General features: G+C 64.6%; 55 protein-coding genes and 1 tRNA gene (1 of these 56 cut by a window edge). 40 read left to right on the top strand and 16 right to left on the bottom strand.

Annotation, left to right across the window (positions count from 1 at the left end; translation table 11 throughout):
* Positions 1-679 carry the 5' portion of a formyltetrahydrofolate deformylase gene (gene purU / locus ACX80X_RS08985; protein ID WP_252603627.1) on the bottom strand. 182 nt of this gene lie to the left of the window's left edge, so 679 of the gene's 861 nt are visible here — the first part of the coding sequence; its start codon is at positions 677-679; its stop codon lies beyond the left edge, outside the window.
* A gap of 257 nt (positions 680-936) precedes the next feature.
* Here purU and glyA point away from each other — a divergent pair, with 257 nt between their 5' ends.
* The 7 genes from glyA to ACX80X_RS08950 all read left to right on the top strand — a co-directional run bounded on the left by glyA (position 937) and on the right by ACX80X_RS08950 (position 7547).
* Positions 937-2235 carry a serine hydroxymethyltransferase gene (gene glyA, locus ACX80X_RS08980; protein ID WP_308293008.1) on the top strand — a complete coding sequence of 433 codons (1299 nt, stop codon included), beginning with the start codon at positions 937-939 and terminating at the stop codon, positions 2233-2235.
* A 3-nt stretch (positions 2236-2238) separates the two neighbouring features.
* Positions 2239-3138: a bifunctional methylenetetrahydrofolate dehydrogenase/methenyltetrahydrofolate cyclohydrolase gene (locus ACX80X_RS08975; RefSeq protein WP_252613071.1), complete on the top strand. Its 900-nt coding sequence runs from the start codon at positions 2239-2241 to the stop codon at positions 3136-3138.
* A gap of 217 nt (positions 3139-3355) precedes the next feature.
* Complete coding sequence (locus ACX80X_RS08970; RefSeq protein WP_058929690.1) at positions 3356-3919, top strand: hypothetical protein; 564 nt, start codon at positions 3356-3358, stop codon at positions 3917-3919.
* A 10-nt stretch (positions 3920-3929) separates the two neighbouring features.
* Entirely contained in the window at positions 3930-4763 is an 834-nt protein-coding gene (locus tag ACX80X_RS08965) for an exodeoxyribonuclease III (protein WP_252607792.1), read from the top strand.
* A 19-nt stretch (positions 4764-4782) separates the two neighbouring features.
* Positions 4783-5826 (top strand): tryptophan--tRNA ligase, encoded by a 1044-nt coding sequence (gene trpS / locus ACX80X_RS08960; protein ID WP_252603635.1) that lies wholly within the window; start codon positions 4783-4785, stop codon positions 5824-5826.
* A gap of 4 nt (positions 5827-5830) precedes the next feature.
* The gene (locus tag ACX80X_RS08955) at positions 5831-6427 is read left to right on the top strand and encodes a 2'-5' RNA ligase family protein (RefSeq protein ID WP_252607793.1); all 597 of its coding nucleotides are present in this window, start codon (positions 5831-5833) and stop codon (positions 6425-6427) included.
* A 37-nt stretch (positions 6428-6464) separates the two neighbouring features.
* A complete protein-coding gene (locus tag ACX80X_RS08950) occupies positions 6465-7547 on the top strand; it encodes a YihY/virulence factor BrkB family protein (RefSeq protein ID WP_252603640.1) in 1083 nt (360 codons plus the stop codon).
* Here ACX80X_RS08950 and ACX80X_RS08945 read toward each other — a convergent pair.
* The 5 genes from ACX80X_RS08945 to sdhC form a co-directional block, all read right to left on the bottom strand.
* Positions 7504-8274 (bottom strand): alpha/beta hydrolase family protein, encoded by a 771-nt coding sequence (locus ACX80X_RS08945; protein ID WP_252603643.1) that lies wholly within the window; start codon positions 8272-8274, stop codon positions 7504-7506. The genes ACX80X_RS08950 and ACX80X_RS08945 overlap by 44 nt on opposite strands.
* Positions 8275-8368: 94 nt before the next feature.
* Positions 8369-9151 carry a succinate dehydrogenase iron-sulfur subunit gene (locus ACX80X_RS08940; protein WP_058929685.1) on the bottom strand — a complete coding sequence of 261 codons (783 nt, stop codon included), beginning with the start codon at positions 9149-9151 and terminating at the stop codon, positions 8369-8371.
* A 1-nt stretch (position 9152) separates the two neighbouring features.
* A complete protein-coding gene (sdhA, locus tag ACX80X_RS08935; RefSeq protein ID WP_252566498.1) occupies positions 9153-10952 on the bottom strand; it encodes a succinate dehydrogenase flavoprotein subunit in 1800 nt (599 codons plus the stop codon).
* Between the two features lie 104 nt (positions 10953-11056).
* Positions 11057-11533, bottom strand: a complete 477-nt coding sequence (locus tag ACX80X_RS08930) for a succinate dehydrogenase hydrophobic membrane anchor subunit (protein WP_252603645.1) — start codon at positions 11531-11533, stop codon at positions 11057-11059.
* Positions 11534-11536: 3 nt separating this feature from the next.
* Positions 11537-11917 (bottom strand): succinate dehydrogenase, cytochrome b556 subunit, encoded by a 381-nt coding sequence (gene sdhC / locus ACX80X_RS08925; protein ID WP_082576094.1) that lies wholly within the window; start codon positions 11915-11917, stop codon positions 11537-11539.
* Positions 11918-12174: 257 nt separating this feature from the next.
* On the opposite strand from sdhC, the gene ACX80X_RS08920 reads away from it, so the two are divergent.
* From ACX80X_RS08920 to ACX80X_RS08805, 24 genes are all read left to right on the top strand, one after another.
* Positions 12175-13308: a mannose-1-phosphate guanylyltransferase gene (locus ACX80X_RS08920; protein WP_252603648.1), complete on the top strand. Its 1134-nt coding sequence runs from the start codon at positions 12175-12177 to the stop codon at positions 13306-13308.
* Between the two features lie 87 nt (positions 13309-13395).
* The gene (locus ACX80X_RS08915) at positions 13396-14595 is read left to right on the top strand and encodes an amidohydrolase (protein ID WP_252603650.1); all 1200 of its coding nucleotides are present in this window, start codon (positions 13396-13398) and stop codon (positions 14593-14595) included.
* Between the two features lie 179 nt (positions 14596-14774).
* The gene (locus ACX80X_RS08910) at positions 14775-15209 is read left to right on the top strand and encodes a MarR family winged helix-turn-helix transcriptional regulator (protein ID WP_252602441.1); all 435 of its coding nucleotides are present in this window, start codon (positions 14775-14777) and stop codon (positions 15207-15209) included.
* Positions 15210-15254: 45 nt separating this feature from the next.
* On the top strand, positions 15255-15686 hold the full coding sequence (locus tag ACX80X_RS08905; RefSeq protein WP_459311785.1) for an organic hydroperoxide resistance protein: 432 nt from the start codon (positions 15255-15257) through the stop codon (positions 15684-15686).
* Entirely contained in the window at positions 15683-16705 is a 1023-nt protein-coding gene (locus ACX80X_RS08900; RefSeq protein ID WP_252602438.1) for an NADP-dependent oxidoreductase, read from the top strand. Before ACX80X_RS08905 ends, ACX80X_RS08900 begins: the two co-directional genes overlap by 4 nt.
* Positions 16706-17003: 298 nt before the next feature.
* On the top strand, positions 17004-18110 hold the full coding sequence (locus ACX80X_RS08895; protein WP_445260430.1) for a BMP family lipoprotein: 1107 nt from the start codon (positions 17004-17006) through the stop codon (positions 18108-18110).
* Between the two features lie 174 nt (positions 18111-18284).
* Positions 18285-19922 (top strand): ABC transporter ATP-binding protein, encoded by a 1638-nt coding sequence (locus ACX80X_RS08890; RefSeq protein WP_252602434.1) that lies wholly within the window; start codon positions 18285-18287, stop codon positions 19920-19922.
* A complete protein-coding gene (locus tag ACX80X_RS08885; RefSeq protein WP_252607795.1) occupies positions 19915-21282 on the top strand; it encodes an ABC transporter permease in 1368 nt (455 codons plus the stop codon). The genes ACX80X_RS08890 and ACX80X_RS08885 overlap by 8 nt, the downstream gene beginning before the upstream one ends.
* Entirely contained in the window at positions 21279-22604 is a 1326-nt protein-coding gene (locus tag ACX80X_RS08880) for an ABC transporter permease (RefSeq protein WP_252602428.1), read from the top strand. The genes ACX80X_RS08885 and ACX80X_RS08880 overlap by 4 nt, the downstream gene beginning before the upstream one ends.
* Complete coding sequence (locus tag ACX80X_RS08875; protein ID WP_374209955.1) at positions 22601-23026, top strand: cytidine deaminase; 426 nt, start codon at positions 22601-22603, stop codon at positions 23024-23026. Before ACX80X_RS08880 ends, ACX80X_RS08875 begins: the two co-directional genes overlap by 4 nt.
* Positions 23023-24336: a thymidine phosphorylase gene (locus ACX80X_RS08870; RefSeq protein WP_252607797.1), complete on the top strand. Its 1314-nt coding sequence runs from the start codon at positions 23023-23025 to the stop codon at positions 24334-24336. The genes ACX80X_RS08875 and ACX80X_RS08870 overlap by 4 nt, the downstream gene beginning before the upstream one ends.
* A 5-nt stretch (positions 24337-24341) precedes the next feature.
* Positions 24342-24971 (top strand): DedA family protein, encoded by a 630-nt coding sequence (locus ACX80X_RS08865; protein WP_252607798.1) that lies wholly within the window; start codon positions 24342-24344, stop codon positions 24969-24971.
* Positions 24972-25076: 105 nt separating this feature from the next.
* Positions 25077-25805 carry a DedA family protein gene (locus tag ACX80X_RS08860; RefSeq protein WP_252602417.1) on the top strand — a complete coding sequence of 243 codons (729 nt, stop codon included), beginning with the start codon at positions 25077-25079 and terminating at the stop codon, positions 25803-25805.
* Positions 25806-25844: 39 nt separating this feature from the next.
* Entirely contained in the window at positions 25845-26996 is a 1152-nt protein-coding gene (locus ACX80X_RS08855; protein WP_252602415.1) for an adenosine deaminase, read from the top strand.
* A gap of 61 nt (positions 26997-27057) precedes the next feature.
* Positions 27058-27636 (top strand): MazG nucleotide pyrophosphohydrolase domain-containing protein, encoded by a 579-nt coding sequence (locus ACX80X_RS08850; protein ID WP_252602444.1) that lies wholly within the window; start codon positions 27058-27060, stop codon positions 27634-27636.
* 131 nt (positions 27637-27767) lie between these two features.
* Positions 27768-29048 (top strand): phosphopyruvate hydratase, encoded by a 1281-nt coding sequence (gene eno / locus ACX80X_RS08845; protein WP_056343550.1) that lies wholly within the window; start codon positions 27768-27770, stop codon positions 29046-29048.
* Positions 29049-29182: 134 nt separating this feature from the next.
* Positions 29183-29848, top strand: a complete 666-nt coding sequence (locus tag ACX80X_RS08840; RefSeq protein ID WP_252614999.1) for an FtsB family cell division protein — start codon at positions 29183-29185, stop codon at positions 29846-29848.
* 28 nt (positions 29849-29876) lie between these two features.
* Positions 29877-30548: a DUF501 domain-containing protein gene (locus tag ACX80X_RS08835; RefSeq protein WP_252614998.1), complete on the top strand. Its 672-nt coding sequence runs from the start codon at positions 29877-29879 to the stop codon at positions 30546-30548.
* Complete coding sequence (locus tag ACX80X_RS08830) at positions 30545-31492, top strand: Ppx/GppA phosphatase family protein (protein ID WP_252614997.1); 948 nt, start codon at positions 30545-30547, stop codon at positions 31490-31492. The genes ACX80X_RS08835 and ACX80X_RS08830 overlap by 4 nt, the downstream gene beginning before the upstream one ends.
* Before the next feature lie 35 nt (positions 31493-31527).
* Positions 31528-32904 carry a S8 family serine peptidase gene (locus tag ACX80X_RS08825; protein WP_252602407.1) on the top strand — a complete coding sequence of 459 codons (1377 nt, stop codon included), beginning with the start codon at positions 31528-31530 and terminating at the stop codon, positions 32902-32904.
* Positions 32905-32942: 38 nt separating this feature from the next.
* Positions 32943-34442, top strand: coding sequence for an NAD(P)/FAD-dependent oxidoreductase (locus tag ACX80X_RS08820; RefSeq protein WP_252614996.1), 1500 nt, complete (start codon positions 32943-32945; stop codon positions 34440-34442).
* A gap of 107 nt (positions 34443-34549) precedes the next feature.
* Positions 34550-35494 carry an N-acetyltransferase gene (locus tag ACX80X_RS08815; protein ID WP_252607802.1) on the top strand — a complete coding sequence of 315 codons (945 nt, stop codon included), beginning with the start codon at positions 34550-34552 and terminating at the stop codon, positions 35492-35494.
* Positions 35495-35514: 20 nt separating this feature from the next.
* Positions 35515-35588: transfer RNA gene (locus tag ACX80X_RS08810), tRNA-Leu, on the top strand.
* Positions 35589-35813: 225 nt separating this feature from the next.
* A complete protein-coding gene (locus ACX80X_RS08805) occupies positions 35814-37160 on the top strand; it encodes an ABC transporter substrate-binding protein (RefSeq protein WP_252602399.1) in 1347 nt (448 codons plus the stop codon).
* A gap of 179 nt (positions 37161-37339) precedes the next feature.
* Here the strand turns inward: ACX80X_RS08805 and ACX80X_RS08800 are convergent, their stop codons facing one another.
* From ACX80X_RS08800 to ACX80X_RS08785, 4 genes are read right to left on the bottom strand one after another with little or no spacing between them, the layout of a single operon-like run.
* The gene (locus ACX80X_RS08800) at positions 37340-38110 is read right to left on the bottom strand and encodes an ABC transporter ATP-binding protein (RefSeq protein WP_252607804.1); all 771 of its coding nucleotides are present in this window, start codon (positions 38108-38110) and stop codon (positions 37340-37342) included.
* Complete coding sequence (locus ACX80X_RS08795) at positions 38107-39144, bottom strand: ABC transporter ATP-binding protein (protein ID WP_252614995.1); 1038 nt, start codon at positions 39142-39144, stop codon at positions 38107-38109. The genes ACX80X_RS08800 and ACX80X_RS08795 overlap by 4 nt, the downstream gene beginning before the upstream one ends.
* Complete coding sequence (locus tag ACX80X_RS08790) at positions 39141-40109, bottom strand: branched-chain amino acid ABC transporter permease (RefSeq protein ID WP_056343518.1); 969 nt, start codon at positions 40107-40109, stop codon at positions 39141-39143. Before ACX80X_RS08790 ends, ACX80X_RS08795 begins: the two co-directional genes overlap by 4 nt.
* Before the next feature lie 9 nt (positions 40110-40118).
* Positions 40119-41402 carry a branched-chain amino acid ABC transporter permease gene (locus tag ACX80X_RS08785; protein WP_374209956.1) on the bottom strand — a complete coding sequence of 428 codons (1284 nt, stop codon included), beginning with the start codon at positions 41400-41402 and terminating at the stop codon, positions 40119-40121.
* A gap of 501 nt (positions 41403-41903) precedes the next feature.
* Between ACX80X_RS08785 and ACX80X_RS08780 the strand changes: the two genes are divergently transcribed.
* A complete protein-coding gene (locus ACX80X_RS08780) occupies positions 41904-42803 on the top strand; it encodes a Bax inhibitor-1/YccA family protein (RefSeq protein WP_252602387.1) in 900 nt (299 codons plus the stop codon).
* Between the two features lie 101 nt (positions 42804-42904).
* On the opposite strand, the gene galK is transcribed toward ACX80X_RS08780, so the two are convergent.
* Together galK and galT are read right to left on the bottom strand one after the other, a co-directional pair.
* Entirely contained in the window at positions 42905-44101 is a 1197-nt protein-coding gene (galK, locus tag ACX80X_RS08775) for a galactokinase (RefSeq protein WP_374210051.1), read from the bottom strand.
* A gap of 35 nt (positions 44102-44136) precedes the next feature.
* Complete coding sequence (gene galT / locus ACX80X_RS08770; RefSeq protein ID WP_252602384.1) at positions 44137-45309, bottom strand: galactose-1-phosphate uridylyltransferase; 1173 nt, start codon at positions 45307-45309, stop codon at positions 44137-44139.
* 150 nt (positions 45310-45459) lie between these two features.
* On the opposite strand from galT, the gene ACX80X_RS08765 reads away from it, so the two are divergent.
* The 4 genes from ACX80X_RS08765 to ACX80X_RS08750 are packed head-to-tail and all read left to right on the top strand — an operon-like array spanning position 45460 to position 49687.
* Positions 45460-46419: an aldose 1-epimerase family protein gene (locus ACX80X_RS08765; protein ID WP_252602381.1), complete on the top strand. Its 960-nt coding sequence runs from the start codon at positions 45460-45462 to the stop codon at positions 46417-46419.
* 40 nt (positions 46420-46459) lie between these two features.
* Positions 46460-47773, top strand: a complete 1314-nt coding sequence (locus ACX80X_RS08760) for an AI-2E family transporter (protein WP_252602378.1) — start codon at positions 46460-46462, stop codon at positions 47771-47773.
* 49 nt (positions 47774-47822) lie between these two features.
* Positions 47823-49061, top strand: a complete 1239-nt coding sequence (gene ilvA, locus ACX80X_RS08755; protein ID WP_104060985.1) for a threonine ammonia-lyase — start codon at positions 47823-47825, stop codon at positions 49059-49061.
* Between the two features lie 8 nt (positions 49062-49069).
* Positions 49070-49687 (top strand): rhomboid family intramembrane serine protease, encoded by a 618-nt coding sequence (locus ACX80X_RS08750; protein WP_459311778.1) that lies wholly within the window; start codon positions 49070-49072, stop codon positions 49685-49687.
* A gap of 53 nt (positions 49688-49740) precedes the next feature.
* Here the strand turns inward: ACX80X_RS08750 and greA are convergent, their stop codons facing one another.
* Both greA and ACX80X_RS08740 read right to left on the bottom strand, forming a co-directional pair.
* Entirely contained in the window at positions 49741-50235 is a 495-nt protein-coding gene (gene greA, locus ACX80X_RS08745; protein ID WP_056343498.1) for a transcription elongation factor GreA, read from the bottom strand.
* Between the two features lie 152 nt (positions 50236-50387).
* Positions 50388-50846 (bottom strand): DUF4307 domain-containing protein, encoded by a 459-nt coding sequence (locus tag ACX80X_RS08740; RefSeq protein ID WP_252602373.1) that lies wholly within the window; start codon positions 50844-50846, stop codon positions 50388-50390.
* A gap of 143 nt (positions 50847-50989) precedes the next feature.
* Here ACX80X_RS08740 and mca point away from each other — a divergent pair, with 143 nt between their 5' ends.
* Both mca and ACX80X_RS08730 read left to right on the top strand, forming a co-directional pair.
* Positions 50990-51895, top strand: a complete 906-nt coding sequence (gene mca / locus ACX80X_RS08735; protein ID WP_459311776.1) for a mycothiol conjugate amidase Mca — start codon at positions 50990-50992, stop codon at positions 51893-51895.
* Positions 51896-52009: 114 nt separating this feature from the next.
* Positions 52010-52369, top strand: a complete 360-nt coding sequence (locus ACX80X_RS08730; RefSeq protein ID WP_252607810.1) for a hypothetical protein — start codon at positions 52010-52012, stop codon at positions 52367-52369.
* A 39-nt stretch (positions 52370-52408) separates the two neighbouring features.
* Here the strand turns inward: ACX80X_RS08730 and trhA are convergent, their stop codons facing one another.
* The gene (gene trhA / locus ACX80X_RS08725; RefSeq protein WP_240484314.1) at positions 52409-53131 is read right to left on the bottom strand and encodes a PAQR family membrane homeostasis protein TrhA; all 723 of its coding nucleotides are present in this window, start codon (positions 53129-53131) and stop codon (positions 52409-52411) included.
* Between the two features lie 154 nt (positions 53132-53285).
* Between trhA and ACX80X_RS08720 the strand changes: the two genes are divergently transcribed.
* Positions 53286-54047, top strand: coding sequence for an isoprenyl transferase (locus ACX80X_RS08720; RefSeq protein WP_252602442.1), 762 nt, complete (start codon positions 53286-53288; stop codon positions 54045-54047).
* A gap of 240 nt (positions 54048-54287) precedes the next feature.
* On the top strand, positions 54288-55718 hold the full coding sequence (locus ACX80X_RS08715; RefSeq protein WP_252602367.1) for a PhoH family protein: 1431 nt from the start codon (positions 54288-54290) through the stop codon (positions 55716-55718).
* Between the two features lie 317 nt (positions 55719-56035).
* Here ACX80X_RS08715 and ACX80X_RS08710 read toward each other — a convergent pair whose 3' ends face one another.
* On the bottom strand, positions 56036-56680 hold the full coding sequence (locus ACX80X_RS08710) for a GNAT family N-acetyltransferase (protein WP_459311774.1): 645 nt from the start codon (positions 56678-56680) through the stop codon (positions 56036-56038).
* Positions 56681-56797 lie beyond the last annotated feature (117 nt).

Raw genomic sequence — 56797 nt, 5'->3', positions numbered from 1 at the left:
CCGTGACGTAGTGGGCAGTGGCGCCGATCAGCTTCACGCCGCGGGCATGAGCCTGGTGGTAGGGCTTGGCGCCCTTGAAGGACGGCAGGAACGAGTGGTGGATATTGATGGCCTTGCCGGTGAGCTCCGCGCACAGGTCATCCGAAATGATCTGCATGTAGCGGGCCAGGACGGTCAGTTCGATATCGTGCTCGGCCATGAGGGCGCGCAGCTTGTCCTCGGACTGGGCCTTGGTGTCCGGGGTGACCGGGATGTGGTGGAACGGGATGCCGTAGAACTCGGCCAGCCCGGCGAGGTCACGGTGGTTGGAGACGATGGCCGGGATCTCGATGGGCAGGGTGCCGGAGCGCTGCTGGAACAGGATGTCGTTGAGGCAGTGCGCGGACGTGCTGGCCATCAGGAGCGTGCGCACCTTCTGGCCCACGGGGTTGAGGCTCCACTGCATGCCGAAGGAGTGGACCACCGGCTCAAGGGCGGCCTGGACCTCGGCCCGGGAGGCCGTCGTCGTCGCTTCCACCCGCATAAAGAAGTTGCCGGTTGCGGGGCTGCCATACTGCTGCGAGTCCAAAATATTACAGCCCGCCACCAGCAGCGCTCCGGCCACGGCGTGGACAATTCCGGGGCGGTCCGGGCAGGACAATGTCAATACGTAAGCTCGGTTCAGCTGCTCTTCAGTCACGACTACAAGCCTACCCGCGCGGCCCGCCCGCGTTTGGTAGTCTGGTGGGGTCGCAACTGGCGTTGGGTGGCTAACCACCAGGGAGTGGCAATCACGAAGACCACGGATCGTACGCCTGGGCCGAGGGTCATGTCTTACCGGAACTGCACCCTCTGAGGGTGCGGTTCGCTTTCACGCCCTGTCATCAAGGGGCGGTGATGTGCGCCAGCCGGTAGCCTGACCTTAGCAGTGCCCGTATCCCTAGCCAGGAGTTTTTCGTGACTACTACCGCCACCACAACAGCCGCCGTCAGCAACCAGTCGCTGGCCGAGCTTGACCCCGAAATCGCAGCAGTCCTCAGCCAGGAACTTGGCCGCCAGCGCGGCACCCTGGAAATGATCGCCTCCGAAAACTTTGCCCCGCGCGCTGTGATGGAAGCCCAGGGCTCGGTCCTGACCAACAAGTATGCCGAAGGCTACCCGGGCCGCCGTTACTACGGCGGCTGCGAATATGTGGATATCGCAGAGCAGTTGGCCATCGACCGCGTCAAGGCACTGTTCGGTGCCGAGTACGCCAACGTCCAGCCGCACTCCGGTGCCCAGGCCAACGCCGCAGCACTGTCCGCCATGATCGCTCCCGGTGACAAGATCCTGGGCCTGTCCTTGGCCCACGGCGGCCACCTGACCCACGGCATGAAGCTGAACTTCTCCGGCAAGCTCTACAACGTGGCTGCCTACCAGGTGGAGCCGGACAACTTCCGCGTTGACATGGACAAGCTGCGCGAGCAGGCCATCGCCGAGAAGCCCCAGGTCATCATCGCCGGCTGGTCCGCCTACCCGCGCCACCTGGACTTCGCGGCCTTCCGCTCCATCGCCGATGAAGTGGGCGCGCTGCTCTGGACCGACATGGCACACTTCGCCGGACTGGTGGCTGCGGGGCTGCACCCGAGCCCGGTTCCGTACTCCGACGTCGTCACCTCCACCGTGCACAAGACCCTCGCCGGCCCCCGCTCCGGCGTGATCCTGGCCAAGAAGGAGTGGGCCAAGAAGATCAACTCCAACGTCTTCCCGGGCCAGCAGGGCGGCCCGCTCATGCACGTCATTGCGGCCAAGGCCGTGGCCTTCAAGATCGCCGCCACCGAGGAATTCAAGGAACGCCAGGAACGCGTCCTGGAAGGCGCCCGGATCATCGCCGACCGCCTCAACCAGTCCGACGTCGCCGACGCCGGCGTCTCCGTCCTCACCGGCGGCACCGACGTGCACCTGGTCCTGGTGGACCTGCGCGACTCCCAGCTCGACGGCCAGCAGGCCGAGGACCTCCTGCACTCCGTGGGCATCACCGTGAACCGCAATGCGGTTCCGTTCGACCCCCGCCCGCCGATGGTCACCTCCGGCCTGCGCATCGGCACCCCGGCCCTGGCCACCCGCGGCTTCGGTGCTGCCGAGTTCACCGAGGTGGCAGAGATCATCGCCACTGCACTGAAGGCCGGCACCGCCACGGACGTCGAGGCACTGCAGTCCCGCGTGGACAAGCTCGCCGCCGATTTCCCGCTGTACCCGCTGCACGAGCAGTGGTAATCCATGACCACTGAAACTGGAACTGCACAGATTCTTGACGGCAAAGCCACCGCCGCTGCCATCAAGGCCGAGCTGACCGAACGCGTGGCCGCACTCAAGGCCAAGGGCGTCACCCCCGGACTGGGGACCGTTTTGGTGGGCTCCGACCCCGGGAGCACCTGGTATGTGGGCGGCAAGCACAAGGACTGCGCCGAGGTGGGTATCACGTCCATCCGCCGCGACCTCCCCGAGGAAACCACGCAGGACGAACTCCTCGCCGTGGTCCGTGAGCTGAACGGGAACCCGGAATGCACCGGCTACATCGTGCAGCTTCCCTTGCCCAAGCACATCAACCAGGACGTCATCCTGGAGGCCATGGATCCGGTCAAGGACGCAGACGGCCTGCACCCGATGAACCTGGGCCGCCTGGTGGCCAACGTCAGCGGACCGATGAACTCGCCGCTGCCGTGCACCCCCAAAGGCTGCGTGGAGCTCCTCACCCGGCACGGCATCAGCCTCAAGGGCAAGCGCGTCCTCGTGGTGGGCCGCGGCGTGACCATCGGCCGTCCCGTCGGGCTGCTGCTGACCCGCAAGGACGTCAACGCCACGGTCATCCTGGCGCACACCGGGACCGTGGACCTGGCCGCCGAACTCCGCCAAGCCGACGTCGTGATCGCCGCCGCGGGAGTCCCGCACATGATCAAGGCAGCGGACCTCAAGCCGGGCGCAATAGTGCTCGACGTCGGCGTGAGCCGTGTTGACGACGGCAACGGTAAGGCAGTGGTCACCGGAGACGTGGACCCCGCCGCTGCCGACGTCGCCTCGTGGATCTCCCCGAACCCGGGCGGCGTGGGGCCGATGACCCGCGCCATGCTGCTCGCCAATGTGGTGGAAACCGCGGAGCGCCAGGCGGGAATCGCCTAGTTTCGTTCCTCAACAGCAAAGCCCGACGGCGGTCAGCACCTCCACTTGAGGTGCGGGCCGCCATCGGCCGTTAACCGTGCCCAGCCCAACTAAGTAGCGCTATCTGTCGTTTTGGAGGCTCAAAACGACAGATAGCGCTACTTAGTTGGGAGCGTGCAAGTGTTCGCCGGGGGTGGAAGGTGCGCTGGGGCTCTGCTGCGTTTGAGACAATAGACGCATGCGATCTCTGGGTAACACTCAATCTCCGTCCGGCCGGCCCAAGGGCGGCTTCTCCATGCTGCGGATCAGCGGCCCGGGAATGATGGTCTTTGTCATCGCGTTCATCGTTGCCGTGATCTTTGCCGCGAACCAGAACGACGTCGTGGGCTGGGTTGTCGCCATCATCGCCGCTTTCTGGCTGGCCCTCGCAGCCTTTGTGGTGTTCAGCATCCAGAAGGCGGCCAAAAAAGCCGGCGCGAAGCTGACGGAAGCCCAGAACGCCTTCAACAGCGCAGCCGGCCGTGCGCCGTCGTCGTCCTCGGCCGACCACGGCGGCACCCGGGTGGTGTACGAGCGGACCGAAGCGGACGAAGTCCGCGACCTCAAGCTGGACCACTCCTTCAAGATCGTCCAGGTCCAGATCCAGGTAGTGGAGAAGGAACGTGCCAAGGGCGAGGCAGCGGACCAGGATACGATCCGCCGCGCGCTGGAGACCATCGAGATCACCGCCACCAACGCCCGCGACATGATCCGCGCTGCCGGCGGCACCGGCGACCCGGTCAGCGGAACCATCATCGACTAGAGTAGTGCGGGTGATCTCGGCATTGAAGAAGGACCACCTTCGCATCGCATCAGTCAACGTCAACGGCCTCCGGGCTGCCTACAAGAACGGTATGGCGGCATGGCTGGAGCCCCGCGAGGTGGACATTGTCTGCCTCCAGGAAGTCCGGGCCCCTGACGCGATTGTGCGCCAGCTGCTCGGTGATGGCTGGCACATCCTGCACGCCGAAGCCGAGGCCAAGGGCCGCGCCGGCGTAGCCATCGCTTCCCGCGAAGAACCGCTGGACACCCGCAACGGCATCGGCGATGACTACTTCGCCACCGCCGGACGCTGGGTTGAGGCTGACTTCAGGGTGGCCGACGCCGAGGGGAACCCCGCGCAGCTGACGGTTGCCAGCGCCTACGTGCACTCCGGCGAGGTGGGTACCCCGAAGCAGGTGGACAAGTACCGCTTTTTGGATGTCATGACCACCAGGCTGCCGGAACTGTCCAAGCACAGCGATCACGCACTGGTGGTGGGGGACCTCAACGTGGGCCACACCGAACGGGACATCAGGAACTGGAAGGGCAACGTCAAGAAGGCCGGCTTCCTGCCTGACGAACGTGCCTATTTTGACCGCTTCTTCGGCGAGGACATCGGCTGGAAGGATGTCCACCGTGGCCTGGCGGGCGACGTCGACGGTCCCTACACCTGGTGGTCACAGCGTGGGCAGGCGTTCGACAACGACACCGGCTGGCGCATCGACTACCACATGGCCACCCCGGACCTCGCCGCCGCCGCGTTCTCGGCAGTGGTTGACCGGGCGCCTTCGTGGGACACCCGCTTCTCTGACCATGCCCCGCTGGTAGTGGACTACCGGCTCTAAGCCCCGAAGGTTTTTTCCCATGACTAGCCCGAATTCCCCGGTGACCAAGAAACGCATCCTCTCCGGCGCCAAGCCCACGGCGGACTCCCTGCACCTGGGCAACTACATTGGCGCTGTCCGCAACTGGGTGGACATGCAGGCTGAATATGATGCCGTCTTCTTCATCCCGGACCTTCACGCCATCACCGTGGACTTCGATCCCGCCGAGCTTGCCAAGCGCACCCGGGTGGTTGCCGCGCAGTACATTGCCGCCGGCATCGACCCGGACAAAAGCATCTTCTTTGTGCAGTCCCACGTCCCCGAGCACGCCCAGCTGGCCTGGGCCCTGAACTGCATCACCGGCTTCGGCGAAGCGTCCCGGATGACACAGTTCAAGGACAAGACCCAGAAGTCGGGCGCGGACGCCGCAACTCTTGGCCTGTTTGCCTACCCCACGCTCATGGCAGCCGACATCCTGCTGTACCAGACTGACCTCGTGCCGGTGGGCGAGGACCAGCGGCAGCACCTGGAGCTCACACGGAACCTGGCCCAGCGCTTCAACACCCGTTACGGCCACACGTTCACCGTGCCGGAGGCCACCATCCTCAAGGCCAGCGCCAAGATCTATGACCTGCAGAACCCCAGCGCCAAGATGTCCAAGACGGGGGAGTCGCCCAACGGTTCCATCCAGCTGCTGGAGGACCCCAAGCTCGCCGCGAAGCGCATCAAGTCCGCGGTCACTGACACGGGATCCGAAGTCCGGTTCGATGCCGAAGCCAAGCCCGGGATCTCCAACCTCCTCACCATCTACTCCACGCTCACCGGAAAGTCCGTGGCTGAGCTGGAGACGGAGTACGAGGGCAAGATGTACGGCCACCTGAAAGTGGACCTTGCGGAGATCATGGTGGACTTCATCACGCCGCTGCGGAACCGCACCAACGAACTGATGGCTGACCCGGCCGAGCTGGACCGGCTGCTGGCCCAGGGCGCCGAGCGGGCCAGGGAAATCGCCGCAGTGACCCTTGGCCAGGTCTATGAGCGCATGGGCTTCCTGCCGTCCCTCAGCCTCGCAGGCGTCCGCTAGCTCGATGTCGGCCGCCAGCAATGTCAGTGAAGGAATGAGCGTAGGCGTCATTCTGGGCTTTCCCCCTGCCATCGCCGAGGAGCTTCAACGGTGGCGCGCCTCCTTCGGGGACCCCATGGCGGGGGTGGTGCCCGCGCACATCACGCTGGTCACCACCACGGCCACCCAGGACTGGGCAGCCACCCAGGCGCACGTCCGCGACGTGGCGCGGCGGCAGGTCCCGTTTATGGTCACCATTGCCGGGACCGGAACGTTCCGGCCGGTCTCCCCGGTGGTTTACATCAACGTCGAGGACGGGTTCGACTCCTGTGTGGAGCTCCACGAAAGACTCCAGAGCGGCCCGCTGCAACGCGAGTTGCCGTTCTCGTACCACCCGCATGTCACCATCGCCCACGATGTCGCGCCCGAAAGCCTGGACGAAGCCGAAACGGTGCTTGAAAGTTACCGGGCGACGTTCCCGGTGGTTAGCATGGGACTCTACGAGCACGATGCCGACGGCATTTGGCAGCTACGGGAAGAGTTGGACTTTGGGACCGAAACTGACGACGGCGGGTCCTTCGCCGCGGACGCCGACGCAAACGGAGCCACCGCTCCCTACTGAACAGGCCCGCCTGAAGCTCGCCGTCATCCAGAAACGGATGGAGTGGGGCAAAGCCAGAAGGTCCGACGGCGGCCCGGTGGCCAGCTCGCTGGCGATGCTCCAGTGGCTGCTGGCCAGGCTTAATGCCTTCCGCCCGATGCGCGCGTGGCAGCACTACAACCTCCAGCATGGCCCGTTGATGAGCGCCGGCATCGGCTTCAACATGTTCTTCTCCATCACCGGCCTGTTGGCCACGGGTTTCTCCGTTGCCGGCCTGGTGCTGCGGGGCCAGCCTGCCCTGCTGGACACCATCATCCGCAGCGTGGCCCAGAGTGCGCCCGGACTGCTGAAGGTGGGCGGGGGAGAAGGGCTGGTTGATCCGAACGACCTCCTGAACCCGGACGGACTCGGCTGGACCGCCGTGATTGCTGCCGCGGTTACGGTCATCACGTCCCTGGGCTGGATCGCCGGACTCCGCGACGGCCTGCGCGGTGTGGTGCAGTTGCCGCCCCTGAAAATCAACCCGATTGTCCTTAAACTGCGCGACGCCGGCACCCTCCTGCTCCTGGGAGTGGCCCTGGTGATCAGCGCCGGAGCGTCCCTGGTGTTCGGCACGGCGGCTGGCTGGGTCACGGACTTCCTGCAGCTGGATCCGGCGGTGGCAGGTCCGCTGACCACAGCGATCAAGATCGGTGTGCCGCTGACGCTCAACTGGGTCACGGCCGTCATCATGTTCCGGCTGGCCGGTGGGCTCAAGCTCTCCCGGCGGGCACTCCTGGAGGGGACCATCCTTGCCGCGGTGGGCACCACCGTCCTGCAGGTCTTCAGCACTGAACTGCTGGCCGGTGCGGGACGGAACCCCATCCTGGCGCCGTTTGCCATCATCATCGGCCTGCTGATCTGGTTCAACCTGGTCAGCCAGGTCTACCTCGTGTCCGCCGGCTGGTCCACCATCCGTGAAGAGGACCTCAGGAGCGCACCCGCAGGCCAGGAGAAAGCACTGTGGGGCTCCCGGCAGGTCCAGCCCGGCAAGGTACCCGTGGAGGGCCACAGCGACGGAAAGGGCCCCGGCGCCGGGCACCAGGGCAGCCCGGCAGTTACTTCCCGGCGTCGAGGTACTGGTCGGCCCAGGCAGAAATAATCCTGGCGGCCCGGGCTGCCTGGCCCTTGCCGGTCAGCAGGTGGTCGCTGCCTTCGAGTGAGACGAAGTTCCGCGGATGGCGCGCCGTCTGGAAGATGGTGCTGGCGTTCTCGATGCCCACGGTGTTGTCCGTGGGGGAGTGGAGGACCATCAGCGGTTTGTGCAGCTGCCGGATGCAGTCCGTGAGGTCCGCGTTTTCCAGGTCCTCCACAAAGTGTTTCCGGATCTCCACGCGTTTCCCGCCGAGGTCCACTTCCGCGCTGCCCTCGCTGAGGATCTTGTCCAGTGCGGCGTCAAAGACGTGGGCCACGTGCTTGGGTGAGAACGGGGCCGCAACTGTTGCGACGGCGTCGAGCTCCGGGATCTGTCGGGCGGCCGAAAGCACCGCCGCGCCGCCGAAGGAGTGTCCCACCAGCAGCGAGATGGCCCTCCCGTGGCTGCGCATGAACTCGGCGGCCACCACGGTGTCCGCCACCTTGTGGCTGAAGGAGCCCTCCGACCAATGGCCGGCTGACTCGCCCAGCCCCAGGTTGTCGAAGCGGAGCATCCCGATGCCGGTGTCGGCCAGGGCCTTGCACATCCGGGACGCCGCCGGGCTGTCTTTGCCCAGGGTGAAGCCGTGTGAGAAGACGCCCCAGCCCCGCACCGGCCCCTCCGGGACGTCGATGATGCCGGACAGGAGCTCGCCGGTGGAACCTTCGAAGCTGACTTTTTCGGAGCGGGACATCGCGTGCTGCTTTCGTTGGTGCCGTCACGTGTTAAACAACGACGGCGCCCATCCCACCTAAGGTGGGTGACGCCGTCGTAAGCAAGAACCTGAATTAGATCTTACGGGAGAGAATTGCCTGCTTGACTTCGGCGATTGCCTGGGTCACCTGGATGCCGCGGGGGCATGCTTCGGAGCAGTTGAAGGTGGTGCGGCAACGCCACACGCCTTCCTTGTCGTTCAGGATTTCCAGGCGCATGTCGCCGGCATCATCACGGGAATCGAAGATGAAGCGGTGGGCGTTGACGATCGCGGCCGGGCCGAAGTACTGGCCATCGGTCCAGAAGACCGGGCAGGAGGACGTGCACGCCGCGCAGAGGATGCACTTGGTGGTGTCGTCGAAGCGCTCACGGTCCTCGGCGGACTGCAGGCGTTCCTTGGTGGGCTCGTGGCCCTTGTTGATCAGGAACGGCATGACTTCGCGGAAGGACTGGAAGAACGGCTCCATGTCCACGATCAGGTCCTTCTCCACCGGCAGGCCCTTGATGGGCTCAACGGTGATGGGCTTGGTGGTGTCCAAATCCTTAAGGAGCGTCTTGCAGGCAAGGCGGTTGCGGCCGTTGATGCGCATGGCATCAGAACCGCAGACACCGTGGGCGCAGGAACGGCGGAACGATACGCTGCCGTCAATTTCCCACTTGACCTTGTGCAGGGCGTCCAGCACGCGGTCGGTGCCGTACATGGTCACCTTGAAGTCGTCCCACGTGGCGTCCTCGGACACCTCAGGGTTGTAACGGCGGACGCGCAGGGTGACGTCGAACGTGGGGATCTCTCCGCCGCCTCCGATGTGTGCGGGCAGTTCGATCTTGGAGGCTGGCTCAGCAAGTTCAGCGGTCATCTTAGTACTTCCTCACCATCGGCTCGTAGCGGGTAAAGACAACCGGTTTGGTGCCCAGACGGATGCCGGCGATTGCCTCTGCCGAGCCGTCGGCCGGGGCGTGGTCATCCTTGTACGCCATGGAGTGCTTCATGAATTTTTCGTCGTCGCGTTCCGGGAAGTCCTCACGGAAGTGTCCGCCGCGGGATTCCTCACGGTGCAGGGCGGCCACGGTCATGACCTTGGCCAGTTCCAGCAGGAAGCCCAGTTCAACGGCCTCGAGCAGGTCCAGGTTGAAGCGCTTGCCCTTGTCCTGGACGCTGATCTTCTTGTAGCGGGCCTCGAAGGACTCGATGTCCGTCAGGACCTGGTTCAGCGTGTCAGCCGTACGGAACACCTGCATGTTGGCGTCCATGGTGTCCTGGAGTTCCTTGCGGATCACCGCCACCTTCTCGTCGCCGGTGCCGTTGCGGGCAATGTCCAGCAGCTCGATGGTGTAGGCCTCCGGATCCTCTGGGAGGTCCACGAAGTCAGCAGTCTTGGCGTACTCCGCGGCGGCGATGCCGGCGCGCTTGCCGAACACGTTGATGTCCAGCAGTGAGTTGGTGCCCAGGCGGTTGGAGCCGTGGACCGAAACGCAGGCGACCTCGCCGGCGGCGTACAGGCCCGGGATGACGGTGTCGTTGTCCTGCAGGACCTCGGTGGTGATGTTGGTGGGGATGCCGCCCATGGCGTAGTGCGCCGTGGGGAACACCGGAACCGGTTCCGTGTACGGTTCCACGCCCAGGTAGGTGCGGGCGAACTCGGTGATGTCCGGGAGCTTGGCATCGATGTGCGCAGGCTCCAGGTGGGTCAGGTCCAGCAGGACGTAGTCCTTGTTCGGGCCGCAGCCGCGGCCTTCGCGGACTTCGTTGGCCATGGAGCGGGCCACGATGTCACGCGGTGCCAGGTCCTTGATGGTGGGGGCGTAACGCTCCATAAAGCGCTCACCCTCGGAGTTACGCAGGATGGCGCCCTCACCGCGTGCGGCTTCGGACAGCAGGATGCCCAGGCCGGCTAGGCCTGTCGGGTGGAACTGGAAGAACTCCATGTCTTCCAGCGGGATGCCGCGGCGGAAGGCGATGCCCATGCCGTCACCGGTGAGGGTGTGGGCGTTGGAGGTGGTCTTGAAGACCTTGCCGGCGCCGCCCGAGGCGAAGATCACGGACTTGGCCTGGAACACGTGCAGCTCGCCGGAGGCAAGGTCATAGGACACGACGCCGGCAACACGCTTCTGCTTGTACGGCGTGCCGTCCTCGCGGACAGCGTCTTCCTCGACCGTCAGGAGGTCAAGGACGTAGTACTCGTTGTAGAACTCCACGTTGTGCTTGACGCAGTTTTGGTACAGCGTCTGCAGGATCATGTGGCCGGTGCGGTCAGCTGCGTAGCAGGCACGGCGGACGGGCGCCTTGCCGTGGTCGCGGGTGTGGCCACCGAAGCGGCGCTGGTCGATCCGGCCTTCGGGCGTGCGGTTGAACGGCAGGCCCATCTTTTCCAGGTCCAGCACGGCGTCGATGGCTTCCTTCGCCATGACCTCGGCGGCGTCCTGGTCAACCAGGTAGTCACCGCCCTTAATGGTGTCAAAGGTGTGCCATTCCCAGTTGTCTTCTTCGACATTGGCAAGGGCCGCACACATGCCACCCTGCGCCGCACCGGTGTGCGAGCGGGTGGGGTAGAGCTTGGTCAGTACTGCTGTTCGCGCGCGCTGACCGGACTCGATCGCGGCGCGCATGCCAGCGCCACCGGCACCGACGATGACGACGTCGTACTTATGGACCTGCATACTTGGGCGCTCTTTCTCTCAAAATTCGCTATGAAACAACGGGCGGGCGTTGCCTGCACCGCAAAATACAGCCTGCGGCTCACCGCGGGCAGCGGATGATCTGGCTACGCGGGGCAGAATCCGCCGGGCAGCGGAACGCCGTCAACCACGGGGCACGGGTTGAAGGTGAAGATCACCAGGGTGCCAAGGACGATGATCACGGTGGTGGCCGCGTAGAGGACGATCTTGAGCCAGAGTCGGGTGGAATCCTTCTCGGCGTAGTCGTTGATGATGGTGCGTACGCCGTTGGTGCCGTGCAGCATGGCCAGCCACAGCATGGCGAGGTCCCAGATCTGCCAGAACGGGTCAGCCCACTTGCCGGCGACGAAGCCGAAGTCGATGGCTTGGATGCCTTCGCCCACCAGGAGGTTCACGAAGAGGTGCCCGAAGATGAGCACCACCAGCACTACGCCGGAAAGGCGCATGAACAGCCAGGCGAACATTTCGAAGTTGCCCCGGCTTGCGCCGGTGCGGCGGTACTGGGGGGAGATCTTGCCGCTACTGTTTTTCCCACTGCGTGGGCTGTCGATCGTTGCAGTCATGGCTCAGTGACCTCCAAGTGCGAGGGAAAGGTGGCGGATGGAGAAGCCGACCATAACAACTACCCACAGGGCCAGGACGGTCCACAGCATCTGGCGCTGGTATTTGGCGCCCTTCTTCCAGAAGTCGACGGCGATGATCCGCAGGCCGTTAAAGGCGTGGAAGACAATCGCGGCAACCAGGCCCGTTTCACCCAGGGCCATAAGGGGGTTCTTGTAGGCACCGATAACAGCCGTGTAGGCCTCCGGGGACACACGCACCAATGAGGTGTCCAGCACATGGACCAACAAGAAGAAAAAGATCACTACACCGGTAATCCGGTGTCCTACCCAGGACCACATGCCTTCACGGCCGCGGTACAAGGTGCCAGCTGGTTTTGTCGGCACTGATAAACCTCCCTGCAACACAGCGGCGCTGGCATGAGATCCACGCGGGGGGAACGCCTGCTGCGAGAGCAACTCGTAGCTCAGGCCTAAATCTAGGCTTCGCTCACAGCTTATTCAATTTAGGAACTCCTTGGTGACCCCGCAATGCCTGCGTTTTGCCTGCAGATGAGACGAACACCACATCATGGCGCGCCCGCGGGGGTTGGCGGAGGGTTCTGAAAGGGGCAGTTCACGGCTCGTCAGCTAAAGTAGCCGTGATGAGTACAGACAAAGTGACAAGCCCGGATTCACCCCTGAACCGCTTTATTGCGGTCATTCCGGCAGGCGGAGTGGGGACTCGCCTCTGGCCCCTGTCACGGGCAGCAGCTCCCAAATTCCTCCATGACCTCACCGGGTCCGGCAGCACTTTGCTGCGCGCCACCTACGACCGCCTCGAGCCGCTGGCAGGCAGGCGCGTCCTCGTGGTGACCGGCACTGCACACCGGGCCGCCGTCTGCCGGCAGTTGCCCGAGGTCCAGGAGTCGGACCTGGTCCTGGAGAGCGAGCCCAAGGATTCCGGCGCCGCCATCGGCCTGGCTGCCGCCATCCTGTACCAGCGCGACCCGGACACCATCATGGGTTCCTTCGCCGCTGACCAGGTCATCAGTCCTGACCACCTGTTCCAGCAGGCCGTCCGCGAAGCCATCCACACGGCCGCCGCCGGCAAGATCGTGACCATCGGCATCAAGCCGACCCACCCGTCCACCGGCTTCGGTTACATCCGCGCCGGCGCGGAACTCAACATCGAAGGTGCGCCCAGCGCCCAGGCCGTTGTCGAGTTCGTAGAGAAGCCGGACGAGGAAGTTGCCCAGCAGTATGTGGACAGCGGTGAGTATGTCTGGAACGCAGGAATGTTCGTGGCTCCCGTTGCCCTGATGCTGAGGCACCTTGAGGCCAACCAGCCGGAGCTGTTCAAGGGCCTGCAGGAGATCGCCCAAGCCTGGGACACTCCCGAACGTGATGTCGTCACAGCCCGCGTTTGGCCCACGTTGCCCAAAATCGCCATTGACTATGCGGTGGCCGAGCCTGCCGCCGCTGCCGGCGATGTGGCCGTTGTGCCGGGCACGTTCGGATGGGACGACGTCGGAGACTTTGCTTCGGTGGGCCGGCTCAACAGTGCGCGGGAAGTCGATGACGTCACCGTTATCGGTGAAGGCGCCCGGGTTTTCACCGAAAACGCCAGCGGTGTGGTGGTTTCGGACACGAAGCGCGTGATCGCCCTGATCGGCATCAAGGATGTGGTCATCGTTGACACGGGCGATGCCCTCCTGGTGACCACCAAGCAGCACGCGCAGCGGGTCAAGGGAGCCGTTGACGCGCTCAAGGCCAGTGGCGACACCGACGTTCTGTAACCCGGTCGGGAGTGTCCAGGCGCGGCACAATCTGTAACGCGCCCGCCGTGATGACGCTATTCCGTGGACGCTCGCTAGAGTAAATGAGTGCGTAATTACACTACTGAAGCCGAGCCCACCGCATTAGTGCGGCCATGGTTGGAACCCCTCCTGCCGGAGCTGATCGACTTCCGCCGAGATCTGCACGCGCACCCCGAGCTTTCCTTCAAGGAATTCCGCACCACAGACAAGCTGTTGGAGCGGCTCGAAGCCGCCGGACTGGCTCCGCGGCGGCTTGAAGGCACCGGCCTCACCGTCGACATCGGCGAGGGGCCCATCGCCACAGCGCTCCGGGGCGACATTGACGCCCTGCCCATCATCGAGGAAACGGGGCTGCCGTTTGCCTCGAAGAACCATGGCGTCACGCATGCCTGTGGCCACGACGTACACACCGCCGCCATGCTCGGCGTCGCTCTGGTCCTGCAGCGCATGCACGAGGAGTCCCCGCTGGGCGGTTCGGTCCGGATCATTTTCCAGCCTGCCGAGGAGACCATGCCCGGCGGCGCTCTGTCCTGCATTGAGCAGGGCGTCCTGGACGGTGTGCCGCGCATCCTTGCGCTGCACTGTGACCCGAGGATCGACGTCGGACGCATCGGCACGCGCATCGGCGCCATCACTTCCGCCTCGGACACCATCAGGATCGAGCTGAGCGGCCGCGGCGGCCATACCTCCCGTCCGCACCTGACGGAGGACCTCGTGTTCGCCCTGGCACAGATCGCCGTGAATGTTCCGGCTGTGCTGTCCCGCCGCGTTGACGTGCGCAGCGGTGTCTCTGTGGTGTGGGGCCATATCTCCGCCGGATCGGCGCCGAACGCCATTCCCGGCACGGGCTTCATGGCCGGGACCATGCGCTGCCTGGACCGCGATGCCTGGAAGGACGCCGGCGAGCTCCTGGACGAAGTGGTACATCAGGTGGCCGCGCCCTACGGTGTCGAAGTACGCCTGGAGCACACCAGGGGAGTGCCGCCGGTGGTGAACTCCGAGGACGAGACGGCTCTGATCGAGGCCGCAGCCCGCGCTGAAATCGGCGAGGGCGCCGTAGTGCTGACGCCGCAGTCCATGGGCGGCGAGGACTTCGCCTGGTTCCTGGCTGAACGGCCTGGCGCCATGATGCGCCTGGGTACCAAGACCCCCGGCGGCGAAGAGTACGACCTGCACCGCGGTGACTACATCCTGGACGAACGCGCCCTGGGCCTGGGTATCCAGGTCCTCACGGCAGCTGCCCTCCGGACCATCCGCGACCTCTAGCCCCGCGCCCCCCGACCTACCTAAACCCCTGGCGCGAACGGACACTTAACCACCACCCCCGGCGCGAACTGGCAGATAACACCCTCAAATCCCGGTTTTGAGGGTGTTATCTGCTCGTTCACGCGTCCCTTTGGCGCGGTAATTTGTGCACAATTGAATTGTGGACTACCGTCTTAGGTATGACTGAAGCCCCCCGCCTCGACCGCCAGGTGTGTTTTGCGCTGTACTCCGCGTCCCGCGCGGCAACAGCGGTCTACCGCCCCGTCTTGGAAGACCTCGGCCTGACGTACCCGCAATATCTGGTGATGCTGGTCCTCTGGGAATCGGAGCCGAAGGGCGTCAAGGAGCTCGGCGAGGAACTGGGCCTTGACTCCGGCACGCTGTCGCCGCTGCTCAAGCGGCTTGAGGCCATGGGGCTCGTGGAGCGCCGCCGGTCCGGGGAAGATGAGCGCCGTGTTGCAGTCCACCTGACGCCGACCGGGCGCTCGCTCAGCAGCAAGGCCAGCGGGATTCCACGGCACCTTGCGGACGCCGCCGGGTTGTCATCCGAGGAGCTGGAACAGCTTCGCACCACCTTGGAAAGGCTCACCGAAGCTCTTCACCGCGCGCACTGAGCGCCAAGATTTTCCGTTATCCACATCCAACAGGACGGACCACATATGAAGACTCTCTACACTGCCGAGGCCCTCGCTTCCGGCGAAGGCCGGGACGGCAACGCACGCACCAACGACGGCAAGCTGGATGTCTGCCTGGCCAGCCCTGTGGAGCTGGGCGGTGACGGCCAGGGCACCAACCCGGAGCAGCTGTTTGCCGCCGGTTACGCGGCCTGCTTCCACTCCGCGCTCCGCCTCGTAGGGCGCAAGGAGCGCGCAGACCTGACCGACTCGGCCGTCGCGGCCAAGATCCACTTTGGCGCGCTGACAGACGGCGTGGGCTATGGCCTCGCTGCTGAACTGGAGATCGCTGTTCCGGCCCTGGATCTCGCCACGGCCGAGGCCCTGGTCGCCCAAGCGCATCAGATTTGCCCATATTCCAACGCCACCCGCGGAAACATGACGGTGGACATCAAGATCCTGGAGTTCGCAGCATGAGCCTGACAACGGCACTTCCAACATCCAGCCGGGAAATCCGCCTGGCCTCACGTCCGGTAGGGCGTCCGGTCAGTGAGAACTTCCGGCTGGCAGAGTCACCGCTGACGGAGCTTCAGGACGGCCAGATCCTGGTCCGCAACCTCTACATCTCCGTGGACCCTTACATGCGCGGCCGTATGAACGACGTCAAGTCGTACTCGGCGCCGTTCGCGCTGGATGCAGCGCTCGACGGCGGCGCCATTGGTGAGGTCATCGCGTCCAGGGCCGAAGGGCGGAAAGTGGGGGACGCCGTCGTCCATCAGCTGGGCTGGCGGGAATTCGCCGTACTGGACGCAGACTCAACCTCGGTTGCCCGCACGGACCTTGCGCCGGCGTCGGCGTTCCTTGGCGCGCTGGGCATGACCGGCCTGACGGCGTACGCCGGCCTGCTCAAAGTGGCGGAGTTCAAACCCGGCGATGCGGTGTTCGTGTCAGGTGCGGCGGGTGCCGTGGGCTCTCTTGTGGGCCAGATCGCCAAGGCGATGGGCGCTTCCAGGGTCATCGGCAGCGCGGGAACCGCGGAGAAGGTGGCCCGGCTCCTGGAACTGGGCTTCGACGCCGCGTTTAACTATAACGACGGGCCGGTGCTGGACCAGCTTGTCCAGGCCGCAGGACCCGCAGGCATTGACGTGTATTTCGACAACGTGGGCGGCGATCACCTGGAAGCTGCCCTGGCGGTCCTGAATGTGGGCGGCCGCGTTGCCATGTGCGGCGCGATAGCCCAGTACAACTCCACCGAACCCACCCCGTCACCGCGGAACCTCGCGCTTGCCATTGGCAAGCAGCTCATCCTGCGGGGGTTCCTGGTCGGCGGACAGCGCCAGCACAGTGCTGAATTCTTCGGGAAGATGTCAGCCTGGCTTGCGGACGGTTCAGTCCAGTATGACGAGACCGTGGTGGATGGACTGGAGAATGCGCCCCAGGCCTTCATGGATCTGCTCGATGGTGCGAACACCGGCAAGATGCTGGTGCGCCTCTAAGCTCCCCACCAGCGCGAACGGACACTTGGGGCCCCTCCCGGGCGGGCCCCAAGTGTCCGTTCGCGCTTAAAGGAGGGGCGCAGCCAAGACGACTTCTACTGGTTGGTAACAAATTCTCAACAATCTTCGGGATCCGGCGCCAATGTGGTAGCGGATGTGCTGCAGGCCACTAATGTTGGTTCTATCAGAGCGCTTCGGCGCAGTGCTGCGGACCGTCAGTGAAAACAGAATTTCAGGGTTGAAACAGACACTCATTGAATTCACGTCGTAGCGCCTCTCTCTTCATCCTGGAGGAATCTTGAAGACATCACTGCGTGCACACGTCAAGCGCGGTTCAGTTGCTAGCGTGGCCACCATGGGTGCTACCGCACTCCTGCTGACCAGTTGCGGTGCGCCGCCCGAAGCCGGCAGCCCCACCGCGACGGCCACAGACTACACCGGTTGCATCGTTTCCGACTCCGGCGGATTCGATGACCAGTCGTTCAACCAGTCCTCCTACGATGGACTGAAGAAGGCTGAGAAGGACCTGGGCATCAAGGTCAACCAGGTCGAGTCCAAGACCAACAACGACTATGAGCCAAACCTCCGTGCCATGGTTGCCGCTAACTGCGACCTCACCCTGACCATCGGCTTCCTGTTGGGTGACGCCACGAAGACCCAGGCCGCGGCAAACCCGGAGAGCCACTTCGCCATCATCGACTTCGGCTACGACACGCCCATCAGCAACGTCAAGCCCATCATCTACGACACCTCCCAGGCTGCGTTCCTGGCCGGTTACCTCGCTGCAGGCACCACCAAGACCGGAACCGTGGCCACCTTTGGCGGCATCAAGATCCCCACGGTCACCATCTTCATGGACGGCTATGCCGACGGCGTGAAGTACTACAACGAGAAGAAGGGCACCAGCGTCAAAGTCCTTGGCTGGGACAAAGCCTCACAGGACGGCAGCTTTACCGGTGACTTCGAAAAGCAGGACGTTGGCAAGCAGCTCACCCAGAACTTCCTGGACCAGGGCGCGGACATCGTGATGCCCGTAGCCGGTCCGGTGGGCAAGGGCGCCGGCGCAGCCCTGAACGAAGCGAAGGCGGCAGGCAAGGACGTCAAGATGATCTGGGTGGACTCCGATGGCTTCCTCACTGCACCGGAATACAAGGACATCATGCTGTCCTCGGTCATGAAGCTCATGGGCGAGGCCGTTGAGACCGTAGTGAAGGAAGACAAGGAAGGCAAGTTCACCAACACGCCCTACGTGGGCACATTGGCGAACGACGGCGTCCAGCTGGCACCGTTCCACAGCTTCGACTCCCAGGTCTCTGCCGATCTGAAGTCCGAGCTGGACCAGCTCAAGAAAGACATCGTCGACGGCAAGCTGAAGGTCGAGTCAGCAGCAAGTCCCAAGGTATAGGCATCCTCGCCAAGCGCCGCCCCCGGATGGTCTTCGACTGCCCGGAGGTGGCGCTTTGCGTTGCAATGCAGGCCTCCGCGCTACCGCCCACCCGAGGCTGCAGGCACTAGGCTGGTGCTGCAGCCTCCTATCCCGTCCGGTTCCTGTACGGACGCTTCGAGATTGGTCAGAGTTTTGAAACTTGAACTCAGAGGGATCACCAAACGCTTCGGCTCCCTGCTCGCCAACGACCACATTGACGTGGTGGTTGAACCCGGACAGATCCACTGTCTGCTGGGCGAGAACGGGGCCGGCAAGTCCACCCTGATGAATGTGCTGTATGGGCTCTACGAGCCCTCCGAGGGCGAGATCCTCATCGACGACAAACCGGTTTCGTTCCGCGGGCCCGGCGACGCCATGGCCGCCGGGATCGGCATGGTGCACCAGCACTTCATGCTGGTCCCCGTCTTCACCGTCGCGGAGAACGTGGCCCTTGGAGCCGAGACCACCAAGGCCGGCGGCTTCCTCAATCTGGAGGACACCCGCCGCAAGATCAAGCAGATTTCCGACCGCTACGGGTTCGACGTCGATCCCGACGCGCTGGTGGAGGACCTCCCCGTGGGTGTCCAGCAGCGTGTGGAAATCATCAAGGCACTGGTCCGCGACGCCAGGGTACTGATCCTGGATGAGCCCACGGCAGTGCTGACGCCCCAGGAAACGGACGAACTGCTGGACATCATGCGCCAGCTCAAGTCCAGCGGAACCTCGATTGTCTTCATCTCGCACAAGCTGCGTGAAGTGAAAGCCGTCTCGGACACCATCACCGTGATCCGCCGCGGCAAAGTTGTGGGTTCGGCCAGTCCTGGTGACTCCACAGCAGAGCTGGCCTCCATGATGGTGGGCCGCGCCGTCAGCCTCACGCTCGACAAAGCCCCCGCCAGCCCCAAGGAGAAGACTTTCCAGGTCAAGGACCTCACAGTCATTGCTCCGAACGGTCAGCACACCGTGGACGGCATCAGTTTCGACATTGCGCGCGGAGAGATCCTGGCGGTTGCGGGCGTCCAAGGCAACGGGCAGACCGAACTGACCGAAGCCATCCTCGGGCTGCAGGACCGCGTGCAGGGCTCCATTCTCCTGGACAACGTGGAGCTCGTGGGCCGCAGCGTGAAGGACGTCCTCAACGCCGGTGTCGGCTTCGTCCCGGAAGATAGGTCTGTCGATGGCCTGATCGGCACGTTCTCGATCGCCGAAAACCTGATCCTTGACCGTTACGATCAGCCACCGTTTGCCAAGGGCATCAGCATGAGCCCGGCAAAGGTCCTGGAGAACGCGAAATCGCGGATCGATGAGTTCGATGTCCGGACGCCCTCGGGCCTGCTGGCCGCCGGCACCCTCTCGGGCGGCAACCAGCAAAAGGTGGTCATGGCGCGGGAACTGTCCCGGCCGCTGCGCCTCTTTATCGCCTCCCAGCCCACCCGCGGCGTGGACGTCGGGTCCATCGAGTTCCTGCACAAGCGGATCGTGTCCGAACGTGACCAGGGCACACCGGTCATGATCATCTCCACCGAACTGGATGAGGTCATGGAACTCGCCGACCGTATCGCCGTGCTCTACAAGGGCAAACTTGTGGGAATCGTCCCCGCAGGCACCGGACGCGATGTCCTGGGCCTGATGATGGCAGGGATCTCCGCGGAAGACGCGGCCAGCGCAGACCATGCCGGCCCGGTGAAAGCTGACACACCGGCCACTGAAACGCCCCCGGCCGACACGAAGGATGCCGCTACCGCAGAACGCCGTGCAGCCTCCAGCCCCGAAGGAGGCGATCATGTCTGAAAAGCATCCCCCTAAACATGCTGACCAGCACCCGAAACCGCACCAGCCGACCCCGGCGGCGGACGAAACCGCCGCAGGGGTGGCCGTGGACACGGCCGGCGGCACCATCAGCCCTTCAGCCTTACCAGCCAGTGCCCAAAGCGGAAAGCTGCCCGGCGGGCCGGACACGCTGCTCCGGAAGATCTTCACCGGCAGCGGCATGGTCTCAGTCCTGGCGGTGCTGCTGGCACTCGTGATCGGCGGACTGCTCATTGCCGCCACGGACGAACGCGTCGGTGCCACGTCGTCGTACATTTTCGCCCGGCCCACCGATTTCCTTTCCGCGGTCTGGGACGCTGCCACCCGGTCCTATGTGGCGTTGTTCCAGGGGTCCGTCTTCAACCCGAGGGGTTCCAGCCTGGCCGCCCGGTTCGCACCCATGATGGAGACTCTCACCATCGCCACACCGCTCATCACGGCTGGCCTGGGCGTTGCCCTCGCGTTCCGGGCAGGCCTGTTCAACATTGGTGCCCAGGGCCAGATCATCATGGCAGGCATCCTGGCGGCCTGGGTTGGTTTTGCCCTGCACCTTCCCCTGGGCCTGCACCTGTTGCTGGTGCTGGTTGCGGGCATCATGGGCGGCGCTCTCTGGGGTGGCCTGGTTGGCCTTCTCAAAGCCAGGACAGGTGCCCACGAAGTCATCGTGACCATCATGTTCAACTACATCGCCCTTTACTTCCTGCGGTACCTGCTGAACACGCCGGCGTTCCAGCGCCCGGGGGAGTCGAACCCGATCTCGCCCATCCTGGATCCCACCGCGATCTACCCCCAGATTTTCGGCTCGCAGTACCGCCTGCACCTTGGCTTTGTCCTGGCCATCGCGGCCACCGTCCTGGTGTGGTGGCTGCTGAACCGCTCCACCGTCGGCTTTGAATTCCGGGCAGTCGGGGCCAACCCCAAGGCCTCGCTGACCGCCGGCATCAACGTCTCGCGATCCACCATCCTGGTCATGGCAATAGCCGGCGCACTCGCCGGAATGTCCGGAGTGGCCCAGGTGGCGGGCACGGAAAAGGTCCTGACAGACGGCGTCGCTGCAACGTACGGGTTTGACGCCATCACGGTGGCGCTGCTGGGACGTTCGACGCCGTGGGGCACCTTCGCTGCCGGCCTGCTGTTCGGCGCCTTCCGCGCCGGTGCCGTGCAGATGCAGATCCAGACCGGAACGCCCATCGACATCGTTCTGGTGGTCCAGTCGCTGATTGTCCTCTTTATCGCGGCCCCGCCGCTGGTGCGGGCAGTCTTCGGGCTGAACCCCCGCCGCAAGAAGCCGGCCAAGGCCGGCAAATCCCAGCAGGCAGCAACCACCGGAGGCGCAGCATGAGCGCAACAGCAACATCGCCCCTGCCGGGACGCGGAACGCCCGGAACATCGCCCCAGGCCGACGAGGCCCAGCCAACATCCGGCAAACCTGTGCTCTGGAAAACCCCCGTCCTGCTCTCGGCGCTGGGACTCGTCGCTTTTGTTTTCTTCGGCCTGATGGGATCAGCGCAGACCGCAAGGTTCGGAATTTCCACCGGCGGGGATTTCTTCCAGCTGCCCACGCTGGAGGTTCCTGCAATGCCGGGCGGCATCGTCCTCTCGGTCCTGATGCTTGGGCTGGCGGCCTATGCCGTCTATCTGAAGACCAAGGCCCGGCCCACTCCGGCCTGGCTGACCGTCACTTTTACGGTGCTGTTTGTGGCAGCCTTCCTCATCTGGGTGGTGGGCGGTGCCCGGACGCCCAGCATTTCGCTGGCCGGACTCATCGCCGGTTCGGTCACCCTGGCCGTCCCGCTGGTGTTCGGCTCTTTGTCCGGCGTGCTGTGCGAGCGGGTCGGGGTAGTCAACATCGCCATCGAAGGCCAACTCCTGGGCGGCGCCTTCACCGCGGCAATCGTGGCCAGCATTACGCAGAACCCCTTCGTGGGCCTGCTTGCGGCCGCTGTGGCCGGCGCGGCGGTGTCCATGGTGCTTGCGGTGTTCAGCATCAAGTACCTGGTCAACCAAATCATCGTCGGCGTGGTGCTCAACGTCCTGATTTCCGGCGTCACCGGCTTCCTGTTCAGCACTGTTATGCAGGCGGACAAAGCCAAGTTCAACTCACCGCCCGGCCTGGACATCGTCCAGATTCCCATCCTCTCCGGAATCCCGATCCTCGGCCCCATCCTGTTCAAGCAGTCGCTGGTTGGCTATCTGATGTACGTCGCCGTCATCGTTGTCTGGGTTGGGCTGTTCAAAACCAAGTGGGGCCTTCGGGTCCGCGCTGTGGGTGAACACCCGCAGGCAGCCGACACGATGGGCATCAAGGTCAACGCCACGCGCTTCTGGAACGTGACCCTGGGTGGTGCCATTGCAGGAATCGGTGGCTCGTTCTTCACGCTCGTGGCGATCGACAGCTTCACGAAGGAGATCTCCGGCGGACGAGGCTTCATCGCACTCGCCGCGCTGATCTTCGGACGCTGGAACCCGATCGGCGCGTTCTTCGCCGCCCTGCTGTTCGGCTTTGCAGACAACCTGCAGAGCATTGTGACCATCATCGGAACCCCGGTGCCGAGCCAGTTCATGGCCATGCTGCCCTACCTGGTGACGGTGCTGGCCGTGGCCGGGCTGGTGGGCAGGTCCCGGCCACCGGCAGCCAGCGGCATCCCGTATGTCAAGGGTTGACGGCCGTGGAACAGGATCGGGTTTCGCTTCCCATCGACTGGCAGGCCTTGGAGGCCGCGGCCGTGGACGCCATGAAAAACGCCTACACCCCGTATTCGAAGTTCCCGGTGGGGGCCGCGGCCTTCACCGAGGACGGGCGGCTGGTCAGCGGCTGCAACGTGGAGAACGCCAGCTACGGGCTCTCCCTGTGTGCTGAATGTGCCCTGGTGGGAAACCTGCACATGACCGGCGGCGGGTTGTTGCGCGCCTTCTACTGCGTAGACGCTGCGGGCAACGTGCTGATGCCGTGCGGCCGCTGCCGGCAGCTTCTCTATGAATTCCGCGCGCCTGACATGGAGCTTATGACCACCCAAGGCATCAAAACCATGGACCAGGTGCTGCCCGACGCATTTGGTCCCCAAAACCTGGAGGATCCAAGGTGACACAGGCAACTGAGGCATTCGACGCCGTCGACATCATCCGCACCAAGCGGGACCGGGGCGCCCTGAGCCCGGAGCAGATCGACTGGACCATTGACGCGTACACCCGCGGGGTCATCGCCGACGAACAGATGGCCGCGTTGAACATGGCCATCCTGCTCAACGGCATGGACCGCGCCGAAATTTCGCGCTGGACGGCGGCGATGATCGCCTCGGGCGAACGGATGGACTTCGGCGGCCTCCGGCGGCCCGACGGCGGTGTGAAGGCTACCAGCGACAAGCATTCCACCGGGGGAGTGGGGGACAAGATCACGCTGCCGCTGGCACCGCTGGTGGCAGTGTTCGGCGTGGCCGTGCCGCAGCTGTCCGGCCGCGGGCTGGGCCACACCGGCGGCACCCTGGACAAGCTGGAATCGATCCCCGGCTGGCGGGCGGCCCTGAGCAACGACGAAATGATGGCGCAGCTTCAGGACGTGGGCGCCGTGATCTGCGCTGCAGGGGCGGGGCTGGCGCCGGCGGACAGGAAGCTCTACGCACTGCGGGACGTCACCGGCACGGTCGAGGCGATCCCGCTGATCGCCTCCTCGATCATGAGCAAGAAGATCGCCGAAGGCACGGGGTCCCTGGTCCTGGACGTGAAGGTGGGTAGTGGAGCCTTTATGAAGGACGAGGTCCGGGCACGCGAACTGGCCGAAACCATGGTGGCCCTCGGCAAGGACGCGGGAGTGAACACCGTGGCGCTGCTGACCAACATGAACACCCCGCTCGGCCTCACCGCAGGCAACGCGATCGAAGTGGAGGAATCCGTGGAGGTCCTGGCCGGCGGCGGCCCGGAAGACGTCGTCGAACTCACCGTCCGGCTGGCCGAAGAAATGCTGGCCTGCGCTGGCGTACACGACGCCGATCCGCGCGCCGCGTTGAAGGACGGCCGGGCCATGGACGTCTGGAACCGGATGATCGAAGCGCAGGGCGGAGATCCGCGCGCCAAGCTGCCGGTCGCCAAGGAATCCGAGGTCATCTACGCCCCGGCCGACGGTGTCCTGGTAGGGCTCGATGCCTTGGCAGTGGGCGTTGCGGCGTGGCGCCTCGGCGCGGGACGTGCCCGCAAGGAAGACGCCGTCCAGGCCGGTGCAGGGATCCGCATGCATGCAAAGCCTGGTGCCACGGTCCGTGCCGGCGAGCCGCTGATGACGCTGCTCACGGACACGCCGGAAAAGTTCGCACGCGCCAAGGAATCTCTTGAACACGCCGTCACGGTTGCCCCGGAAGGGTCGCGCCCGGCCCAGCAGCTCATCATCGACCGAATAGCATAGGGACAATGCAGGCCATCAATGAATTCATCCTTGCCGCCGCCGGGCAGCCGTGGGTGCTCCTCCTTGTGCTGGCCTGCTGCCTGATCGACGGGTTTTTCCCGCCTATCCCCAGTGAATCCGTGGTGGTGGGGCTGGCCGCAGTGGCCGCCACCGCGGACGTCCCCAATCCCTGGCTGCTGATGGCCGTCGCGGGCCTGGGCGCCTTCTCAGGCGACAACATCGCGTATGTCATTGGCCGCCGGGTGGGTACCCGGCGCTGGCACTGGATGCGCGGACCGCGGATGCAAAGTGCCTTCCGATGGGCAGGAGACGAGCTGAGGAAGCGGCCGGCGTCGCTCATCCTGGTGGCGCGGTTCATCCCTATCGGAAGGGTTGCCGTTAACCTCACCGCGGGCGTGACCCACTATCACCACTTGCGTTTCGTCGGCCTGACGGTCCTTTCCGCCACGCTCTGGGCCTCCTACTCGGTGGGTATCGGGTTGTTCTTCGGCCAGTGGTTCGAGAACAACCATCTGCTCGGCGCGGCCATCGCAATCGTCTGCGCCGTGGGCCTTGGAATCGTGGTGGATCTGATCATTAACCGCATCCGGGGAAAGGTTCCTGTGGTGGAGCGCCTGAAGGATCCGGAACCCTAGGGTTTGCGGCGTCCGTGCGTAGCGGGCAGGGTCCCGGGCATGGGACACTGAAGAGCGACTTACGTCACTTCCGGCTGCATCATTTCGTCTAGGAGCAAGACCCGCGTGGAGTTTATTAATGAGGCCGTGCTCCATGCAGCGGGCCAATGGTGGATCTACCCGGTCCTTCTGGTGTTCTTCTTCATCGACGGCTTTGCCATGGTGGTCCCCAGTGAGACGCTGATTGTGGCGTTGGCCGCGTTTTCCCGGCACAGCGGTGAACCGAATCTCTGGATCCTGGGCGCGACAGCACTGGTCGGTGCCATCGCCGGCGACAACATGGCCTTTATGCTCGGCCGCAGGATCGGCCTCAACCGCTGGAAGTGGATGCGGCGTCCCAAAGTGCAGAAGGCCTTCGGCTGGGCACGGTATGAACTCGAAAAACGCGGCGCCGTCCTGATCTTCACGGCGCGCTATATTCCCTGGGGCCGGGTGGCGGTCAACTATGTGGCCGGCAGTACCGGCTTCGCGCACCGCCGGTTCTTCCTGCTGGATGCCTTCGCCTGCATCACGTGGGTGGGGTACTCCATCGGCATCGGGATCCTGGCCAGTTCGTTCCCCTGGCTCCACCACAACCCGCTGCTCAGCGCAGGCATTGCCGTGGTGTTCGCGATCGTGCTGGGCATCCTGATCGACCACCTCCTGCGCTGGTGGCACAAGCACCTGGCCCGCAATGACGCCGAAACTGTGGATGAATGGCTCGACGGCGGCCCGGAAGGTGCCCTGCCCGCGCACACCGCGGCTTCGCCGCTGCTGGCGTCCTCCCCGGCTGAGGCTGAGCAGCGCGGACAGTAGCGGCTGGCATAAGCCGCTTCCCGACCCTAAGGTTGGAAGGTGACTGAGCCTATTGTTGACGCTGCCCCTGCCATCGATTTCGACCTGAAGAGCCTGCCTAAGGTTTCGCTCCACGACCACCTGGACGGTGGTCTCCGTCCAGCCACCATCATCGAACTGGCCGAGGCCGTTGGCCACACGTTGCCCTCTACCGATCCGGTGGCCCTGGGCGAGTGGTTCCGCGAGTCCGCGGACTCCGGCTCGCTGGTCCGCTACCTGGAGACGTTCGACCACACAGTCGCCGTGATGCAGACCAAGGAAGGCCTCATCCGCGTCGCCAAGGAATTCGTGGAGGACCTCGCGGACGACGGCGTGGTGTACGGCGAAGTGCGCTGGGCACCGGAGCAGCACCTCCAGAAGGGCCTGTCCCTGGACGAGGTTGTTGAAGCAGTCCAGGATGGCCTCGAAGCCGGCGTGGACGCCGTGACCGAAAGCGGCCGCGAAATCCAGGTGGGTCAGCTGATCACCGCCATGCGCCACGCAGACCGTGGCCAGGAAATCGCGGAACTGGCTGTCCGCCACCGCAACAAGGGCGCTGTGGGCTTTGACATCGCCGGGGCTGAAGACGGCTTCCTCCCGTCCCGGTTCAAGGACGCCTTCACGTACCTCGCCCAGCACAACTTCCCCGCGACGGTACACGCCGGCGAGGCCGCCGGACTCGAAAGCATCCAGTCCGCCCTCGTTGACGGCCGGGCACTGCGCTTGGGCCACGGCGTCCGCATCGCCGAGGACATCATGGTGGAGTTCGACGACGAAGACGACGACAGCACGGTGAGCGACGAGGACAGCATCGGCCTGGTCACCTTGGGCGACCTGTCCAGCTGGATCCGCGACCGCGGCATCGCCCTGGAGATCTGCCCGTCATCGAACCTCCAGACCGGAGCGATCGCCGGTTTCGGCGAGGGCATCGAGAGCCACCCGCTGGACATGCTGTACCAGCTGGGCTTCAACGTCACCATCAACACCGACAACCGGCTGATGAGCGGCGTCACCCTGACGGACGAGTTCGAACTCCTCGTGGAAACCTTCGACTACGACCTCGACGATCTGCTGGAGCTCACGCTGAACGCTGCCGAGGCCTCCTTCCTGCCGCTTGAAGAGAAGGAAGCGTTGGTGGAGTACATCAACGACGCCTACGACAACCTTGGCTGAGCAGGCTCCCATCGACAGGCTGGTCGCTGTCGTAGCCCAGCTGCGGGAGCACTGCCCGTGGATGGGCGCCCTCACTCATGCCTCGCTGGTGGAGTACCTCCTAGAGGAGGCCTTTGAGGTTGCCGAGACCATCGAGACCGGCGCGGATGACGCCGAGCTTCGCGGCGAACTGGGCGATGTGCTGCTTCAGGTAGTGCTGCACGCCCGGCTCGCCGAGGAGTGCGGCACGTTCACGTTCGACGACGTCGCCCGCGGGCTGAGTGCCAAAATGGTCCGCCGCAATCCCCATGTCTTCCGGCCTGACGGCACGCTGCAGGACACCTTCCCTGCCTCGGTGGCCGAGATTGTCCGGAAGTGGGACGCCGTGAAGACTGCGGAACGTCCGGAGCGAACGGGGCCCTTTGAAGGGATCCCGGACGCGCTGCCGGCCCTGGCGAAGGCGCAGAAGTTCCTTGACCGGGCCGAGCGGGCCGGAACTGTGGTTGAGCTTGCGGAAACCCCGGAAGTCGAAACCGCAACGACGGAGGAGGAGCTCGGCGACCTGCTGCTCGCCGTCGTCGGCTCTGCCCGTGCCAAGGGATTCGACGCCGAACGTGCCCTTCGGGGCGCCATTCGGCGCCAGTTCGCGTCGCCATCATGACGTCCGGGTGATGGATAGGGTTCCGTAACGTGCACCACTCTCGACTAGGCTTGGTCCTGACGAGGACGTCCCAGACTTAACGCTTTTTCCAGCTGTTCGTTCCCCCAAAATCGCCCATAAGGAGCACATCCATGGCGCTTATCGATGCCATCCACGCCCGCGAAATCCTCGATTCCCGCGGAAACCCGACCGTAGAAGTTGAAGTACTGCTCTCCGATGGCCAGATCGGCCGCGCGGCAGTACCCTCCGGTGCCTCCACCGGTGAGCACGAGGCTGTTGAGCTCCGTGACGGAGACAAGGGACGTTACCTCGGCAAGGGTGTCCAGAAGGCCGTTGACGCTGTCATCGACCAGATCGCTCCGGCACTGACCGGCTTCGACGCCACCGACCAGCGCAGCATCGATCAGGCCATGATTGACCTGGACGGCACGCCCAACAAGGCCAAGCTCGGCGCCAACGCCATCCTGGGCGTTTCGCTGGCCGTTGCCAACGCCGCTGCCGCCTCAGCAGACCTGCCGCTGTACAAGTACCTGGGCGGCCCCAACGCGCACGTCCTGCCGGTTCCGCTGATGAACATCCTCAACGGTGGTTCGCACGCCGACTCCGACGTGGACATCCAGGAATTCATGATCGTCCCGATCGGCGCCGAGACCTTCTCCGAGGGCCTCCGCTGGGGCGTCGAGGTCTACCACAACCTCAAGTCCGTCCTGCAGGCCAAGGGCCTGTCCACCGGCCTGGGTGACGAAGGCGGCTTCGCGCCTAACCTGCCGTCCAACCGTGCTGCGCTGGACCTGATCCAGGAAGCCATCACGAACGCCGGCTACACCCCGGGCAAGGACATCGCACTGGCACTGGACGTCGCCTCCTCCGAGTTCTTCAAGGACGGCGCCTACCAGTTCGAGGGCAAGGCACTGTCCGCCACCGAGATGAGCGCCTACTACGCCGAGCTCGTGGCCGACTACCCGCTGGTTTCCATCGAGGATCCCCTGGATGAGAACGACTGGGACGGCTGGAAGACCCTCACCGACAGCATCGGTGACAAGGTCCAGCTCGTCGGCGATGACCTCTTCGTCACCAACCCGGCCATCCTGCAGCGCGGCATCGACACCAAGACCGCCAACTCGCTCCTGGTCAAGGTCAACCAGATCGGTTCACTGACCGAAACGCTGGACGCCGTCAGCCTGGCACAGCGCGCCGGTTACACCACCATCACCTCGCACCGCTCCGGCGAGACCGAGGACACCACCATCGCCGACATCTCGGTGGCCACCAACGCCGGCCAGATCAAGACCGGTGCCCCGGCACGCTCCGAGCGGGTCGCCAAGTACAACCAGCTCCTGCGCATCGAAGAGGAACTCGACGACGCCGCACGCTACGCCGGCCGCAGCGCTTTCCCGCGTTTCAAGGGCTAGTAGCCGCGTAAACCTCTGACCGGTGGCTATGGTTGAAAGACCATAGCCACCGGTTTTTGTTTAGCCGGCATTGATTGAGCCGGCATCAAGCGCAGAGTTGCGGCCAGAGGCAGGCCGCACGTTTCAGGAGTGTCATGGCCACCCGCCGTCCCAAAGTTCCCAAAGCCGCTTCGAGGCATCAGGCCACCACGGACCCAGCCACGGAAGACGCCGGCGTCATCCGCGCCGATTTTGGCGGTACAGCCAGCAGCGCAAAGGGCGGGAACAAGGGCAAAACCGGCCCGGCGTTCAGCGCCGGAACATCCGCATCGGACACCAGGCTCCCGGCAAGCAAAGGGCAGGGGAGCGGCCACAGCGGTGACGCCGCCGGCAAGACACCGAAGCCTGACACCACGCAGGATGACAGCCAGCCGGTGCCCGCCAAGGCGTTCTCCGGCCGCATGCTGGCACTGGCGGTGGTCATGATTGCCATCACCATCATGCTGGCACCCACCGTGAAGATCTTCTTCGACAAACGGGCCGAGCTCGCCGCCCTCAGCGCCGATATTGCCGCCCGCCAGGCCGAGCAGGACGGCCTGCGGCAGCAGATCTCACGGTGGCAGGATCCGAACTACGTGAAACAGCAGGCCCGCGACCGCATTAACATGGTTATGCCGGGTGAATCCGGCTACTGGGTCTTCGGTGGCGATCTGCCGGCCGGAACAAGCAGTAGCCTGACCGCCACAGCAGCACAAGACCCCGCCGATCTGCCGTGGGTGGATTCCCTGTGGGAGTCCATCAGGCGTGCGGCCACAGACTGAACAGCTAGAGGAAGGATGGCCCGCGCCAGTGGAAGAAAACACGGCGACTGCGCCGGAGAAGTCCCGCCAGCCATCAGCACACGATCTTGAAGTACTCAGCAGGCAGTTGGGACGGCCGGTGCGCGATGTGGTGGAAATCCCGGCGCGCTGCGTCTGTGGCAACCCCCTCGTCGCCGCCACCGCACCGCGGCTGAGCAGCGGGACGCCGTTTCCCACCACGTTTTATCTGACGCACCCCGTCATCACGTCGGCGGTTTCCAGGCTGGAAGCTGCCGGGCTGATGAACGACATGAATGAGCGCCTGAGCGCCGATGAGCCCCTCGCGGCCGCCTACCGTGCGGCGCACGAGGACTATCTCGGAGCCCGCGCGGCCATCGGCGAGCGTTCCGGCATCGGCGCCGTCCCGGAGATTGACGGCATCTCCGCCGGCGGCATGCCCACCCGGGTCAAATGCCTCCACGTCCTGGTGGGCCACTCCCTCGCGGCAGGTCCCGGCGTGAACCCGCTGGGGGATGAGGCCATTGCCGGCATCAGTGAATGGTGGACAACGGACCGCTGCTACTGCGACGGCGCCTGGGACACCGCAGGGGAGGCCCCGTCAAAGGATCTCAGCCGCCACGGACCCCAGGGCCTGCCGGAGATCGTGGGCCGGCCCGCTCCGGTCCTCAAGACAGCAAGCGCTGACGGGGCAGGGGCATGACCCGCGTCGCCGCCATCGACTGCGGCACGAACTCGCTCCGCCTGCTCATCGCCGACATCGACCGCAGCAACGGGACAGCGAAGCTCACCGACGTTGTCCGCGAAATGCGGGTTGTCCGGCTGGGCCAGGGCGTGGACGCCACCGGCGAACTTGCCCCTGAGGCACTGGAGCGCACCTTCGCGGCCACAGGGGATTACGCAGCCATGATCCGTGAGTATGGCGCCGAGTCCATCCGTTTTGTGGCAACCTCGGCCAGCCGGGACGCGCGCAACCGCCAGGTTTTTGTGGACGGAATCCGGGAACTGCTGGGCGTTGAGCCGGAGGTTATCTCGGGCGATGAAGAAGCTGCCCTGTCGTTCGCCGGGGCCAGCAGCGTGCTGCCCATCCTTGACGGCGAGCAGGTGCTGGTGGTGGACCTCGGCGGCGGCAGCACGGAGTTCGTCCTCGGAACCTCCGACGGCGTCACGGCCGCCAAGTCCGTGGATGTCGGCTGCGTCCGCCTGACCGAACGGCACCTGCAGGACGATCCGCCCATGGCGGAGCAGATCGCCGCCGCGGAAGCCGACATCGACGCCGCCATCGCCCGGGCGGGGCTGGACGTTCCGCTGGAACGCGCCACAGCCGTCGTCGGGGTGGCCGGCTCGATCACCACCATCACCGCCCATGCCCTGCGGCTTACGGAGTACTCGCCGGCGGCGATCCACGGGACGGAATTGTCCATCGGCACCATCACCGAAGCCGCTACTGACCTCCTCCACATGACCAGGCGAGAACGTGCCGAACTGGCGTACATGCACCCCGGCCGCATCGACGTAATGGGCGCCGGCGGGCTGGTGTGGCGGCGCATCCTGGAGCGGCTGAATGAACTCACCGCGGGCCGGATCGTCACGGCCACGGCCAGTGAACACGATATTCTTGACGGAATTGCCCTGAGCATCCACTAACCAGGCCTTCAGCCAACCAAAGCATGGGAACCCACATGACCAGAGCAACAGCACGGTTCCGCCGGGCCGCGTCAGCTCTCCTGGCGATGACCCTTGCAGGCGTCAGCGTGGCCGCAGGACTGACCCTGGCGCCCGCGGCCATGGCCGACGCTGAACGGGACAAGCAGTACTGGCTTGGCGAAGCCGGAATTACGAAGGCCTGGGAAGTTTCCAAGGGCGCCGGAGTCAAGATCGCGGTGATCGACAGCGGCGTGGATGCCCAGCACCCTGACCTGAAGGGCGCCGTCACCGGAGGCTTCGACGCGTCCGGGGCCGGCAGCCCCAACGGGCAGAAAAGCCTGGGGGTCAAGCCGGAACACGGGACCCTGGTAGCCACCATCCTGGCCGGCCGCGGCCACCAGCCCGCCGGCGCCACCGCTTCGCCCAGTCCCGGCCCCGCTGCCGCAGGCGGACCGGACGGCATGATTGGCGTGGCTCCTGAAGCTGAGATCCTGTCCGTGTCAACGTGGCTGGGATCGGCCAACCCCGCGGGCAAGAGCGATCAGGACCAGATCCCGGAAGCGGTCCGTTGGGCCGTGGACAACGGGGCCAAAGTCATTAACATTTCGCTGGGCAGCGCCACGCCGCAGTGGCCCCAGAGCTGGGACGCTGCCTTCCTCTATGCCGAGCAGAAGGATGTGGTGATCGTGGCCGCCGCCGGAAACCGGATAGGCGGCAACCTCCAGGTCGGGGCTCCCGCCACCATCCCCGGCGTCCTCACCGTCGCCGGCCTGGACCGCAAGGGTACAGCGAGCGTCGACTCGTCCTCCCAGGGGATCAGCATCGGTGTGGCGGCCCCGGCTGAAAACCTGCTGGGCGGGCTGCCGGGCGGCGGCTACGCAGAATGGGCGGGAACATCCGGAGCTGCCCCGATCGTTGCCGGTGTGGCCGCACTCATCCGTTCCAAGTGGCCGGAGATGAGCGCCAAGCAGGTCATCAACCGGATCGTCAGCACGGCCAAGGATGCCGGTCCTGCCGGAAAAGACCCGCTGTACGGCTTTGGCGTGCTGAACGCCGAGGCCGCCCTGAAGGACTCCGTCCCGGAAGCCGCCGCCAACCCGCTCGGCTCCATCTCGGACTGGATCCGCGTGCACCGCCGCGGCAACCTTGGTGCGCCGGCACCGGTGCCCACCGACGAAGTGGCCAGTGCCGTTCCCACGCTGCCCGAGCCCACTGTGCCCGCGGCGGAGGCGCCCTCACAGCGTGACAGTGCCGTTGGCGCCGCCGTCGTGATCGGTTCAGTGATCCTCTTTGTGGTGATCATCGGGGCAGCAGTCCTCCAGCTGCGGAGGGCTGCCCGAAACCCCGGAGCGGCGCGCGAGGAACCCGATACCGGCGCGTTCCAAACCGTTGATTCAGGCGGCAAATCGTAGTTAGTGAAGATTTTCACAAACTGTTGTATCCTTAAATCATGGCAACCACCCCAGAGCTCCAGGACCGTCCCAGGGTACTCGTCGTCGGCGGCGGGTACGTCGGCCTGTACGTAGCACTCAAACTGCAGAAGAAGATCGCGAATGCCGGTGGCATCGTCACCCTCGTGGATCCACTGCCCTACATGACTTACCAGCCCTTCCTGCCCGAAGTGGCCGGCGGCAACATCGAGGCCCGCCACGCGGTGGTCTCGCACCGCCAGCACCTGAAGCAGACTGAACTCATCCAGGGCAGCGTCACCTCGATCGACCACGCCAACCGCACCGCCGTCGTGGCGCCCGCGGACGGCGGAGAGCACATCGAGATCCCCTACTTCGACATCGTGGTGGCCGCAGGCGCCATCACCCGCACGTTCCCCATCAAGGGCCTGGCGGACAAGGGCATCGGCCTGAAGACCATCGAAGAGGCTGTGGCCCTTCGAAACAAGGTGCTGGAGCGCCTCGAGGCCGCGTCCACCATCGCGGACCCCGCTGCCCGCGCCAAGGCACTGACATTCGTGGTTGTCGGTGGCGGCTTCGCCGGCATCGAGTGCATCACCGAAATGGAAGACCTGGCCCGCGCCGCGGTCAAGAACAACCCCCGCATCCGCCAGGAAGAAGTACGCTTCGTCCTGGTTGAAGCCATGGGCCGCATCATGCCGGAGGTCACGGCACCGCAGGCCGAATGGGTTGTGGAGCACCTCCGCAGCCGCGGCATCGAGGTTCTGCTGAACACCTCCCTGGACAGCGCTGAGGGCTCCCTGAAGCTCATCAACCTCCCGGACAAGTCCCTCGCCCAGGAATTCGAAGCCGATACCCTCGTCTGGACTGCCGGCGTGCAGGCCAACCCGATGATCCGCTCCTCCGACTTCCCGCTGGAACCCCGCGGCCGCGTCCGCGTTCTGCCGGACCTCCGCATCGCCGGTGATGAAGGCATCATTGACAACGCCTGGGCCGCCGGCGACATCGCCGCCGTGCCGGACCTCACGGGCAGCGGCCTGCCGGACGGCACCTGCGTCCCGAACGCCCAGCACGCACTTCGCCAGGCCAAGCGTCTCGCCAAGAACCTGTGGGCTTCGCGCTGGGACAAGCCGCTGAAGGACTACAAGCACAAGAACCTGGGTGCTGTGGCCGGCTTCGGCGAGTGGAAGGGCGTTGCCAACATCAACATCCTGGGCCGCATCGGCCTCAAGGGCCCGCTCGCGTGGCTGGCACACCGCGGCTACCACGGTATGGCCATGCCCACCATGGAGCGCAAGGTCCGCGTCATCATGGGTTGGATCCTCGCGTTCTTTATGGGCCGCGACACCACCCAGCTGATCGACCTCGACAACCCGCGCGGTGCCTTCGTGGCCGCTGCCACACCGGCTCCCAAGCCGGCTGCGGCTGCTCCTGCCCCGGCGGCCAGCGCGCCCGAGGCATCCGCCGGAGCGGCAAAGCCCGGCTCCGCCGAGGCCACCCGCGTGGACCCCAAGCAGTCGGTCACCGCGGACGCCAAGTAACACCGGCATCTCGAACCAGCATTTGTAACGCCCGACGGCGGCTGTCCCCTTGAGGGATAGCCGCCGTTTTGGCGTTTCCCGCCTGGTGTCCCTTCTAGACTGGCAGCATGACTGGCGAAAAGAACCTCCAGACCCTGCTGGCAACCCTGAAACCGGTACTGCGGGAGGGGGAGTACGTCTACGTCCTGTGGCCGCATGGCAGGCCGCTAGAGCCCGGCATCGAAGCTGCCGTCCGTGAGGCCGAGGGCCTGACGGTCGTCCTGCCGCGGGAAAGGGCAGACAGCCTGGGGCTGCACTACGACTTTGTGGCGGCCTGGATCACCCTGGAAGTGCACTCTGCGCTGGAGGCTGTTGGCCTGACCGCCGCCGTCGGGAAGGCCCTGACCGACGCCAGGATCAGCTGCAACGTGCTGGCCGGCTTCCACCACGACCACCTGCTGGTGCCGGTGGCGGACGCACCACGCGCCGTCGAAGCCCTAGCTGAGCTGTCAGCGGCCAGCCGGCACGTGCCGCGGCCCGAGCTGCTGCTCAGGAACGAGACGGCCGCGGACAGGGACAAGATCCTCGCGTTGACGGGCGAGGCGTTCGCGGTCTCCCCGGTCACGGGCCTGCCGGTGGAGGGGGAGCCCGAGGAGGTGGACGTGCTCCGCCGACTCTTCGAGTGCGAGGACTACCTGCCCGGGTTCAGCGTGGTGGCGGTGCTCGACGACGAAATAGTCGGCCATGTGATCAGCACCCGCGGCTGGGTGGGCGACTACGGGTTGCTGGGGCTCGGGCCCATCGGGGTGACGCCCAGGCTGCAGCGCCATGGGATCGGCAGCGCCCTCATGAATGACACCATCGCCCGGGCCAATGCGGCGGGGGAGGGCGGGATTGCGTTGCTGGGCAGCACCGAATACTACCCACGCTTCGGCTTCGTGCCGGCTACAAGTTTCGGCGTCCTGCCGCCCGACGAAACGTGGGGCGACCACTTCCAGCTGCTCCCGCTGGCGGCCTGGCCCGGCGGGGTCCACGGGACGTTCCGGTACGCCGCACCGCTTGCGGGCGAATGACGGGATACCATTGACCGGGCGCCCCAGTAGCCCAATTGGCAGAGGCAGCGGACTTAAAATCCGCGTGTTGTGGGTTCGAGTCCCACCTGGGGTACAAATTCTCCCTAGGGAGTTCCTCCTGATGCGCCCTTCCGCGCCTCCCGCGTGATCTCAACAGTCCTCTCCCGTTCATTGATTTCGCATATGCAACGACTGTTATAAGGATGTGACCTCAGTCACTTATATCCGCCGAAGATATGCATTAGCTTGAAGTTAAATCAGGAACACCTGATCATCCGCGTCAAAGGCCGTTCGCACCTTTCGATCCAGGAGATTGTCAATGATTTCACTTTCCCCGGCGGCACCCCGTCTTGCTAAGCTCACAGCGCTTAGCGTCGGCGTCGCCTTTCTGGTTACAGCCTGTGGTGGTACCTCCACCCCGAGCTCGACAGAAACCACCACGTCAGCAACTGGGATCTCCTGCCCCGCTCCCGGCGCGGCCCCCGGAAGCACAGCAAAGGCAGGCGCTGGAGGCGCTGTTCCGCCTGCAACCACCGTCACGGAAACGCCGCTCAAGCTGGGTTCCCTGCTCCCCACCACCGGCTCCCTGGCCTTCCTCGGGCCGCCCGAAATCGCGGGTGTGAATCTTGGCGTCAAGGAAGTTAATGATGCCGGGGGTGTCCTGGGCAAGCCTGTGGAAGTGATCCACCGTGACTCCGGCGACACTAAGACAGACATCGCCACGCAGTCCACCAGTGCGCTCCTCGGCCAGGGCGTCAGCGCCATCATTGGTGCCGCGTCTTCCGGTGTCTCCAAGACGGTCATCAACCAGATCACCGGTGCCGGTGTTATCCAGTTCTCGCCCGCCAATACTTCCCCGGATTTCACTACCTGGGATGACAAGGGCCTCTACTGGCGTACTGCGCCTTCAGATGTGCTGCAGGGTAAGGTCCTGGGCAACTACATGGCCACCTGTGGTGCACAGACTGTGGGCATGATCGTACTCAACGACGCCTACGGAACCGGCCTTGCCAGCAACGTCAAGTCCTCCTTCGAGGCAGCTGGTGGCAAAGTGGTTGCGGAAGAGCTGTTCAACGAGGGTGACTCCCAGTTCAGCAGCCAGGTGGACAAGGTCATCGCGGCCAAGCCTGACGCGATCGCCCTGATCACTTTTGACCAGGCCAAGAGCATCGTGCCGCTGATGACGGGCAAGGGTGTCAAGCCCACCCAGATGTTCCTTGTGGACGGCAACACCTCCGACTACAGCAAGGACTTCCAGGCCGGGACCCTGAAGGGCGCCCAGGGAACCATCCCTGGCACGTTCGCCAAGGAGGCGTTCAAGCAGAAACTGCTCGCCATTGATCCGGCACTGAAGGACTACAGCTACGCAGGTGAATCCTACGATGCTGTGAACCTGATCGCCCTTGCCACTGAAGCCGCCAAGAGCACCAGCGGCGTTGAGATTGCCAAGCAGCTCAAGGCGGTCTCGGAGTCGGGTGAGAAGTGCACCGACTTCGCCTCCTGTGTCACGCTGCTCCGCAACGGCAAGGACATCGACTACGACGGCCAGTCAGGTCCGGTGACGTTCTCTGACGCCGGCGACCCGACGGAAGCCTACATCGGCATCTACGAGTACCAGGACGATAACAAGTACGCACCGTCCAAGGAAGAATTCGGCAAGCTGTAAAGCCGCTTCCTCCACAAAGAACCCCCGCCCGGGTTGCACCGGGCGGGGGTTCTCTTTGTGTGCGCGAGGGGGTGAGGCACCCAGACGGCACCGGGGAACCACGGCAGGCCTGCAGAAGGGCCGCCACCGGACGGTGACGGCCCTTCTGCAGCTCCTGGCGGCGGCTGGACGGAGATGGCTTAGACCTCGTCCGCCAAGGTGCCGAGGTACAGCTGGATCACCTTGGGGTCCTTCATCAGTTCCCGCCCGGTTCCCGTGTAGGCGTCCCTTCCTTGGTCCAGCACGTAGGCGCGGTCGCAGATCTGGAGGCAACGGCGGGCATTCTGTTCCACCATGATCACCGAAACCCCTGCCCGGTTGATCTCGTGCACCCGCAGGAAGGTTTCGTCCTGCTTGACAGGGGAGAGGCCGGCGGAGGGCTCATCAAGGAGCAGGACGGCGGGCTCCATCATCAGCGCGCGTCCCATGGCCACCATCTGACGTTCGCCGCCGGAGAGCGACCCGGCCCGCTGGGCCCGGCGCTTGCCGAGCTCGGGGAACAGGCTGGTCACAAAATCAAAGCGCTCGGCGAAGTCTTTGGGGCGCTGGAACATGCCCATCTGCATGTTCTCTTCGATAGTCAGCGTGGCGAACACGTTGTTGTTCTGCGGGACGAATCCCACGCCCTTGGTCACCAACTTGTTGGCTTTGAGTCCGGTGATGTCCTGGCCACGAACCACAACGGTGCCCGAATGGACTTTCACCAGACCGAACATGGCCTTGAGAAGCGTCGATTTGCCGGCGCCGTTAGGACCAATAATGCCGATCAGTTCGCCCTTGCGAGCCTCGATATTGCAACCGTTGAGGATATTCACACCGGGAAGGTAGCCGGCAACGAGGTTTGTTACCTTGACGACCGAATCGTCGGTTGCTGCGCTACCGGCAGCGGGAGCCGCACTCGTGGCGCTCATTCTGTGTCCTTTTCTCTGCGACGTTGTTCTTCCGCACGATTCTCCTCGAGCTCCTGCTCGAGCACATCGATGGCGATGATGCCCGCGTTCTCAGTACCGACAATCGACTCCTCATCGGCTTCCAGCTCGGCTGCAAGTTCCTTGATGCCCTCGGTGTCGCCAAGGTCCACGTCGTGATGGGCTCCCAGGTAAGCGTCGATGACGGCGGGATTCTTCATGACTTCGCCAGGAGGGCCCTCGGCGACGATCTTTCCTTCCGCCATCACCACCACCCAATCGGCAATATGGCGCACCATGTTCATGTCGTGCTCCACGAAAAGCACGGTCATGCCTTCAGCCTTGAGGTTCTTGATGTGGTCCAGGAGGGACTGGGTCAGCGCCGGGTTGACGCCTGCCATGGGCTCGTCCAGCATGACCAGCTTGGGCCTGACCATCAGCGAACGTGCCATTTCCAGGAGTTTCCGCTGGCCTCCGGAAAGCGAGGCAGCGTAGTCGTCCTTCTTGGCGTCCAGCTTGAACTTCTCAAGCAGGACGTTCGCCTGGGCAGTGATCTCCTTTTCCCGGCCGCCCCAGAGGCCCTTGAACAGGGCCTTGGAGAGGCGCTCACCGGGCTGTTCCGAGCCACCGAGCCGCATGTTCTCCATGACGGTGAGCTTGCCCATGACCTTGGTCAGCTGGAAGGTCCTCACCATCCCCATTCGTGCCACTTTGTAGGGTGAAACCCCGGCAAGGCTATTGCCTTCGAACTCCCATTTGCCGGAGTTCGGCATATCGAATCCGGTCAGCAGGTTGAAGAGGGTGGTCTTACCTGCACCGTTCGGGCCGATCAGCGCTGTGATCTTGTGCCGCGGGATCTCCAGGTATTCGACGTCGACGGCGTTGATGCCGCCGAAGCTGCGGGTGACGTTTGCCGCCACCACGATCGGATCGCGCTTCTTGCAGCCGGGAGCAGTGTCCCCGGCGGCAATCGGACGCGTGTCCGTCATGTAGTCAATTTTCTCCGACGGACGGGGTTCTTCGCTATGCGTGCTCATGCGAACGCCAGCTCCTTCTTGTTACCGAAGACGCCCTGGGGCCTGAAGATCATCAGCAGCATCAGTGCGACACCCACAAGGATGTAACGCAGCTGGCCGGCCTGGACTGTGTTCAGCCAGGTGACGGCGCCGGATTCGATCAGGCCGTACAGGATGCCCTGTGTGAGGGACAGCACCACCCAGAAGATCATCGCGCCGATGACGGGTCCCAGCACCGTGCCGAGGCCGCCGAGCAACAGGCAGGTGTACAGGAAGAACGTCAGTTCGGTGCCGTAGTTGGCCGGCTGGACTGCGCCGCGGGGGAGCGTAAAGATCATGCCCGCCAGGGCGCCGAGCACGCCACCGATGATGAGGGCCTGCATTTTGTAGGCGTACACGTTCTTGCCGAGGGACCGGACCGCGTTTTCGTCCTCGCGGATGCCCTTGAGTACGCGGCCCCAGGGGCTCCTCATCAGCAGCCACACCAGGGTGCAGCAGATGATGACGAGGCCCCAGCCGACGATCCGGATGAAGAAGTCCCGGTTATTCATGCCCATGTACGAACCCGCCGGAAACGGGTTCATTGCGTAGAACCCGCCTTCGAAGGCGGCCAGGCCGTTGGCCGAACCGGTCACGGCGGTCAGCTGGTTGGTCGTGACAATATAGCGGACGATTTCCGCGGCTGCGATCGTGACGATAGCCAGGTAGTCCGCGCGCAGCCGCAGGGTCGGTATGCCCAGGAGCATCGCGAAGATAGCCGAGCAGATCACGGCGATGACCAGTCCCACAAAGAAGGGCACACCAAAGGTGAGCGTCGAGATGGCGAAGCCGTAGGCGCCCACCGCCATAAAGCCGGCCTGGCCAAAGTTCAGCAGGCCGGAGTAGCCGAAGTGGACTGCCAGTCCGAGGGCCGCAAGAGCATAGGCCGCGGTGGTCGGGCTGAAGAGTTCGCTGGCAGCGCTGGAGAAAATGAATCCGAAATCCATGGCTGTCTCCTAACCCACGCGCTCGCGACGGCCCAGGATGCCCTGGGGCCGGAACAAGAGGACAACAATCATGATGAACAGTGCTCCCACATACTTGAGGTCGGCAGCGAGGCCGAAAACGGTGGTCAGCTCTACGAAGATGCCGACGATGATGGACCCGATGAGGGCGCCGAAGACGGTGCCGAGGCCGCCCAGGGTCACGCCGGCGAAGATGAGCAGCAGGATCTGCGAACCCATGTCGAAGGTCACGCCCGGCCGGTAGTAGGCCCACAGGATTCCGCCGAGGGAGGCGAGCATGCCGCCGGTGACCCAGACGATCCGGATGACCGAGTCGACGTCGATGCCGGAGGCGGCCGCCAACGCCGGGTTGTCAGCCACCGCGCGGGTGGCCTTGCCCAGCCGGGTTTTCAAGAGGACGATTCCGATCAGGGCGATCACCACTGCACTGATGATGAGCGACCACAGGTTGTTGGGAGAGATGGATACCGGACCCAGTTGGATCTCGGCGCTCTGGGCAAAGGGCAGTTGCTGCGTGGCGCCGCCAAAGTAGAACTGGATGACGTACCGGACGGCGAGGGCGAGTCCGATGCTGACGATCATCATGGGCACCAGGCCCGTTCCGCGGCGGCGAAGTGGCTTCCAGAGTCCGGCGTCCTGGACGTAGCCGAAGAGGCCGCCGCCGAGGAGCGAAAGGATCAAGGCAAGCCAGAAGGGGAGGCCTATGGCGTTAAAGGCGAAGACCAGTACGGCGCCCAGGGTGACCATTTCCCCATGGGCGAAGTTAGTCAGCCCCGTGGTTCCGAAGATCAGGGAAAGTCCCACGGAGGCCAGTGCCAGCAGGAGACCGAAGCTCAGCCCAGCAACGAGCCGGTTGAGGAGATTCTGGCCGAAGTCCTGCTGTTGCACCACGATGCCCTCACCGAAGGCGAAAATCACCGAGAGGTTGGAGGTCTGGCTAAACGTGACACTGCGGGGGTTTTCCTGGCCTTCTGCGAGCCTGATGCCCTCTGGCAGGGTCGATTCGTCCAGCTCGATCTCATAGGTGCCCTGGACAGGGACACCGATGCTCCAGGACCCGTTGGCCGCGGATGTGGCGGTCCCTTCGAAGTCCCCGCTCCTAGCGGTTATGGTCACATCGGCGATGGGGGCGCGCGCGTCATCCCGAAGGAAGCCGCTGATGTTGTTCTGGAAGGTCGTAAGCGACGGGGATGGTGTCGGAGACGGCGAAGTGGCTTGTGATGCCGGGGCGACGACGAGCAGTATCGCCACGACAGAGGCAAAGACGGCCCCTATCACTTTCAGCAATCCGCCCGGCCGTCTGTGCGGCGAGCCTTTGGGTGTACTTCTCAAAATTAAAATCCTCCACTTGGGTGGGGTGGCCAGGGATGCGCCATTGCAACCACTGCAAACGTCACGGGACGGATAGTGGTGCTTTCTGCAGGTTGGGGGCCTGATTGTGATATCCGTCACCGTGTGTGGTTTATGTTACAGCTCGTCAGAGGCAAATTTTAGGCTGGGGGGGAGGCCGTCGGGTAGCGATCGCATAACAACTGCGCTACAGCCATGGCGCATTGGCAAAGTGTTCGCAAAGAAACTTCTGTTGATCAGCAGTATTCCTCAGGGGGCGGTCTGGCCTACGCGCGGCCCGGGGGCGCGAGCGACCGTCCACTCGGATGCATCACGGTTGCGTTTCGGCGCCATGGATGGGGAACTTATTGAAGCGCGGGCACGTGGAAGTTGGTAACGTGAACCTTAAGTTCAGCAACCCACCCCCTTACTTGGAGGACACCAGCAATGGCACTTGGCGGAAACCCGATCTTCAACGGAAAAAATTTCCGTGGAGCCACCCAGGCACCGCCTGTCCCGCAGGCGCCCTACGGACAGACCCAGTACGGCCAGCAGCCTTACGGCCAGCGGGCTCCCGGCCAGGTCATGGATCCCCAGAACGGCTGGGGCCAGCAGCAGAACATGACCGATGAGCAGTTGCGCCAGATGTACAACCAGCCGGCCGCAGGTCCCGCGGACACCGGCCGGATGACGTACGACGACGTCATCGTCAAGACTGCTGCCTGCCTCGGAGTCCTGCTGGCCGGTGCCGCGGTGACCCTGTTCGTCAGCATGGGGCTGGCCAGCATCCTGATGATCGTCGGTGCGCTGGGCGGCTTCGTCCTGGCACTGGTCAACACGTTCAAGAAGCAGCCTTCGCCGGCCCTGATCCTGGCCTATGCCGGGCTCGAAGGCCTGTTCCTCGGCGGCCTCACCCGCGTGCTTGACCTGATGTACCCGGGAGTCGGCCTGCAGGCCGTCATCGGCACGCTGTCCGTGTTCACCGTGACGCTGCTCCTGTTCAAGAGCGGCAAGGTGCGCGCCTCTCCCAAGGCCATGAAGTTCTTTATGATCGCCCTGGTGGGTTACGGCCTGTTCTCCGTGGTCAACCTAGTCATGATGATGACGGGTATGACGACGGAACCGTTCGGCCTGCGCAGCGGCATCATTGGTGTTGTCATCGGCATCCTGGCCATTGGCCTGGCCGCGTTCTCCCTGGTCATGGACTTCACCAGCATCGAAGCCGGCGTTCAGAGCGGTGCGCCGCAGCGCTTCTCCTGGACCGCGGCCTTCGGCCTGACGGTCACCCTGGTCTGGCTGTACGTGGAGATCATCCGCGTCCTGGCCATCCTCCGCGGCGAGGACTGACAACAAAACCCGGCATCCGCCGTCGTAATTCGCACTCACAAGAAGAGGGCCCCACCGATGCATTTCGCATCAGGCGGGGCCCTCTTTTTGCGGTATCAGCGCTACGAAATGCGCATGGCTCCCGCTGCAGGGGTCACCGTGAAGATGTCAGGGGCCCTGTAGCCGGCTTCTTCGAAGGCACGCACGACGGCGGCCCGCACCTGCTGCTCCGACGTCACCGGGGTGAGCGCGATGGCGGCCCCGCCGAAGCCACCGCCGGTCATCCGGGCGCCGATTGCGCCGTTGGCGCGGGAGGTGGCCACCGCCAGATCCAGCTCCGGGCAGGAGATTTCAAAGTCGTCCCGCATGGAAACGTGACTGGCGTCCAGCAGCGCGCCGATGGAAATGGGGCCCGCACTGGCCAGCAGCTCCACGGTCTGCAGCACGCGGTCGTTTTCGGTCACGATATGGCGCACGCGCCGGTAGGTGACCTCGTCCAGGAGGCCGGCGGCTTCTTCCAGGTCCTCCATCCGGACGTCACGCAGTGCCTTGACGCCCAGGACCTCGGCGCCCAGTTCGCAGGACGCGCGACGGGAAGCGTACCCGCCGTCGGCATGGGAGTGGGAGACGTTGGTATCGATCACCAGCATCACCAGCCCTGCAGGTTCTGTTTCGAAGGGAACCAGCTGAACGCTCTGGTCGCGGCAGTCCAGGAAGACTGCGTGCCCCTTGGATCCGCGCAACGACGCTGACTGGTCCATGATGCCCGTGGGGGCGCCGACAAAGTCGTTCTCTGCGCGCTGGGTGGCGAGGACCATCTCCTCGGGTTCAAGTCCCGCTCCCGTCAGATCATTCAGGGCTGAGATGACCGCGCATTCGATGGCGTGCGATGAGGACAGGCCGGCGCCCAGGGGGACGTTGGAATCCAGCAGCAGGTCCACCCCCGGAACGGTGATGCCCTGCTGCTGCAACGCCCACATCACACCGAGCGGATACTTCGTCCAGCCCTTGGCGGAAGCCGCGTCCAAAGAGCCGAGGTCAGCGGTGACCATGCCGTGGTCACCATAAGTGGAGAGGAGCCTGACCATGGAGTCCGGACGGACTGCAACAGCCACCCGGGCGGTCCGATCGATCGCGAACGGGAGCACAAAACCCTCGTTGTAGTCGGTGTGCTCGCCGATGAGGTTAACGCGTCCCGGTGCCTGCCAGACGCCGTCGGGAAGCCTGCCGAACTCCTGCCCAAAGCGGGCGGCCAGGTCCGCCGTGCCGGGCTGCGCTGTATCCCGGTCCTCAGTGCCCGGTTCCGCCGGGTTGGTCAGAGGGGTCCGGGCAGTCGACGCGTCAGGGGAGGCGCTCACGCGTGTACTCCTTCAGGCAGGGCCCCCAGAGCAGCAGGGACGGTTGCTGCAGGGACGGGGCTGGACTCCGGAACCACCACGGCACGGAGCCGCTCCGCCACGCTTTCCGGGGTGGTGTCATTGATAAAGGCGCCCATGGCGGCTTCGGAGCCGGCCAGGAACTTGAGCTTGTCCGCTGCCCGGCGGGGCGACGTCAGCTGGAGGTGCAGGTAGCTGGCGGGGCGCAGGAGGTCGTCAAGAGGGGCCTGGTGCCAGGCGGAAATGTAGGGCGTCGGCGTCGGATACAGGGCATCGAGCCGTTTGAGCAGGTCAAGGTAGACATGGGCCAGTTCATCCTTTTCCTCACCGCTCAAGGCGGCAAGGTCGGGTACCTGCCGGTGCGGCACCAGGTGGATTTCCAGCGGCCAGCGGGCAGCGAACGGCACGTAGGCGCTGAAATTCTCGCCCTCCATCACCATTCGGCTCCCGTCCTCGCGTTCCGCCCGCAGAAGCGAGCCCGTGAGCGTCTGCCGCCCGTCGGACCCATCATAGAACTTGCGTGCGGCCGCTCCGATGACCCCTGCCCGGGGCGTGACGTAGGGGTACGCATAGATCTGGCCATGCGGGTGGTGGAGGGTGACGCCGATGTCGGCCCCGCGGTTTTCGAACGGGAACACCTGCTTGATCCCCGGCAGTTTGCTGAGGACTTCAGTGCGGTGCGCCCACGCCTCAACTACAGTCCGGGCGCGGGCCTCACCCAGGCCACTGAACGATCCCGTGTGCTCGGGAGTGAACGCCACTACTTCGCAGCGTCCGTACGCGGGTCCGGTGGTGCCCCAGGCCGGAGTGGACGGCACTGGGCCCACAGCCGGGCCCAGCGACGGGAAGCGGTTTTCAAACACCACAACGTCGTAGTCGGGTGCTGGGATCTCGGAGGGGTTGTTCAGTGTGGTGGGGCAGATGGGGCACTGGTCGGCAGGCGGGAGGTGGGTGCGGGACTGCCGGTGCGCCGCGACGGCCACCCATTCGTCGGTGAGGGCATCGAAGCGTACTTCGCCAGGCTCGCCGCGCTCGGGCAAGGGCCGGTGATCGGTGGTGGTGGCCGCCGTGCGGGGCTGGGCAGTGGCGCCGTCGTCGAAATAAATCAGCTCCCGGCCATCGGCGAGCGTGGTGGTGGTGATACCTGTCATGGCGGGGTCCTTTGCGTGCTGGTGCCGGAGGTGCCGGGCGTCCGTTGCCTCGATCATCCCATATTTCGCTCAAAAATGAATAGTTTCACACAAAAGAGAACATTTCGCGGTGATGGCAGGCTGTCCTTGCCCCCTGTTACGGTGGTGCTCATGACTTCGAGTGCAACCCCGGACGCGAGCATTCCCGCCGGATTCCAGACCTACGCCACCGGCCGGCAGTACGAACTCCGCAGGGGTGACGCGTTGGCCGTTGTGACTGAGTTGGCGGCCGGCCTGCGGCTCTACAGCCGCGCCGGTGTCCAGCTCACCGAGACCTATGGGGACGCCGAGATTTCCCCCGGCGCCGCCGGGATCACCCTCGCCCCCTGGGCAAACAGGGTGGAGGACGGGCTCTGGTACCTGGACGGTAAGAAGCAGCAACTGGACATCACGGAGGTTTCACGGAACAACGCCAGCCATGGACTGCTCCGCAACTCCGCCTACAGCTTGGTTGATGAATCGCAATATTCCGTGACCCTCGAGGCGACGGTCTTCCCGCAGCATGGCTACCCCTTCCTGGTGCGGCACCGTGTCCAGTACCTTCTCGGTGAGGACCTTGGCCTGGAAGTCCGCCAGACGCTGATCAACGATTCCAACACGTCAGCGCCGTTCGTCCTGGGCGCCCACCCTTACCTGCGGCTGGGCGACGCGGACGTGGACCACCTGACCCTGACCGTCGCCGCCGGCACCCGACTGGTGGCGGACCAGCGCCTGATTCCGCGGAGCTCGGAGCCCGTCAGCGGGGACAGTGACTTCCGCAGCGGCCAAACGGTGGGGGACCTTGAGATCGATGTCGCCCTCACTGACCTGACGTTCGACGGCGGTGCGGCCCGCCATGTGCTCAGCGCACCTGACGGCCGCAGTGTCACGTTGTGGCAGGACGAATCCTGCGGCTACGTCCACATCTTTGTGACAACTGAGCTGCCCGGCAGGCCCAGGGCGGTGGCCATCGAACCCATGACCGGTCCAGCCAACGCCTTCAACTCGGGTGACGGGCTGCGCTGGCTCCCGGCAGGAGAATCGTTCACGATGACCTGGGGGATTGATGCTGTCCTGGGCGGGGCCGGGTAGCCGTTTCGCATAAGGGCCTGTGCTGAGGAAGTATTAGGCTATGACGCCAGCCGAGGACGCCACACCACCCGATTCAACGCCCACAGGCACGGTACCGGACACGGTCCGGCCTGTGGAACCCGTCCGTCCGGCCCGGGTGCGGGCGGACCGGGAGCTTGAGAAGGACATTCCCTACGGTATCCGGATCGCTGCGTCGTGGGCCTGGCGGCTTGGTCTCATCCTGTTGATGGCCGGCGCCCTGATTTGGCTGCTCAGCCGGATCAGCTTCCTGATTATCCCCGTTATGGTGGCCGCGCTCCTGGCCGGACTGCTGAGCCCGGTGGTGCGCTGGCTGCGGAGCAGGCGCCTTCCGAACGGCGCCGCGGTGGCCATCACGGTGCTGGGGTTCATCGGCGTGATTGCTGGCGCCCTTGCCCTGGTGGGTCGCCAGCTGGCCGCAGGATTCGGGGAACTGTGGTCCCAGGCGCTGACGGGCGTGAGGCAGGTCCAGGACTGGCTGGCCGAAGGACCCCTGCACCTCACCGCCGACCAGATCGACCAGTACCTCAAGGAAGCATCCGCCGCACTCCAGAACAACAGCAGCAGCATCCTCAGCGGTGCGTTGTCCTTCGGCAGCACCGCAGGCCACTTCGCCGCGGGAATGGTGCTGGCCCTGTTCATCCTGATCTTCTTCCTGCTCGAAGGCGACAGGATCTGGGCCTTCCTGGTCCGCCTCCTCCCGAAGAAAGCGCGTGCGGCAACGTTCGGTGCCGGACGCAAGGGCTGGGCTTCGATGGTCAGCTACGCACGGATCCAGATGTTTGTTGCGTTTGTTGACGCGGTAGGCATCGGCGCCGGCGCGGCCATCATCGGGGTGCCGCTTGCCCTGCCCCTGAGCGTGCTTGTGTTCATCGGTTCCTTTATCCCCGTAGTCGGTGCCCTGGTGACCGGGGCCATCGCCGTGCTCCTGGCCCTGGTGGCCAACGGGCCGGTCAACGCCCTGATCATGCTGGCTATCGTCCTGCTGGTCCAGCAGCTGGAGAGCCACATCCTGCAACCCCTCGTGATGGGCAAGGCCGTGGCCCTGCACCCGGTGGCGGTCATCCTCTCTGTGGCGGCGGGTTCGTACCTTGCGGGCATCCCCGGCGCGCTGTTCTCAGTCCCCATCCTCGCCGTAGCAAACTCCGCAATTCGCTACATCGCGGCCAGAACATGGGAACATGAACAGGTGCTGGCAACCCCCGGAGGGCCGGTGACGCCAGGTCCGGACCATGATGACTCCATCAGGGACGTCCGGTTGCCGGGCTTCAAGCCCAAGCGCGGCAAGGACGCCGCAGCCAGCACAGAAGCAGCCAATCCGGACGCCCAGGCCTGAAACATGAGCCAAGGCGCCGGAGCCGTATCCACCCAAGGAGCATAAGTCCGTGAACACCCTTGAAACCCTTCCCGTCACGCTGGACGATGTCCTGGAGGCGCAGAAGCTGCTCGAGGGGATTATTATGCGGACCCCGGTGGAATCGTCACGGGCCCTGGGCGGGATGGTTGGCGGCGACGTCTTCTTCAAGTGCGAAAACCTGCAGCGGGCCGGATCGTTCAAGGTCCGCGGTGCCTATGTCCGCATGGCCAAGCTCTCGGCTGAGGACAAAAAACGCGGTGTTGTGGCCGCGTCAGCCGGAAACCACGCACAGGGCGTGGCCGTAGCCGCCAAAAGCCTGGGCATCAAGGCCCGCATCTACATGCCGCTGGGCGTAGCCCTCCCGAAACTGGCGGCCACGCGCAGCCACGGTGCGGAGGTGATCCTCCACGGCCACAACGTGGATGAGGCCCTCGCCGAGGCGCAGCGCTACGCCGATGAGTCCGGCATGGTCTTTGTGCACCCTTTCGACAATGTTGATGTGGTGTCCGGCCAGGGAACCATCGGCCTGGAGATTCTCGAGCAGATCCCCAATGTGGACACCATCCTGATGGGTGTGGGCGGCGGCGGGCTGCTGGCCGGAGTTGCTGTCGCCGTCAAGGCCCGGGCCAGGGAACTTGGCCGGGAAATCCGCATCATCGGTGTCCAGGCCGAAAATGCTGCGGCTTATCCGCCGTCACTCGCCGCCGACGCACTGGTTCCGCTGAAGAAAGTGTCCACCATGGCTGACGGCATTGCGGTGGGGCGGCCCGGACAGCTGCCCTTCAGCATCATCCGCGAGCTGGTGGATGATGTTGTCACGGTCAGCGAGGATTCCCTGGCGCGGGCCCTGATCTTCCTGCTGGAGCGGGCCAAGATGGTGGTGGAACCCGCCGGGGCGGTTGGAGTTGCGGCCTTGATGGACGGCAAAATCGAAAACCCCGGGACCACGGCCGTGATCCTGTCCGGCGGCAATATCGATCCGATGCTGATGCTTAAAGTCATCCAGCGGGGCCTGTCCGCCGCCGGGCGCTACATGACAGTCCGGATGATGCTGGATGACCGGCCGGGCTCGCTGGCCACCATCGCCCGCATCATCGCCGAAAACGATGCGAACGTCACGGGCCTGGATCACACGCGTGTTGGCGGCTCCATCAGCATGGGCGACGTTTCCATCACCGTGAACCTCGAAACCAAGGGCCACGAACATTGTGAGCAGGTCCTCGGCGCCCTTCGTGCCGAGGGTTTCCAGCCCATTGTGGTGCATTAGGAGCAGCCATGCTTGACGCGATGGGGGACGGAAAGCCGCGGAACCGGGAAACCACAGCCTCGCGGGCGAAGGGCGGACTGTTGGTGGCCGGCGGCTTTGTGGCCGTGCTCTTTGTGATCGAACTGTTCAACATGCTGACCCTGCATGCCCTGAACCGGACTTTCGGGCTCCGCCCCCGGTCCGCGGACGGGCTTCTGGACATCCTGACGTTCCCGCTGCTGCACGCCAATCTGAACCACCTGCTGTCCAATGCCCTGCCCCTGGTCGTCTTCGGCTTCCTGGTGTTCCTCTCCGGCGTGAGGGTGTTCCTGACGGCCCTCGGGTTCAGCTGGCTGGGCTCCGGACTGACAGTGTGGCTGATTGGCGACGGCGGCATTACCGTTGGCGCCTCCGGCCTGGTTTTCGGATTGTTCGCCTTCCTCCTGGTACGGGGTTTCTTCAACCACAGCTGGCGCCAGATCCTGCTCGCCGTGGTGCTGTTTATGGTCTACGGAGGCATCCTGCTGGGGGTGCTGCCCATCATGGGCATCTACATCTCCTGGCAGGCGCACCTCGGCGGCGCGGCAGGCGGAGTTGCCGCTGCCCTGTTGCTGCGCCCCAAGCACACAAGAACGCCGGCCCCCTGACGGGGACCGGCGTTGGCCAGGCTTGGTTAGCCTGAAACGATCAGTGTGAAGCGTCAGCCTGCGTAAGGCTTGGCGGAGAGGATCTCCACCGTGATGTCCTTGCCGTTCGGAGCCGTGTAGCTGAGCTTCGCGCCCTCTTTGTGGCCGACGATTGCGGCGCCGAGGGGTGACTTCTCACTGAACACGTCCAGGTCTGAATCGCCGGCGATTTCGCGGGACCCCAGCAGGAATGTCTCTTCGTCGCCTGCGATCCGGGCAACAACGAGCATGCCGGGCTCCACAATGCCGTCGTCAGCGGGGGACTCGCCTACGTGGGCATCGCGCAGAAGGGCCGTCAGCTGGCGGATCCGGGCTTCGATCTTGCCCTGCTCTTCTTTGGCTGCATGGTAGCCGCCGTTTTCCTTTAGGTCGCCCTCTTGCCGGGCAGCTTCAATCTTCTGGACGATCTCCGCACGGCCAGGGCCGGAAAGGTGGTCCAGCTCTGCCTTCAGGCGGTCAAAAGCTTCCTGGGTGAGCCAGGCTGCAGGCGCGCTGTTGGTGGTAGACACGGACTTCTCCTAATGGTCGTACATGCAAAAGACCCCGCAACGGTGGCCACGTATGGAACTCAGCAACCAGCTCAGCGGGGTAAAGGTATTGACCCATTGTAGTCAAAACTCTGGACATACCCAACCCGGGATGGGGCATAGATCACACGGCGCTACGTCCCGGCACTCGGAATCCAGCAGTCGTCCACCACGCCGGAAACTGACAAGGACTCCGTCCGGAGTGTCACGCGCTGCGAAACTGTCCTGCCGCCGTCGGCCGTTCCGTCAGCTTTCCCGGGCGGGATGTCCACTACTTTCCAGCCCACCACGGCGAACTTGGAGTCGAGGGCCTTGACGGCGCACTTGACGGCCGTCCCTGGTTCCCGGGTGACCTGGAAATCAACCTCGGTCGCCGTGGCATCGGTGGTGCTGAAACCGATGTCCTTGAACGTCACGTCAGAGCCGGCTGAGGACGTGGAGACCCAGGCCATAAACCCCACTCCGGCCGCCAGCGCCGCTACGGCAATGCCACGTTTGACCGCACGCGGGAGGGGCTGCTTTTTACTGCCATAACGATTGGCTAGGCTAGTGTCTGCAGGCGGGGACGCGGCGGGCTGATCCTGGGTAGTCACCAGTCCAGTTTAGTTCGGTTCCAGGCCGTGGCCGTCCGGGCCGGATCAGCACCCCCGGCACAGCTGTCCCGTCCGTCCAGTCATGCAAGTCCTCAGTCCAATGGCCGTCACAGCAGCCGCAGAAGAATAAGGAGCCGTCCTCGATGACAGCGTCCACCAATACCCCGGCAACGCTGAGGCTGCTAGCCGTGCATGCTCACCCGGACGACGAGTCAAGCAAGGGTGCCGCGACCATGGCCATGTACGCCGCCGCCGGAGTGGAAGTCATGGTGGCCACCTGCACCGACGGATCCCGCGGAGACATCCAGAACCCTGCCGTGGAAGCCGAGCCGCATCCCAAGCGGGACATGGCCGGGGCGCGCCGGCTGGAAATGGACCAGGCGGCCAAGGTATTGGGCATCCAGCAGCGCTGGTTGGGATTCACGGACTCCGGGCTGCCCGAGGGCGATCCGCTGCCGCCGCTGCCTGCCGGATCCTTCGCCGTCCAGCCGCTGGAGCGCGCCGCGGCGCCGCTGGTGCGGCTGGTCCGGGACTTCAAGCCGCAGGTGATCGTCAGCTATGACGAAAACGGGGGATACCCGCACCCGGACCACATCATGGCGCACCGGGTGGCAGTGGAGGCATTTGCGGCTGCCGGTGACCCCAGCAGGTATCCCGACGCCGGAGCGGCCTGGGAACCCAGCAAGCTCTATTACGACAGGGCCTTCAGCCCGGACCGGTTCCGCGCACTGCATTTTGCCCTCGAGGAAGCAGGCCTGCAGTCCCCGTACGCCCAGCGGCTGGCCGCGTGGCTGGAAACGGACGCGGAAGGCCACACCCCGCCACAGGGTGCCCATGCCACCACCACGCAGATCGACTGCGGGGACTTTTTTGAGGCCCGCGACGACGCACTCCGCGCGCACCGGACGCAGGTTGATCCGCTGGGCTTCTTCTTTGCCGTGTCGGCCGAGATGCAGCGCCGCGTGTGGCCGTGGGAAGACTACTCCCTGATCGAGTCCAGGGTCCCCGCGGAATTTCCCGAAAAGGACCTTTTCGCCGGGCTAAGATAGAGCGGCAGCATATTCTATGCCGTGTAGAAAAGCAGTGGGCTGGTCCGGACCCCGCGGACCCGCCTCCGGAATCCCCGGCTGGCTGCCCATCAGTTTCCACAGAAGGTTTGAACCGTGCACCACTTGCTCCTCGCCCTGACCACCACGCCCTCACCGCTGCCGACGCCCGGCCTGCGTGAGGGCATCTCCGAGGACCAGATCACCCCGGGCCTGTGGGGCTTTATCATGACGGCTTTCTTTGTGCTGGCCACCACGCTGCTGATTGTGGACATGGTCCGCCGCATCCGCCGCGTCCGCTACCGGGCGCAGGTGGAAGAGGAACGCCAGGCAGCGGCCGAGGCCGCGGACATTGAAGCTGCGGACGGCCACGACGGCCTCGGTGTTGCCGGCGACACGGATGCGTCCGGCGACAAGGCAGGCCTCGAAGACAACGGTCGCGGCCAGGCCGCCGACCGGCCCCAGCCCCGCGACTGAAGCGGGCCGGACCCCCGCGTTCCTACCGGCCTCGACAGTTCAGCTGAGGACTGCGATGGCGATCGCCGTGAAATGTGCTGCGAAGGCCAGAACCGTCAGGGCATGGAACAGTTCGTGGAAGCCAAAGTGTTCGTAGCTGAAGTTGGGTTTCTTCAGCGCGTAGAACACGGCGCCGGTGATGTACAGTACGCCGCCCACACAGATGAGGACGGCGGCGGGGACGCTGGCCGCGAAGAACTCAGGCAGGTAGAACAGCGACCCGCAGCCCAGGGCGATGTAGATGGGCACGTACAGCCAGCGCGGCGCGTCCGTCCACAGCAGCCGGAACAGCACGCCCAGAATGGCCCCGGACCAGATGACCCAGAGCAGCAGGACCGCCTTGGGCTGTTCCAGCAGCGACCAGGCCAGGGGAGTATAGCTGCCGGCGATGACCAGCATGATGTTGGTGTGGTCCAGACGCTTGAGGACAATCTTCACGCCCGGAGACCAGTTGCCGCGGTGGTAGATGGCACTGATGCCAAAAAGCAGGACGCCGGTGGCAGCGTAGATGGCCGAGGTGATCTTGCGGTCCGTAGTGGGGGCGAGGACCACGAGGACGAGGCCCGCTGCCAGGGCCAGCGGAGCCGTGACGGTGTGGATCCAGCCGCGCCACTTGGGCTTGATCATCAGGAGCTCGGCCAGCCGGACGGCGGCGTCGTTCAAGGGGCTGTGGCCGTGGTCCGCAGAGGGCGCGCGGGGGCCGTCAGGAGTCTGGCTGTTCATGGCTTCAGAATATCCTCTCTTTGGATAAGTTACTCATGGGTAACAATCATGGCAGGTCATCCGGGAACGTCCCGTCACGCCGGTCCCGGTCCCGGACGGTAGCCTAGGATGTGCAATGCCGTCGAACAGCAACGGAAGTCAGGTGAGTCTCCTCGTGGAATTGCGCGGGTTCCTTTATGGCTTCTACGAGAGGCGGCTGCTCAGCGAGTTGGCCGGCGGCCGCATTCCCAATCACATCGGCGTGATGGTGGATGGCAACCGCCGCTGGGCCAAACAGTTCAACGCACCCACCAGCCAGGGCCACCAGGCCGGCGCGGACAAGATCCATGAATTCCTCGGATGGTGCCAGGAGCTTGGGGTCAAGGTGGTCACGCTCTACATGCTGTCCACGGACAACATGAGCCGGTCCAGCGAGGAGCTGGACCTTCTGATGGGGATCATTGCCAACACCCTGGACCGCCTGGACGATGACGCCAACATCTCGGTCAACGCCATGGGCGCCCCCGAGCTCTTGCCCGACTACCTGGCGGAACGGCTCAACAAGCTCACTGCCCGCACTCCGGTACGCGAAAAGATCCACGTCAACGTTGCGGTGGGCTACGGCGGACGCCGCGAAATCGTTGACGCCGTGCGGGAGCTGCTTCACGACGCCGTCGCCAAGGGCTCTGACATTTCGGTGCTCGCTGACACCCTGTCCGTGGACGATATTTCCCGTTTCCTCTACACTCGCGGCCAGCCGGATCCGGACCTGGTGATCAGAACCTCCGGGGAGCAGCGGCTGTCCGGGTTCCTGATGTGGCAGAGCGCGTACAGCGAGTTCTACTTCTGCGAGGCCTTGTGGCCCGCCTTCCGAAAAGTGGACTTCCTCCGCGCCCTTCGGGACTACGCCGGCAGGCAGCGGCGCTTCGGGACCTGATCCGGCCGGTCCGTTCATCCGGAATTCACAAGCCGGTAACAGGAATCGCCGACGGATGGCACCGGAAATTACTGGGCAGGGATTTACGTTATATCCATCAGCAGGCAAATACGCCGGCTGATCGGGGAGGCCAGTACATGGAGCGAATTTCGCACCGGTTGTATGGGAGGCCGGACCCGGCCTCCAGGCCGAGCCGCCTCACCAATAACAATTCCGGGCGTGCCCGGGGCTGGAGTCGATGTGGCTAATTCTGAACAACTGCCCGAAGCCGTTTTTGACCAGGGACAGAAAGCTACCTCTCGCGCCACGCGAGCCACCTCACAAACCGGTGCAGCAGACGAAACATCTGCGGCCGGTTTTGCTGTCTCCGGAAGGGACGCCACCATTAGCACGTTCGTCATTGACACCTCCGTCCTGCTCTCGGATCCACGGGCGCTGCTGCGCTTCGCCGAGCACGAAGTCATTGTTCCGATTGTTGTCATCACGGAACTTGAGGGGAAACGGCACGACCCCGAACTGGGCTATTTTGCCCGCAAGGCGCTCCGGCTGCTCGATGATCTCCGGGTGAAACACGGTGGCTTGAGCAAACCCATCCCCATCGGAAACGAGGGCGGCACCCTCCTGGTGGAGCTGAACCACATTTCCGCCGACGTGCTCCCCTTGGGTTTCCGCAGCGGAGACAACGACAGCCGCATCCTGGCTGTGGCCAAGAACCTGGCCAATGAAGGCCGGAACGTCACCGTGGTGTCGAAGGATCTCCCCATGCGGGTCAAGGCCTCCGCCATGGGACTTACTGCCGACGAATACCGCAACGAGCTCGTGAAGGATTCGGGCTGGACCGGCGTCGCGGAGGTGGAAGCCAGCGAGGAAGAAATTTCCACCCTGTACGGCCACGAGCCGGTCTTCATTCCCGCGGCCGCGGAAATGCCGGTCAACACCGGGCTGGTGATCCTCTCCAACCGGGGCTCAGCCCTGGGCCGGGTGGGCGCTGACAAGCAGGTGCGGCTGGTCAAGGGGGACCGGGACGTATTCGGGCTCCACGGACGATCGGCGGAACAGCGGCTCGCAATCGACATGCTGATGGACCCCGCCGTCGGAATCGTTTCGGTTGGCGGACGGGCCGGCACCGGCAAATCCGCGCTGGCCCTGTGTGCCGGTCTGGAAGCCGTGCTGGAACGCCGCGAGCACCGCAAGGTGATCGTCTTCCGTCCGCTCTACGCCGTGGGTGGACAGGAACTTGGCTACCTGCCCGGCTCCGAGTCGGAAAAGATGAACCCCTGGGCCCAGGCGGTCTTTGATACGCTCGGCGCCCTGGTCAGTCAGGAAGTCGTGGAGGAAGTTATGGACCGAGGCATGCTCGAGGTCATGCCGCTGACCCACATCCGCGGCCGTTCCCTTCACGACGCCTTCGTGATCGTCGACGAGGCCCAGTCGCTCGAGAAGAACGTCCTCCTCACCGTGATGAGCCGCATCGGCCAGAACTCCAAGATCGTCCTCACCCACGACGTCGCCCAGCGTGACAACCTGCGCGTCGGTCGGCACGACGGTATCGCCGCCGTCGTCGAAACCCTGAAAGGACACCCCCTCTTCGGCCACATCACCTTGACCCGTTCCGAAAGGTCACCGATCGCAGCCCTGGTAACAGAGCTCCTCGAAGGCGCCGAAATCTAGACCTGCGTTCCGTTAGGTGAGGGGCCGTGGTTCCGTTCGTCGGGCCACGGCCCTTCTCCGTCGCTTAGACACCTCCCGCCGCTTTGCTACGGTCGCTGGGCGACCTTCGCGCCGCTTTGGTCGGCGATGCGCTCCTACGAGAAGGCCCGAGGCCCTCCTTGAACGGCGGTGACCGGCGCACACGTCAGGTGGGGGTTCTTCGCGTAGGAGCGCATCGCGGCGCATCGGGCCCAGAGGTCGCTTAGCGACCGGCGGAGCCCCTATGCGTCGTGTCTAAGCGACGGCGAAGGACCTCTACCTGGCGGACCCAACCACCCTCAGCCGACGAGGAACTTAGCCGCCGCTTCGTGGCCTTCTACTTGGAGGGTCCAGTCGGGGCGTTTGAAGGTTGCGGGCGTGAGGCGCACTTTTTGGACTTCGACGGCCTTGCCGCCCCAGGATTGCCTGTTGGTGCCGTTGAGTTCGTAGCCGAGGGAGCGGGACACGCCCAGGGAGGCGGCGTTCCAGGCGGCGGCTTCGGATTCGGCCACTTCGGCGCCGAGCCAGTCGAACGCGTAAAGCGCGACGGCGGCCCGCATCTCCGTGCCGAGCCCTTGGCCGTGGAGGGACTGCTTGAGCCAGGAGCCGGTGCTGACGGTCTTGAGGGTGGCAAAGTCCTTGGCACCGATGTCCTGGCAGCCGATGAATTCGTCCTGGTACCAGATGCCAAGGAGCAGGGTCCAGTCCTCGGGTGTGGCCTGGCCGCGGCAACGCCAGTACCACTGCGCCATGTTGTGCCCTAAGGACTCCGCCGGCAGTTCCGTCCACGGAGTGCTGAAGGGGCTCCTGCCGGGTTCGTGGACTCCGCTGGCGGCCGCTGCAACTGCGGCGGGAATGTCGGCGTCGGCGATGGGACGCAGCACTAGTCGGGGTGTGGTCAACTCGAGGCCGAAGAGGGGCCAGATGGAAGTCAGCGCGGTCATCAGGGAAGCCTAGCCCCAGGACTCTGGACATGGGGTGATGGTGTTCGACTGACTTCCGCAGGATTCCGGTGTTTTTGTTATGGGTGCGACATAACAACGGCTGTTAATCCCCCTTCT

It is taken from the genome of Pseudarthrobacter sp. MDT3-1 (assembly GCF_054510755.1).
Note: the sequence above shows the minus strand (reverse complement) of the source record. Positions and strands in the feature narration are given on the sequence as shown.

What these genes read in the sequence shown, in the direction of transcription:
- ACX80X_RS08975 (WP_252613071.1), top strand. Translation starts at nt 2,239, where the DNA reads ATGACCACTGAAACTGGAACTGCACAGATTCTTGACGGCAAAGCCACC.
- ACX80X_RS08970 (WP_058929690.1), top strand. Translation starts at nt 3,356, where the DNA reads ATGCGATCTCTGGGTAACACTCAATCTCCGTCCGGCCGGCCCAAGGGC.
- trpS (WP_252603635.1), top strand. Translation starts at nt 4,783, where the DNA reads ATGACTAGCCCGAATTCCCCGGTGACCAAGAAACGCATCCTCTCCGGC.
- ACX80X_RS08955 (WP_252607793.1), top strand. Translation starts at nt 5,831, where the DNA reads ATGTCGGCCGCCAGCAATGTCAGTGAAGGAATGAGCGTAGGCGTCATT.
- ACX80X_RS08950 (WP_252603640.1), top strand. Translation starts at nt 6,465, where the DNA reads ATGGAGTGGGGCAAAGCCAGAAGGTCCGACGGCGGCCCGGTGGCCAGC.
- ACX80X_RS08945 (WP_252603643.1), bottom strand. Translation starts at nt 8,274, where the DNA reads ATGTCCCGCTCCGAAAAAGTCAGCTTCGAAGGTTCCACCGGCGAGCTC.
- ACX80X_RS08940 (WP_058929685.1), bottom strand. Translation starts at nt 9,151, where the DNA reads ATGACCGCTGAACTTGCTGAGCCAGCCTCCAAGATCGAACTGCCCGCA.
- sdhA (WP_252566498.1), bottom strand. Translation starts at nt 10,952, where the DNA reads ATGCAGGTCCATAAGTACGACGTCGTCATCGTCGGTGCCGGTGGCGCT.
- ACX80X_RS08930 (WP_252603645.1), bottom strand. Translation starts at nt 11,533, where the DNA reads ATGACTGCAACGATCGACAGCCCACGCAGTGGGAAAAACAGTAGCGGC.
- ACX80X_RS08920 (WP_252603648.1), top strand. Translation starts at nt 12,175, where the DNA reads ATGAGTACAGACAAAGTGACAAGCCCGGATTCACCCCTGAACCGCTTT.
- ACX80X_RS08910 (WP_252602441.1), top strand. Translation starts at nt 14,775, where the DNA reads ATGACTGAAGCCCCCCGCCTCGACCGCCAGGTGTGTTTTGCGCTGTAC.
- ACX80X_RS08905 (WP_459311785.1), top strand. Translation starts at nt 15,255, where the DNA reads ATGAAGACTCTCTACACTGCCGAGGCCCTCGCTTCCGGCGAAGGCCGG.
- ACX80X_RS08900 (WP_252602438.1), top strand. Translation starts at nt 15,683, where the DNA reads ATGAGCCTGACAACGGCACTTCCAACATCCAGCCGGGAAATCCGCCTG.
- ACX80X_RS08885 (WP_252607795.1), top strand. Translation starts at nt 19,915, where the DNA reads ATGTCTGAAAAGCATCCCCCTAAACATGCTGACCAGCACCCGAAACCG.
- ACX80X_RS08880 (WP_252602428.1), top strand. Translation starts at nt 21,279, where the DNA reads ATGAGCGCAACAGCAACATCGCCCCTGCCGGGACGCGGAACGCCCGGA.
- ACX80X_RS08865 (WP_252607798.1), top strand. Translation starts at nt 24,342, where the DNA reads ATGCAGGCCATCAATGAATTCATCCTTGCCGCCGCCGGGCAGCCGTGG.
- ACX80X_RS08850 (WP_252602444.1), top strand. Translation starts at nt 27,058, where the DNA reads ATGGGCGCCCTCACTCATGCCTCGCTGGTGGAGTACCTCCTAGAGGAG.
- eno (WP_056343550.1), top strand. Translation starts at nt 27,768, where the DNA reads ATGGCGCTTATCGATGCCATCCACGCCCGCGAAATCCTCGATTCCCGC.
- ACX80X_RS08840 (WP_252614999.1), top strand. Translation starts at nt 29,183, where the DNA reads ATGGCCACCCGCCGTCCCAAAGTTCCCAAAGCCGCTTCGAGGCATCAG.
- ACX80X_RS08830 (WP_252614997.1), top strand. Translation starts at nt 30,545, where the DNA reads ATGACCCGCGTCGCCGCCATCGACTGCGGCACGAACTCGCTCCGCCTG.
- ACX80X_RS08825 (WP_252602407.1), top strand. Translation starts at nt 31,528, where the DNA reads ATGACCAGAGCAACAGCACGGTTCCGCCGGGCCGCGTCAGCTCTCCTG.
- ACX80X_RS08820 (WP_252614996.1), top strand. Translation starts at nt 32,943, where the DNA reads ATGGCAACCACCCCAGAGCTCCAGGACCGTCCCAGGGTACTCGTCGTC.
- ACX80X_RS08815 (WP_252607802.1), top strand. Translation starts at nt 34,550, where the DNA reads ATGACTGGCGAAAAGAACCTCCAGACCCTGCTGGCAACCCTGAAACCG.
- ACX80X_RS08805 (WP_252602399.1), top strand. Translation starts at nt 35,814, where the DNA reads ATGATTTCACTTTCCCCGGCGGCACCCCGTCTTGCTAAGCTCACAGCG.
- ACX80X_RS08800 (WP_252607804.1), bottom strand. Translation starts at nt 38,110, where the DNA reads ATGAGCGCCACGAGTGCGGCTCCCGCTGCCGGTAGCGCAGCAACCGAC.
- ACX80X_RS08795 (WP_252614995.1), bottom strand. Translation starts at nt 39,144, where the DNA reads ATGAGCACGCATAGCGAAGAACCCCGTCCGTCGGAGAAAATTGACTAC.
- ACX80X_RS08790 (WP_056343518.1), bottom strand. Translation starts at nt 40,109, where the DNA reads ATGGATTTCGGATTCATTTTCTCCAGCGCTGCCAGCGAACTCTTCAGC.
- ACX80X_RS08780 (WP_252602387.1), top strand. Translation starts at nt 41,904, where the DNA reads ATGGCACTTGGCGGAAACCCGATCTTCAACGGAAAAAATTTCCGTGGA.
- galT (WP_252602384.1), bottom strand. Translation starts at nt 45,309, where the DNA reads ATGACAGGTATCACCACCACCACGCTCGCCGATGGCCGGGAGCTGATT.
- ACX80X_RS08765 (WP_252602381.1), top strand. Translation starts at nt 45,460, where the DNA reads ATGACTTCGAGTGCAACCCCGGACGCGAGCATTCCCGCCGGATTCCAG.
- ACX80X_RS08760 (WP_252602378.1), top strand. Translation starts at nt 46,460, where the DNA reads ATGACGCCAGCCGAGGACGCCACACCACCCGATTCAACGCCCACAGGC.
- ACX80X_RS08750 (WP_459311778.1), top strand. Translation starts at nt 49,070, where the DNA reads ATGCTTGACGCGATGGGGGACGGAAAGCCGCGGAACCGGGAAACCACA.
- mca (WP_459311776.1), top strand. Translation starts at nt 50,990, where the DNA reads ATGACAGCGTCCACCAATACCCCGGCAACGCTGAGGCTGCTAGCCGTG.
- trhA (WP_240484314.1), bottom strand. Translation starts at nt 53,131, where the DNA reads ATGAACAGCCAGACTCCTGACGGCCCCCGCGCGCCCTCTGCGGACCAC.
- ACX80X_RS08710 (WP_459311774.1), bottom strand. Translation starts at nt 56,680, where the DNA reads ATGACCGCGCTGACTTCCATCTGGCCCCTCTTCGGCCTCGAGTTGACC.